A 56,158-nucleotide genomic window follows, 5' to 3' on the forward strand; every position below is an offset into this window, starting at 1 on the left:
GCGGAGACCAGCACGAAGACGGCGAGCACCAGCCACAGCAGCCGGCGGGAACGACCGCCGCCGGTGAGCAGGTCGGTGATCGGCCCGCGGCTCGGGCGCGCGTCCGGAGTGGTCGTCGCGGTGCTCATGCCTGCGCTCCCTGCTGCTCACCGGCGACGGGGGTGGCGGCTCGCCGTCCGCCGTCCGGCCCGTCGCCCGTCGGCGAGTCCCCGCCGCCCCCGCCGTTCCCGTCGGGGGGTGGGGCCGCGGCCGAGGAGCCGGCCCGCTCGGCCGACCGCAGGGCGAGCCGGCGGGCGATCTCGTTGGCGATGACGACGGCGAGCACGATCGTGCCCTGGATGATCGTGACCACCGAGGACGGGATGTCGGCGAACTGCAGCGGCAGGGCGGCCCGGTCGAGGAAGGCGAACAGCAGCGCGGCCACCGCGATGCCGAGTGGGCTGTTGCGCCCGAGCAGTGCCACCGCGATGCCGAGGAACCCGAGACCCGCGGTGAACTCGGTACCGAACTCGTGCGCCTCCCCGAGCAGCTCGGGCAGCCCGATCAGACCCGCGACGGCCCCGGAGAGCAGCATCGTCTTGACGACCATCCCGCTGGCGTCGACACCGCTCGCCCGCGCCGCCGACGGCGAGAGGCCGGTGGCCCGCAGGTCGAACCCGAACCGGGTCCGCTTGAGCAGGACCGAGAGGAGGATGCCGACGACGGCCGCGACGAGCAGGAAGCCGTAGAGCTCCGAGCGTGGCTCGGCCAGTCCGAGTCCGGTGAGCAGGCCGTTCAGGCTCGGGAACCAGCCCGACTCCGGGATGGTCTCGGTCGTCACGATCGACTGCCCCTCGGCGCTGCCCCGCAGCGGGCCGGTGAGCAGGAACGAGGCCGTGCCCAGCGCCACGAAGTTGAGCATGATCGAGCTGATCACCTCGCTGACGCCGCGGGTGACCTTGAGGACGCCGACGATGCCGGCCCACAGGGCGCCCACCACCATCGCCACGACGACGATCAGCAGCACGTGCAGCGGCCCCGGCAGCGTGACGGCCGCGCCGACGGCGGCGGCCAGGATGGTGGCCAGCCGGTACTGGCCCTCGACGCCGATGTTGAACAGGCCCATCCGGAACGCGATGGAGACCGCCAGGCCCGCGAGGAACAGTGGCACCGCGCGGTTGAGGATGACGACGATCGACTGGGTCTGCTGCGACGGGGTGTCGCCGAGGTCGGCCACCACCCGCAGCGCGCCGAAGGGGTCCTCGCCGATCAGCGCGATGACGATCCCCGAGACGACGAGGGCGACGAGGATCGCCAGCACCGGTCCGAGCAGGGCCAGCCCCGTGCGGCGGAGGCGGTTCACGCCGCACCCGCCGTCGTCCGGGCGCCGGTCATGTAGCCCCCCAGTTCCTCGGGCGTGACCCGGGACGGGTCGACGGTCGCGACGAGGGCGCCGCGCAGCATGACGTGCAGGGTGTCGGACAGGCCGATCAGCTCGTCGAGGTCGGCGGAGACCAGCACGATCCCCAGCCCCTCGGCGCGGGCGTCCTTGAGCAGTTCCCAGATGACGGCCTGGGCGCCGACGTCGACACCGCGGGTGGGGTGCGCCGCGATCAGCAGCCGTGGGGAGGCGCTCATCTCACGGCCCACGATCAGCTTCTGCTGGTTGCCGCCGGACAGCGCCACGGCCAGCGTGTCCGGCCCCGGGGCGCGGACGTCGTACTCCCGCATGATCCGGCCGGTGTCGGCCCGGGCACCGCGGCGGTCGAGGAACCAGCCCTTCACCGCGGGCGGGCGGGTCTGGTGCCCGAGGATGCGGTTCTCCCAGAGCGGCGCGTCGAGCAGCATGCCCTGCCGGTGCCGGTCCTCGGGGATGTAGCCGACCCCGGCCTCGCGGCGGCGGCGGGTGGACCAGGCGGTGACGTCCTCCCCGCCCAGGGAGACCGTCCCGGCGACGAGCGGGCGCAGGCCCATGATCGCCTCCACCAGCTCGGCCTGGCCGTTGCCCTCGACGCCGGCGATGCCGACCACCTCGCCCTCGCGGACGGTCAGGGTCACGTCGTCGACGAGGGCGCGCCCCCCGGCGTCGGCCACGGTCACCCCGGAGAGCTGCAGGACCGGGGCGTCCCGGACGGTGGAGGTGCGGGTCTCGGGGGTCGGCAGCTCGGCGCCGACCATCATCTCGGCCAGCTCGCGCGAGGTCGTCGTCCGCGGGTCGGCGGTGCCGACGGTCGTGCCGCGCCGGATCACGGTGATCGAGTCGGCGACGCGACGGACCTCGTCGAGCTTGTGCGAGATGAACAGGACGGTGAGTCCCTCCCGCTTGAGCTCGGCGAGGTTCCCGAACAGCTCGTCGACCTCCTGCGGCACGAGGACGGCGGTGGGCTCGTCGAGGATCAGCGTCGTGGCCCCGCGGTAGAGCACCTTGGCGATCTCGACCCGCTGACGGTCGCCCACCCCGAGGTCCTCGACCAGCTCGTCGGGGTCCAGGTCGAGGGCGTACCGGTCGGAGATGTCCAGGATCCGGCGCCGGGCCTCGGCGCGGTCCAGCCGGCCACCCTTGGTCGGCTCGCTGCCGAGCACGACGTTCTCCAGGACGGTGAAGTTGTCGGCCAGCATGAAGTGCTGGTGGACCATCCCGATGCCCGCGTCGATCGCGTCGGCGGGACTGCGGAAGTGTACCTCGCGGCCGTGCAGCAGGACCTGGCCCTCGTCGGGCCGGTGCATCCCGTACAGCGTCTTCATCAGCGTCGACTTGCCCGCGCCGTTCTCGCCCACGATCGCGTGCACCTCGCCGCGGCGGACCCGCAGCTCGATGTCCTTGTTGGCCACCACGCCGGGGAAGCGCTTGGTGATGCCGCGCAGCTCGACGGCGAGCGGCTCCGCTGCGCCGTCGTCCGCACCGCTGCCCGCCGGGACGCCGGCGGTGGCCCTGTCTCCTGGGGGCATGGTGGGCCCTCTCCCTCGCTGCGCCCCCGCGGGTGTGCGGGGCGCGTCCACTCTGCTGCATCGGCGGTGCGGGATCGACCGCTGCCGCCCTCCCCGGCCCGCCGCATGATCGCGGACGGGCCGGCACGGCGAGAGGCCGGGCCCCTCCGCCGACGACAGCGGGCCCGGGGCGCGTGCGCTCCCGGACCCGCTGTCGGTCCTCCGCCGTTCAGGCCGGCGTCACGGGGTCGTGGGGACCTCGATGTCGCCGTCGATGATCTGCTGGCGGTACCCGTCGATCTCGCCCTGGATGTCGTCGATGAAGCCGCCCGTGGTGGCCAGGCCGACACCGTCGCTCTCCAGGTCGTAGAGCAGGTCGGTGCCGCCCTCGACGTTCCCGTCGACGAACGACCCGACGAAGGCCGTGACGGCGTTGTCGACCCGCTTGAGCATCGACGTCATGATCACCGCCTGCAGGGCCGGGTCGTCGACCGTCTGGTACTGGTCGGAGTCGACGCCGATCGCCCGCGCGCCGGCGGCGGCCGCGGCCTGGAAGACGCCGGTGCCGGAGCCGCCGGCGACCTGGAACACGATGTCCGCGCCGCCCGAGTACATGCCCTGCGCGAGGATCTGCGCGCGCGCCGGGTCGTTGAAGCCCGAGAAGTCGCCGGCCGGCGAGATGTACTGGACGTCGACGGCGATGTTCGGGTTCACCGTGGTGGCCCCCGCCTCGTAGCCCGCCTGGAACGTCTGGATCAGCGGCACGTCCACGCCGCCGACGAAGCCGATCCGGCCGGTCTCGCTCTTCAGCGCGGCGGCCACGCCCGCGAGGAAGGAGCCCTGCTCCGCCGCGAAGATCAGCCCGGTGACGTTGTCACCCTTGCTGGTCCCGTCGGGGAGCTCGAAGGAGCCGTCGACCTGGGCGAAGGTCGTGTCCGGGAAGTCGGCGGCGACGTCGGCGATGATCTCGTCGTAGGCGAAGCCCACGGCGATGACCGGGTTGTAGCCCTGCTCCGCGAGCTGGGCGAGCAGTTCGGCACGGTCGGAGCCGTCCTCGTTCGGGGTGACCTCGCGGTACTCCCCGCCGAACTCGGCGATGGCCGCCTCGGCGCCGGCGAAGGCGGAGTCGTTGAACGACCGGTCGCCGCGGCCGATGGCGTCGTAGGCCAGGCCGATCTTCAGCTCCTCGGCCGCGGCGCCCCCGCCGCCGCCACCACCGGAACCGCTCTCCGGCTCGTCGCTGGCGCAGGCCGCCAGGGCCATGCTGCCGGCCAGCAGCAACGCCGCGGCCTTCATCCTCCGCGCTCGGCGCACGACGGTCTCCTCTCTGGGGGGACGGGCCGGCGCGCGTTCCGCGGTGGCCCCTCCCGTGGGGTCGGCAGCCGCGCGCTGCCGGCCGGGCCGGGGTGGCCGGCCCGCGCGGAACGCGCGACCTGGGCACGCTAACCGCGTGCGGCGGCCGCGCCGCCACCCCGGAGGGAGACCGAGACGCGATCGTTGCGAAGGCGCGGGACCTCAGTGGCCTGGGCCACCACCAGCGCGAGGAGGAGCGGCGCACCGGTCGGGGCTAGCGTCTGTCGGGTGCGAGGACGGTCGGTGGCAGCGCGGCTGGCGGCCGCCGTCCTCACCGCGGGCCTCCTGCTCACGGGCGGTGCCGGCGCCGCGCTGGCCGAGGCCCGTCCGACCGTCGACCCCGCCGCGCCCACTCCCACGGCCCCTGATCCCGGCGGACCGCCGCAGGGCACCGGCCCCGGCGGGGTGACCGTCGGCGGAGCCGCACTCGACACCCGCGGCACCGTCGTCACCGACGGGGCACCGGCGCTGCCCGACGGGATCACCGCGGCCGGCTGGCTGGTGGCCGACGCCGGCAGCGGGGCGGTGCTGGCCGCCCGCGACCCGCACGGCCGCCTGTACCCGGCCAGCACGTTGAAGACCCTGACGGTGCTGACCCTGTTCCCGCGCCTGGACCCGACAATCGTCGTCGAGGGCACCGTGGAGGACGAGCAGGTCGAGGGCAGCCGCGTCGGGCTGGTCGCCGGCGGGCGCTACCCGGTGTCGCTGCTGTTCGAGGCCCTGGTGATGCAGTCGGGCAACGACGCGGCCAACGCGCTGGCCCGCGCCGCGGGCGGTCTGGAACCGACCCTGCAGGCCATGAACGAGACCGCGGCGGCGATCGGCGCGTACGACACCGTGGCCGGGACGCCGTCCGGGCTGGACCTGGCCGGCCAGACCTCCTCCCCCTACGACCTGGCGCTGGTGTTCCGCCGGCTGGTCGACGACCCCCGCACCGCGGCGCTCCTGCGCACGCCCGTCGCGCAGATGCCGCCGATCGAGGGCCGCTCCCCCGGCTACCAGATCCAGAACCAGAACCCGCTGCTGACCACGTACCCGGGCAACCTCGGCGGCAAGACGGGCTTCACCGACGCCGCCCGGCACACCTTCGTCACCGCCGCGGAGCGGGACGGGCGCCGGCTCGTGGTGAGCGTGATGGGCACCGAGAACGTGCCGCTGCGGGCCGCCGACCAGGCCGCGCTGCTGCTGGACTGGGGGTTCGCCGTCCCCGCCGCAGCGCGCGGTGTGGGCGTGCTGGTCGACTCCGCCGCCGACGTCCCGCCCGCACCGTCGCCGACCGCACGGCGGCCGGCGCGGACGACGGCGCCGGCTCCGGCCGACACCGGCGTCGGAGCCACCGCCGCGGGCCCCGGCGGGTCCCTGCCGCTCGCGCTGGCGCTGTGCGGCGGCGCGGTGGCCATCGTCGTCGCCACCGCGGTCGGCCGGCGGCGGGCGGTGCACCGCGTCGCGCCCACCCGCCCCCGGGGCGCGGAAGACCGGGTCAGCCGTCGGCCGGGGGGACCACCGGCGCCAGGCGCGCCGGGACCTCGGGAGACGCCGCCTGGACCCGGGCCAGGGTCGCCGTCCACGCCGCGGTGAAGAAGGCGAACCGGCAGACGATGTTGAGCCACACCAGGATGCCGACCGCGCCACCGAAGGCCGACGCGGTGACGCTGCCGGAGATCAGCGAGAGGTAGAGGCTGCCGAGCAGCTTCATCCCCTCGAACCCGAGCGCCCCGAACAGCGCGCCGGGGAGCAGTCGGCGCACCGGGTGCGAGGTCGCGGGCACCACCTTGAGCAGCCACAGGAAGACGACGACGTCGGTGGCGACCGCCAGGGCCAGGCCGATCACGGCGGTCAGCAGGAACAGGCCGGGGGCGCCGTCGAGACCGAGCAGGTCGAGCGTCCAGGACGTGGCCTGGGTGACCCCGCCGGTCAGTCCCAGGCTGACCAGCCCGGCGGCGCCGAGCGCGACGAGGGCGAGCAGGTCCTGCAGGTTGTCCCGGAGGAACTCGGGTTCGTCGGCCCGGCCCTTCCAGATCCGCTCCATGCCGACCCGGAGCTTGTCCATGGCCCGCAGCCCGGCGTAGACGAAGCCGACCAGGCCGATCACGCCCACCACACCGGCCGAGCCCACCGCCCCACGCAGCTCACCCACGATCTGCCGTCCGGTGGACCCGGGGAACGCGTCCCGGATCGCGGCGTAGAGCTCGTCCTGCAGCAGCGCGTTGCCGGCCAGCACCAGGCCGATGACCGAGGCGACGAGCAGCAGCACCGGGACGAGTCCCAGGAAGACGAAGTAGGTGACACCGGCCGCCATGAGGTCGCCCTGCGTCCGCTGGTAGCGGCCGCCGGCGCGGGCCAGGTGGTCGAACCACGGACGGCGCCGGCGCTGCCCGGCGACCAGCGCCTCCCACCGCTCACCGAGAGCCGTGACCCGGGACCAGCGCCCCGGGGGCGGAGCCGCGGGCGGCACGGGCCGCTCGGTCCTGGTGGCGCTCACCCGGCCGAGTCTGCGGGCAGACCGCGCCCGGCGCGCCCCGGCGGCTCCGTCCCGGGCGTTCGAGGGGTGTGGCCCTCCTGCAGGGTCCCGCTCCGAGCTCGCGAGCGGCAGGGGGCAGGTGGCCCCGTCCAGGGCACCGCCCCGAGCCTGCGAGGGGTGGGGAGGACGGGGCCCTTCGTCAGCGGGACGGGCCGCTGAGCGGGTACTCGCGCGCGACGGCCCAGCTGCCGTCGGCGACCTGCTCGAACTCGGTGAAGTGCGCGACGCGGAACTGGGCGGACAGGTCGGCCAGACCCGAGTAGGCCAGGTCGAGCATGTCCGGCGGGACGTCGTGGGCGACGGTGATGTGCGGGTGGTACGGATAGGACAGCGACCGGGCCAGCGGGCCGCAGCGCACGTCGTTGGCGATGAGCTCGCAGTTGCCGATGCCGCGGGCCACGGTGACGAAGACGACCTCCGAGACCGGCGAGAAGGTGCCGGTCCCCGACAGGTGCATGTCGAAGGGCGGATGCGTGGAGGCGACGGCCTCGAGGTGCGCGCTGATCGCCGGCCGGTCGGCGACGGCCACCTCGGTGGGCGGGAGCAGGGTGACGTGCGGCGGCACGAGGCTGGCCTGGGGGTCACCCACCTTGGTGCGCCAGTCGAGGAACAGCTGGGCCCACGGCTCCGGGATCGGCACGACCACCCCGAGGACGGCGGTCTCCGGGGTCGTGGGCCGGTTGCGCGGCACGAACGTGTCGTCGTTCACGGCCGCGCTCCGGGCGGAGGGAGGAAGCCGACGCGGTCGTAGGCGTCGGCCACGGTGCCGGCGGCGACCTCCCGGGCGCGCGCGGCTCCCGCGGCCAGCACCCGCTCCAGCTCCGCCTGGTCGTCCAGCAGCTCCCGGGTGCGCTCGCGCACCGGCGTCACGAAGTCGACGACCACCTCGGCCAGCTCCTTCTTGAGGTCGCCGTACCCGCGGCCGGCGAAGCGCTCCTCCAGCTCGGCGACCGTCGTACCCGACAGGGCGCTGTGGATGGTGAGCAGGTTGGTGATCCCGGGCTTCCCCACCGGGTCGGCCACCACCTCCCGGCCGGTGTCGGTCACCGCGGACCGGATCTTCTTCGCGGTCACCTTCGGGTCGTCGAGGAGGAAGACGCAGCCGGCCGGCGGCAGGCTCTTGCTCATCTTCTTGTCCGGCGACTGCAGGTCCATGACCCGGGCCGCGCCCGCCGGGATGATCCCCTCGGGCAGCGGGAAGGTGTCGCCGAAGCGGCCGTTGAAGCGCGTCGCCAGGTCGCGGGTGAGCTCGAGGTGCTGGCGCTGGTCGTCGCCGACCGGCACCTGGGCGGCGCGGTAGACCAGGATGTCGGCGGCCATGAGCACCGGGTAGGTGAACAGCCCGACCGAGGCCGCGCCGGTGCCCTCCCGTTGGCTCTTGTCCTTGAACTGCGTCATCCGGCCGGCCTCGCCGAAGCCGGTCAGGCACTCGAGCACCCACGACAGCTGCAGGTGCTCCGGTACGTGGCTCTGCACGAACAGCGTGCTGCGCGCCGGGTCGACGCCGAGGGCCAGCAGCTGGGCAGCCGACACCAGGGTGTTGCGACGCAGCTCTTCCGGGTCCTGGGGCAGCGTGATGGCGTGCAGGTCGACCACGCAGTAGAAGCTCTCGGTGGTCTCCTGCAGCTGCACCCACTGCCGCAGCGCACCCAGGTGGTTCCCGAGGTGGAACGAACCCGCCGTCGGCTGGATGCCGGAGAGCACACGGGGAAGAGACACGTCGGCCATCAAACCAGTCGCCGGGGGGCCGCCGCGCCGCACCTGCCGAACGTCCTCGTCACGACCGGCGGTTCACCGGGCGATGGTGACCGAGCGCACCTCGTCGAGCGCGGCGAGGAAGGCGTCGTCCTCCTCGGGGGTGCCGACGGTCACCCGGATGCCCTCGCCGGCGAAGGGCCGGGTGATCACCGCACGCTGCTCGAGCGCCGCGGCCAGGCCGGCGGCCTCCTCCCCCACGGCCAGCCAGACGAAGTTCGCCTGGCTGTCGGAGACGTCCAGGCCGCGCTCGCGCAGCGCGCTGGTGAGCCGGTCGCGCTCGGCGGTGACCGCCGCGCAGCGCCGGCGCACCTCGTCCTCGCTGGCCAGGGCCGCCACGGCCGCGGCCTGGGCGAGGCTCGAGACGCTGAAGGGCACGTGCGTCTTGCGGACCGCGTCGGCGACCGCAGGGTCCTCGGCGACCAGGTAGCCGACCCGGAGACCCGCCAGCCCCCACGCCTTGGAGAAGGTCCGCAGCACGGCCACGTTGGGGCGCCCGCGCATCAGCTCGATCCCGTCGGGGACGTCGGCATCGGTGACGAACTCCCGGTAGGCCTCGTCCAGGACGACGAGCGTGTCGGCGGGCACGGTGTCGAGGAACCGCTCCAGCTCCGCCCTCCGGACCGCCGTCCCCGTGGGGTTGTTCGGGTTGCAGACGAAGACCACGCGGGTCGTGTCGTCCACCGCCGCGGCCAGCGCCTCGAGGTCGTGGGTGTCGGCGGGGCCGCCGGGGCGCCCGGGCGCCAGCGGCACCTGGACGGCCCGCGCGCCCGCGACGCGGGCCAGCAGCGGGTACATCTCGAACGATCGCCAGGCGAAGGCGATGCTCGTACCCGGGTCGTTGAACGACTGGGCCAGCTGCTGGCAGAGCATGACCGCGCCGCAGCCGGTCACGACCTGGGCGGGGTCGACGCCGTAGCGCTGCGCCAGTGCCGAGGTGAGGACGACGGCCCCGTTGTCGGGGTAGCGGTTGGCCTCCGCGGCAGCGGCGGCCAGGGCCTCGACGACGGCCGGCAGCGGCGGGAACGCGACCTCGTTGCTGGCCAGCTTGACCGCCCGGGCCACGCCGATCTCCCGGGCGAGGTCGGCGGGGTTGCGCCCCGGCCTGTAGGCGGGGAGTTCCTGCACCGCCGGTCGTGCGCTGACCACTGCTCTGCCTCCTGACCGCGCGCCCCGGCGCCGCCGGTCCCTAGGGTGGACGCATGCGCGTACTCGTCGCCGGTGGAGCCGGCTACATCGGCAGCGTAGTCACGGCGGCCCTGCTGGCGGACGGCCACGAGGTGACCGTCCTCGACGACCTCTCCACCGGCCACGCGGACGCCGTCCCGTCGGGGGCGACGTTCGTGCAGGCGTCCCTGCACGACTCGGCGCCGGTGCTGGCCGACGTCCGGCCGGAGGCGGTGCTGCACTTCGCGGCCAAGAGCCTGGTCGGCGAGTCGCAGGTCAAGCCCGAGATCTACTGGGACACCAACGTCGCCGGGTCGCTGGCGTTGCTGGAGGCCATGCGCGCGGCCGGCTGCCGCCGCATCGTCTTCTCCTCCACGGCCGCCACGTACGGCGAGCCCGCGCAGGTGCCCATCCGCGAGGACGCGCCGACCCGCCCCACCAACACCTACGGCGCCAGCAAGCTCGCCGTGGACGCGATGCTCACGTCCTACGCCACGGCGTACGACTTCGCCGCGGTCAGCCTCCGCTACTTCAACGTGGCCGGCGCCGCCCACGGGCTGGGTGAGCGGCACACCACCGAGACGCACCTCATCCCGATCGCGCTGCAGGTGGCGGCCGGGACCCGCGAGGCGATCACGGTCTACGGCGAGGACTACCCGACGCCGGACGGCACCTGCATCCGCGACTACATCCACGTCTCCGACCTCGCCGACGCGCACCTGCTGGCACTGACCGCCCCCGCGCCGGGCGAGCACCGCGTCTACAACCTGGGCAACGGCACCGGCTTCTCCGTGCAGGAGGTCGTGGACGCCGTCCGCGAGGTCACCGGTCATTCGGTGCCGGTCGTCGTCGGCCAGCGGCGGGCCGGCGACCCGGCTCAACTGGTCGCCTCCAGCGAGCGGATCCGCAGCGACCTCGGGTGGGAGCCGCGGCACACCGACCTCGCCGGCATCGTCCGCGACGCCTGGGAGACGGCGCAGAAGCGCGCCTGAGCGAGGACCCCTCGGCCCCGCCGAGGGGTCGCGGGGTCCTCGCTCAGCCCGCGGTGGGGCCGCTCGACGCCGGTTCGGTCTCGGTCGCCCCGCTGACCGACAGGCGGGCGATCCTCCGGCCGTCCAGCTCGAGCACGGTGAGCGTCCGGCCCTCGACGTCGACGGTGTCCCCCACGTCGGGCAGCCGGCCCAGCTCGGCCAGGACGTACCCGGCGACCGTCTCGTAGGGCCCCTCCGGCAGCCGGAGGCCGGTCACCTCCTCGAAGTCGTCGAGGTTGAGCAGCCCCTCGACCTCGTGCGGCCCACCCGGCAGCTCGTCGGAGCCCGCGGCCACGTCCTCGTCGTACTCGTCGTAGATCTCGCCGATGACCTCCTCGATGAGGTCCTCGAGGGTCACGATGCCGTCGGTGCCGCCGTACTCGTCGACGACGATGGCCAGGTGGTGGTTCTCCCGCCGCATCTCCGACAGCGCGGTGAGGACGCCGGCGGTACCGGGCAGCCGCTTCACCTCGCGTCCGAGGTCGCCGACGGTCGCCGCCCGGCCCGCGGGGTGGTTGGGCAGGAACAGGTCGCGCACGTGGACGAAGCCCACGACGTCGTCCTCGTCGCGGCCCACCACCGGGTAGCGGGAGTGGCTCGAGTCGTGCACCTGACGGGCGGCGCGGCTGGCGGTCATCGACGCCTCGAGGAAGTCCACCTCGGTGCGCGGCGTCATCACCTCACGGACCTCGCGGTCACCGGCGCGGAAGACCTCGTCGATGAGCCGGCGTTCGTCGCTGCTCAGCGACTCGTGGGCGGCGACGAGGTCGCGCAGCTCCTCCTGGCTGATCGCCTCACCGCTGGCCTTGGGGTCACCGCCGAGCAGCCGGACCAGCACGTTCGTCGACACCGACAGCAGCCAGATGACCGGCCGGAACAGCTTGGCGATGGCGTTCAGCGGAGCGGCCACGAGCAGCGCGAACCCCTCGGCCCGCTGCAGCGCCAGCCGCTTGGGCGTGAGCTCGCCGACCACGAGGGACAGGTAGCTGATCGCCAGCGTGACGACGACGAACGCCAGCGTCCCGGCGAGGCTGCTGCCGAGCCCGAGGCGGGTCAGCCAGTCGCCCAGCGGCTCGGACAGCGTGCTGGCGCCGAAGGCGGCGGAGAAGAAGCCGGCGAGCGTGACGCCCACCTGGACCGCGGCGAGGAACCGGTTGGGGTCGCTCAGCAGGCGGGCGACGGTGCGGCCCCGCCGGCCTCGCTCGGACATCGAGCGGACCTGGGACTCCCGCAGGCTCACCAGCGCGATCTCGGCGCCGGCGAAGGCACCCCCGACCAGCACGAAGACCACGACCATGACGATGTCGAGCCAGACGTCGCTCACCGGCGGCGCGCTCCTCGGTGTGTTCGTTGTCCCGGACGCCCACCATGCTGCCCGTCATCGGCCTGGCGGCCTACCGGAGGCCCCTCTCGAGGGTTGAGTCGAACCAAACGTGAGCTGTGCCACATCTGACTGTCCGTGGTGACGGAAGTGCGGTTAGTCTTCGTCGACAGTAACGATTCGTGATCCAGCAACTCGTGAGGGTTACCCCGTGCATCACACCCCGGCGGGACCCCCGCTGTCTTCCCGGCTCGCCGCCACCCTCGGTCGCTGGTCCTCCGTCCTGCGCCGCGTCCTCCGCCTGCGCCAGCTCCTGCCCGTCCTCGTCGTGGCCGGGGCGGTCGCCACCATCGCCCTCGCCGTCCCGATGGTCTCCAGCGCCATGACCGGCGCCTCTGATCCCGTCTCGCTCGAGTCGACCGCCGCGACGGCCGGTGCGCCCGTCGACGGGTCGCCGTCCACCGCGGACCCCGGCACGGGGGCTGACGCGGGTGCGGGCTCCGGCGGCACGGTCCAGTTGGGAGTCGACGGCGTCCCGACGCCCGCGCCGGATGCGCCGGTCACCGCGCCCGCGCCGGAGGTGCCGGCCCCGGCTGCGGTCGAGGAGCCGACGCCCGAGGCCGACGTCCCGGCCCAGGAGGACACCGCCCCGGCGCCTGCCCCGGCCCCCGCCGCTGTCGAGAAGCCCCAGCCCGCTCCGGCTCCGGCCCCGGCCCCGGCTCCGGCTCCCGCTCCGCGCGCGACCGCGGCCGCGGCCGCCGCACCGGCCGATCCCACCGCCGAGGGGCAGGTGCTGGCGCTGGTGAACCAGGAGCGCTCGGGTGCCGGCTGCGCGCCACTGGTGGCCGACGGAGGCCTCGCCGGCGTCGCCCGGGCGCACAGCGCGGACATGCGCGACCGCGACTTCTTCTCGCACACCAACCTCGAGGGCCTCTCACCCTTCGACCGCGCCGAGAAGGCCGGCATCACGAACTCGCGGGCGGAGAACATCGCCTACGGCCAGCCCGACCCGGCCGCGGTCATGAAGGCCTGGATGAACAGCGCCGGGCACCGTGCCAACATCCTCGACTGCAGCCTGCGCACGCTCGGCGTGGGCATCGCGGAGGGCCCGGGCGGCCCCTGGTGGACGCAACTCTTCGGCTCCTGAGGGCCCCGCGCGTTCCCCGACGTCGACGACTTCGGGGGGACCGCACCTGCCGACGACCCTCGTCGCGCTGCCCCCCCGGAGTCGCGGCGCGGCACAGCGCGCACCTGCGCGACCAGCGCCACCGGGTCGCGCAGGTCGGCGGCTGCGACGTGCAGAGGGCGGGAAGGGCGAGGTCCACCCGCGCCACGAACCGGCCCTGATCGGTCCGCACGGTGGACTGCGGGACGGCGACGAGCCCGGCCAGCGCGAGGACGACACGCAGTCGCGACTCCTGCTGCGACTGCGCGCGAGCATCCGTGGGATCCACCGACCGCTGCGCTCGCCGCCCCCCGGCGGCCGACCACCACGGCGGCAGCGTCGAGCAGCTCCCCGCGACTCACTGCGGTCCGCCGGAGCGGCACGTCCAGCGCCGGCACCGACTCGAGGGACGGCGGCAGGTCGGCGTCGACGTACCCCCCGGGTGGAGGCGTCGCCAGGCGGTGCCCCGCAGCGCTCCCTCGGTCAGCAGGCCGTCGGCGAGCGCGTCGCCCTCCCGGGACACGCACCCGCGGAGCGCTGGCGGGCGGTGGGGGCTCGGCACCGCGACAGCTCGCCCGGGCGGCGCCGCCGTCCGCGGGTGCCGTCCACAGGGACAGCGACTCCGGGGAAGGCGTTCCCGCGCGGACGCGCGGAGGCCCCACTTCCCCGGAGTCGCGCCGTCCGGCAGAACGGCCGGCACACGTCAGTGGCCCCCTCGGAGGTGCCGAGGGGGCCACTGGCGTGCGGTGGTCACCGGACGGTGACCGGGAGGGGGTGCTCCGTCAGGCCATCGCCTTCTGCAGGTTGGTGTCGATCGCGGCCAGGAAGTCCTGGGTGGTGAGCCACGGCTGGTCGCGGGAGATCAGCAGCGCGAGGTCCTTGGTCATCTGGCCGCCCTCGACGGTGTCGATGCAGACCTGCTCCAGGGTCTCGGCGAAGCGGGTCACCTCGGGGGTGCCGTCCAGCTTGCCGCGGTGCGCCAGCCCCCGCGTCCAGGCGAAGATCGACGCGATCGGGTTGGTCGACGTCTCCTTGCCCTGCTGGTGCTGGCGGTAGTGGCGGGTGACCGTGCCGTGGGCGGCCTCGGCCTCGACGGTGCGGCCGTCCGGGCTCATCAGCACCGAGGTCATCAGGCCCAGTGACCCGAAGCCCTGCGCGACCGTGTCGGACTGCACGTCACCGTCGTAGTTCTTGCAGGCCCAGACGTAGCCGCCCTCCCACTTGAGGGAGGCCGCGACCATGTCGTCGATCAGCCGGTGCTCGTAGGTGATGCCGGCTTCCTCGAACTTCGCGGCGAACTCCGCCTGGAAGGTCTCCTCGAACAGGTCCTTGAACCGCCCGTCGTAGGCCTTGAGGATCGTGTTCTTGGTGGACAGGTAGAGCGGGTAGCCGCGCTGCAGCGAGTAGTTCATCGAGGCGCGGGCGAAGTCGCGGATCGACTCGTCCAGGTTGTACATCGCCATGGCGACGCCGCCACCGGGCGACTGGAACACCTCGTGCTCGATCGGCGCGGAGCCGTCCTTCGGCGTGAAGGTGAGGGTCAGCGTGCCCTCGCCCGGGAACCGGAAGTCGGTGGCGCGGTACTGGTCGCCGAAGGCGTGGCGGCCGACGACGATCGGCTTGGTCCAGCCCGGCACCAGCCGCGGCACGTTCGACATGATGATCGGCTCGCGGAAGATCACGCCGCCGAGGATGTTGCGGATGGTGCCGTTCGGGGACCGGTACATCCGCTGGAGGCCGAACTCCTCGACCCGCGCCTCGTCCGGGGTGATCGTCGCGCACTTGACGCCGACGCCGTGCCGCTGGATGGCGTTGGCGGCGTCGACCGTGATCTGGTCGTCGGTCTCGTCGCGCTTCTCGATCCCGAGGTCGTAGTACTCGAGCTCCACGTCGAGGTACGGGAGGATCAGCTGGTCCTTGATGAACTGCCAGATGATCCGGGTCATCTCGTCGCCGTCGAGTTCCACGACGGTGCCCTCGACCTTGATCTTGCTCACGTGCTCTCCTCGCTAGCGCTCGTCGACCGCGTTCGCGGCTGCTGTGCCTCCCGGTGCGCGACCGAGCTCGCGCGCACCAGGTGGTCTGTCCCTACGTCTCCGGGCGTCGTGCTCAGAGGTCGGCCACGTCGGCCTGCTTGGCGCGGACGGCCTCGGCCGCCTCGCGCAGCCCCGCCTGCTCGCTCTCGGTCAGGTCACCCTCGACCACCCGGCGGATGCCCTCGCGCCCGATCTCGGCCTCGACCCCCAGGTAGACCCCGGAGATGCCGTACTCGCCGTCCACCCAGGCGCAGACCGGCATGACGGTGCCGGAGTCCTCCATGACCGCGCGGGCCATGCGGGCCGCCGCGGCCGACGGCGCGTAGTACGCCGAGCCGGTCTTCAGCAGCGCCACGACCTCGGCGCCGCCGTTGCGGGTCCGGTCGACCAGGTGCTCGATGCGATCGGCGGGCAGGACGTCGGCCAGCGGCTTGCCGTCGACGGTGCACCGCGAGGGCACCGGCACCATGGTGTCGCCGTGCGAGCCCAGCGTCAGGGTGCGCACCGAGCCGACCGGGACGCCGAGCTCCTCGGCGACGTTGTTGCTGAACCGCGCGGTGTCGAGCATGCCGGCCTGGCCCATGACGCGGTTCTTCGGGAAGCCGGTCGCCAGCTGGGCCAGCGCGGTCATCTCGTCGAGCGGGTTGGACACCACGATCACCACGGCGTCGGGCGAGGTGCTGGCGATGTTCTCGGCGACCTGACGGACGATCTTGGCGTTGGTCTCGATCAGGTCCATGCGGCTCATGCCCGGCTTCCGGGGCAGGCCCGCGGTGACCACGACGACGTCGGAGCCCTCGGTGCCCTCGTAGGACCCCCCGCCGACCCCGACGACCTTCGTCTCGAAGCCCTCGATCGGGCGGGACTGGTTCATGTCGAGGGCGATGCCCTCGGGCTTGCCCTCGACGATGTCGGTGAGCACGACGGTGTCGAAGATGTCGTACTCCGCGAGGCGGAGGGCGGTGGTCGAGCCGTAGAAACCGGCACCGACGACGGTGACCTTGCCGTTCCGGGGCTGCTCTGCCATGGCGGCCAACCTATCGCTGCCCGGAGAGAGCCGCCTGCGGGGGTCGGCGGGGCTCAACCGCCGGGGACGGACAGGGTGACCGCGGTGAGGGCGATCCCGACACCCGCCAGCAGCACGACGTCCACGGGCCGGCTGCGGACGGCGAGGAAGCCCACCCTGCGGACCGGGAGCAGGAGCCGCAGCAGCCCACCGGCCACCAGGGCCAGCCCGATGACGACCAGGCCCCGCCGCCAGTGCTCGACGGCGACCATCAGCAGACCCACGGCCACCGCCACCAGCACCACCAGCAGCGGGAGCTGCCGGATCAGGCCGGCCAGGAACGGCCGGCGGGTGTACAGCGGCGGGCGGGTCATCAGGGGGTGGTGATGCCCGCCGCCTGCTCCGCGGCCAGGACGACGTTCTGCAGCAGCATCGCGCGCGTCATGGGCCCCACGCCGCCCGGGTTGGGCGCGAAGAACCCGGCCACCTCGGCGACGTCCAGGGCGACGTCCCCGGCGATCTTGCCGTCGACCCGGCTCACGCCCACGTCCAGGACGGCGACGCCCGGCTTCACGACGTCCTTGGTGACCAGGCCGGGCACCCCGGCGGCGGCCACGATGACGTCCGCCGTCCGCAGGTGCGACTCCAGGTCGCGCGTGCCCGTGTGGCAGAGGGTCACCGTGGCGTTCTCGCTGCGGCGGGTGAGGATCAGGCCCAGCGGCCGGCCGACGGTGATGCCGCGGCCGACGACGACCACCTCGGCGCCCTTGATGGGCACGTCGAAGCGGCGGAGCAGCTCGACGATGCCGACCGGCGTGCACGGCAGCGGCCCGGGGACGTTGAGCACGAGGCGGCCGAGGTTGACCGGGTGCAGCCCGTCGGCGTCCTTGCTCGGGTCCATCCGCTCGAGGACGACGGTCTCGTCGATCCCCTTGGGCAGTGGCAGCTGGACGATGTAGCCGGTGCAGGTCGGGTCGGCGTTGAGCTCGTCGACCACCTCGAGGACGTCGTCCAGGGTGGCGGTCGCCGGCAGCTCCTTCTGGATGCTGGCGATGCCGACCTGCGCGCAGTCGGAGTGCTTGGCGTTGACGTACCACCGGCTGCCGGGGTCGTCGCCGACCAGGAGCGTCCCGAGTCCCGGCCGGTGGCCGGCCTCGGTGAGCGCGGCGACCCGTTCGGTCAGCTCGGCACGGATGGCTGCAGCGGTGGACTTGCCGTCCAGGATCGTCGCGGGCACGGCAGACAGTGTGCCCGAGCGGGTCCGGGAAGGCAGAGGGCGGCTCTAGGCTGCCGCCAGCGGGCGCCTTCCCCGCCTGCCGACCGCGAGGAGAGCAGATGAGCGAGCGCGACCAGTCCCACCCCGGGACGCCGGGCACGCCGGGCAGTCAGGGCGAGGACTGGCGGGAGCAGACGACACCGGGCATCCAGCCCGTGGGGGCGCAGCCGGCCGGCACCGGGTACGGCGGCGCCACCACCGGCGGGTACGGCGGGACCACCGCCGGCGGGTACGGCACCGACTCCGGGTACGGCTCGGGGACCGGGCAGGGCGGAGCCCCGCCCGGGCAGTCCGATGCCTCCTCCGGCTGGCCGGGGGCCGGTCGGGCCACGGCGCCGGAGTACTCGACCCGGCCGGTCACGGTCCGGCGCGCCGACACCCTCGCCAGCCTGCTGCTGATCCTCGCCGGGATCGCCGCGGCGGTGAGCCTGCTGCTGCGCTGGCTGCCCGGCAGCGACCTCACCGGGTGGGACCTGGTGCGCCGCGGCTTCGACGACCTGGAGCAGGGTCTCGGCGAGCTGGTGGACACCGGGTTCTGGCAGCCGATGGCCGTCATCCTGGGCGGCGGTGTGCTGTTCGTCCTCGGCCTGCTCGTCGTGCTGCCGGCCAAGACCCACCGGCTCCTCGGGGTCCTGGCCCTGCTGGTCAGCCTCCTGGCGGCCGCCGGGGTGCTGGTGCCCCTGGCCGACACCGGCTGGGACCTCTCCGCCGTCGACACCGGCTTCTGGTTCGCCGTCGCCGTCCCCACGCTGGGCCTGCTCGGCGCGCTCAAGGCGCTGCTCACCGGGCCCAAGCGGAGGTGACGGGCGGGTCCAGGGGCCTGCCGGAGGGCCGCCAGGTGGTCAGTCGGCGACGAGGACGCCGTGGGCACGGGCGAACTGCACGGCCTGGACGAGGTCGAGGCGGACGCCGGAGGGGTCGAACCCGCGCCAGTTGACCCCGTCGGTCGACGCCCCGCGCAGGTCGGCGCCGCGGAGCAGGGTGGTCTGCAGCCGGGCGTTGTCGAGGTCGGCGCCGGTGAGGTCGCACTCGCGCAGGTCGGCGTCGGTGAGGTCGGCCTCGCGGAACCGCTGACCGGACAGGTCCGACCCTGAGAGGTCGACGCCGCGCAGGGAGGTCCAGCTCCAGTCGCAGTCGGTCGAGGTCATCGGCCGTACCTGGGCCCCGGGGAAGTGCGATCCGGTGAGCTTGCAGCCGTCCCACACGACGTCGAAGAGCCTGGCACGGTCGAACCGGCAGGACAGGAACGCCGAGCCGCTGTGCCGTGACCCGGCCATCTGGACGCCGGTCAGCACGCAGGAGTCGAACACGCACCGCCGGGTGACCAGCTCGGTCAGGTGCGCGTCGTCGAACCGGCAGCGGGTGAAGGTCACGCCCTCGAGTTCGACCCAGTCCCAGTCGACCCGCGCGAAGTCCTGCCCCTCGACGTCCGCCCCGTCCGCCGGCGGGCGGACCTGTGGTCGGGTGTTGCGCACCCACGCAGGCTACGGCGGCCCCGTGCAGGGACCCGCGCCGAGCGTGCGCGGGCGGGGGACGAGGGGGTCCTCTCTCAGTGGGCGAAGTGCCGGGTGCCGGTCAGGTACATCGGCACCCCGGCGGCCGCCGCCGCCGCGACGACCTCGTCGTCGCGGACCGACCCGCCCGGCTGGACGACGGCGCGGATGCCGGCGTCCAGGAGCACCTGCAGCCCGTCGGCGAAGGGGAAGAAGGCGTCCGATGCGGCGACCGCCCCGGTGGCCCGCTCCCCCGCGCGGCTGACCGCGAGCCGGGCGGCGTCCACCCGGTTGACCTGCCCCATGCCGACGCCGACGGTCGCCTTGTCGTGCGCGAGCAGGATCGCGTTGCTGCGCACCGCCCGGACGCTGCGCCAGGCGAAGACCAGGTCGTCGAGGCCGGCCGCGTCCAGCGGGTCGCCGGTGACGAGGGTCCAGGTCGTGGGGTCGTCGCCGGGGGCGTCGACCCGGTCGGCCGTCTGCAGCAGCAGGCCGCCGCCGATCGGGCGCAGCTCGGTCGCGGGCCGCTCCGCGCCGGCCAGTCGCAGCAGCCGCACGTTCTTCTTGGCGGCGAGGACGGCCAGCGCGTCGTCGGTGAACGAGGGGGCGGCGACGACCTCGGTGAAGATCTCGGCCACCTGCTCGGCCATCGTGAGGTCGACCTCGCGGTTGGCGGCGATGACCCCGCCGAAGGCGGAGACCGGGTCGCAGGCGTGCGCCTTGCGGTGCGCCTGGGCGATGTCGGTGCCGACCGCGATCCCGCACGGGTTGGCGTGCTTGATGATCGCCACGCAGGGATCGGTGTGGTCGTGCGCGGCCCGCCAGGCGGCGTCGGTGTCGACGTAGTTGTTGTAGGACATCTCCTTGCCGTGCAGCTGCTCGGCGTGGGCGAGTCCGCGACCGCCGCCCCCGCCGCGGTAGAGCGCGGCCTGCTGGTGCGGGTTCTCGCCGTAGCGGAGCACGTCCGCCCGCTCCCATCCGGCCCCCACCCAGGCCGGGAACACCGTGTCGGTCTGCGGCGCCAGGACGCTGCCCATCCAGGAGGCGACCGCGATGTCGTAGGACGCCGTGTGGCGGAACGCCGCGGCGGCCAGCTGCTGGCGCTCGGCGAGGGTGAACCCACCGGCGCCCGCAGCGGCGAGGACGTCGCCGTAGCGCGCCGGGTCGACGACGACGGCCACCGACGGGTGGTTCTTCGCGGCGGCCCGCACCATGGCCGGCCCACCGATGTCGATCTGCTCGACGCACTCGTCGGGCGTCGCCCCGGAGGCCACCGTCTCGGTGAACGGGTACAGGTTGACCACGACCAGGTCGAAGGCGGCGATGCCGAGCTCCTCCAGCTGGCGGACGTGGTCGGGCTTGCGCCGGTCGGCGAGGATCCCGGCGTGCACCGCGGGGTGCAGCGTCTTGACCCGGCCGTCGAGGCACTCCGGGAAGCCGGTGACCTGCTCGACCGGGGTGACCGGGACGCCGGCCTCGGCGATCCGGCGGGCGGTCGCGCCGGTGCTCACCAGCTCGACCCCGGCGTCGGCCAGCCCGCGGGCCAGCTCCTCGATCCCGGCCTTGTCGTAGACGCCCAGCAGGGCGCGGCGGATCGGCGTGCGGTCACTCATCGGGGTTCTCCTCGCTGGTGACGAGTCGCGCCACCGTCTCCACCAGGAGCTGACGCTCCACTGTCTTGATCCTCTCGTGCAGCGCGGCCTCGTCGTCCCCCGGCCGCACCGGTACCTCCTGCTGGGCCAGCACCGGTCCGGTGTCCACGCCGGCGTCGACGACGTGCACGGTGCTGCCGGTGACCGGGACGCCGGCCGCGAGGGCGTCCCGCACGGCGTGCGCACCGGGGAAGGCGGGCAGCAGCGCGGGATGGGTGTTGACGATCCGGCCCGGGAACGCGGCCAGGACGGCGGGGCCGAGGACCTTCATGAACCCGGCCGAGACGACGAGGTCGGGCCGGTGCCCGGCGATGGCCGCGGCCAGGGCGCGGTCCCAGGCGGCGCGATCGGCGTGGTCGCCGAGAGGGCAGCTGAACGTGGCGATGCCGCGGCTGCGGGCCTGCTCGAGCCCCGCGGCGTCCCGGTCGCTGCCGACGGCCACCACCGCGGCGGGGTAGCCCGGCTCGTCGGCGGCTGCCAGCAGCGCTGCGCACAGCGACCCGGCGCCCGACAGCAGGACGACGACCCGCGCCCGCTGCGCTGGCTCGGGTGCGGGCACGTCGGCGACCCTATAAGGGCCCCCGGCAACACCCCATCCCGCCCACCGCTCGCAGGCCCGCGGCGGGACGGCGACGCCTCGCGGGCTGGGCGCGCGCCTCTCGCCGGGCCGCTCAGGAGCCCGAGCGCCAGCGAGCCACCGCGGCGCCCACGGCCCCGGCGATCCCGGCCTGGGCGGCGACCGCCAGACCCGTGGCGAGCGGCGGTGCCCCCACGACCGACAGGGCGCCGTCGCCCAGGGAGCCCCCGGCGACCCAGGCGAGCACCCCGCAGGCGACACCGAGCAGCACGCCGGCCAGCACACCCCACAGTCCGGCGACCACCGACCCGCCGTCGTCGGGACCCAGCCGGCGGCCCAGGGTCGCGCCGGCCACGAGCCCGGCCAGCGCCGGGACGGCCTGGGACACGAACGCCAGCAGCGGCACCGCCTGGGTGTCCGGCAGGGCCGCCAGCAACGGCAGGGCAGGCACCGCGCCGAGCGTGACGCCGTGCACCGAGACCAGCGTGCCGGTGCCGACCACGAAGCCCGGGCCGGCGGCCAGCCCGATCGCCGCGACCGCCGCGTTGGGCAGCAGCAGGGCGCCGAGGGTCAGCAGCCCGACCGCCCCGGCGGCCGCACCGCCGAGCCGGCCGGAGAGCGCCGCGTAACCGGTGGTGTCCGACACCAGCGCCACCGCGACCATCGCCGAGCCGAGGGCGAGTGCGGCCAGCAGTCCGGCCGGCACCGCGACCAACAGCGGCCGCACCGGGGGCGGCAGCCGGTCCAGCCCGTCGTCGAGGAGGCCGGACTCCCGGACGGTGCCCCAGCCCGCCGCGACGACGGCCAGCACCGCGCTGCCCGCCGCGCACCGCAGCAGGTCCACCGCCGCACCGGGCGCGTCGACCGCCAGGGCCAGCAGCACCGTGAGCAGGACGTGGGTACCGGCCAGCGCGGCCAGGACGGCGCCGGCAGCGGGCCATCCCCCGACGTCGCAGGCACGGACCACTCCCCGGCCGGCGCTGGTCAGCCCCCAGGCGAGGACCGCGGTGAGCAGCAGCGGCGCCAGGACCAGCGGACCGGACCCGAGGACCAGCCCGCCCCCCTGGGCCAGCAGCCACAACTGGCCGGCGAGCCGCGCCGAGCCGCCGACGGGCAGGCCACCGGCCGGGTCGAGCGTCTGCACCACGACCACGGCCAGCAACAACCCGAGCAGGCCGGTCACCGAGACCGCGGCGGCGGCCGCCGCGGCGAGGACGGGCGGGTGCCACGGCCCCCGACTGCCCGCCTCCCGCCGGCCCGGCAGGCTCAGACGCGCGAGCAGGGAGACCACACCCCCACTGTCCCAAGGCCGGGCCGGGAACGCCGGGACACGCGCCCGAGTCCCGTGGACAAAGTCTGCGGACGCCGGCGCCCGGCCGCCGCCGGCTCAGCGGTCGCCGGTGTGCTTCCCGAGGTCCGGACCCTGACCGGAGGCGCTGGAACCGCCCGAACGGCCGGGCTCGGAGCCGGGCTGCCCGGGGCCGGGCGGCGGCGCGTACTGCTGCGGCTGCCCCTGCGGAGGCTGCGGATGGCCGGGGACCTGCTGGCCGTAGGGCGGCTGCTGACCGTGCGACGGCTGGCCGTGCGACGGCTGCTGGCCGTAGGGCGGCTGCTGACCGTAGGGCGGCTGACCGTAGGGCGGCTGACCGTAGGGCGGCTGACCGTAGGGCGGCTGACCGTAGGACGGCTGACCGTAGGGCTGACCCGGCGTCTGCCCGCCCGGACCGCCCTGGCCGCCGAACTGCGGTGCCTGCTGGTTGGCCCACTGGGCCGCGGAGCCCAGACCACCGGACAGGGCCGGCCGGTTGCGCAGCTGGGGCAGGAGGGTGAGGACGGCGAACGCGAGCGCCGCGGCGGAGGCGAGGAAGGTCAGCAGGGCGAAGATGCTGAACCCCGCCTCGAACGTGCTGATCCACTCGACGAGCGTCAGCAGGAACGCCAGGGCGGTGAGCCCGACGGTGACGAAGCCGCGCGGGAACGGCACCCGCAGGTCGTAGGCGGCCGGCAGCAGCGCCCACACCGTCGCGAGGACCAGCAGGAAGAACGAGGTCGTGATGAGACCGAGGTCGAAGCCGTTGATCGACTCGGAGAAGCCGAAACCGAAGTCGAAGGTGAACCAGGGCAGGATGGCGAAGACCAGGTACGCGACGGTGCTGCCCGCGACGACGTAGTCCCCCAGCGACAGCCGCTTGAGGTCGAAGCCGGAGGCTCCTGAGCCGGGCGGCCGGCCGTAGGGGTGCTGTCCCCCGGGCTGACCGAAGGGCTGCTGCTGCGGCTGCCCGTAGCCCGGTGGGTACTGCTGGCCGAACGGGGGCTGGCCCGGCCCGTGGGGCGGCTGCCCCTGGCCGAACGGGGGCTGACCCGGCCCGTGCGGCGGTTGCCCCGGACCGGGCTGCCCGTACGGCGGCTGTCCGTGGGACGGCGGCGCCTGACCCGGCTGCCCCGGGGACGACGGCCCCGGCTGCCCGAGCGGCGGCTGGCCCTGACCCGGCTGCTGGCCGTACCCCGGCTGCCCGTACCCGCCGGGCGGCTGCGGCGGCTGACTGGTCATCGCGGGGTCTCCTCGGGGGTCACGGGTCGGTGCGCGCATCGTGGCAGCGGGCCTGACGCCGGCAAGCGCGCCGGGCCCACTGTCCCTCGTCCGTGACGGTATCGAGTCCCGGGGACGCGACTGCCCGGTCACCCCAGACGGGTGACCGGGCAGCAGCGCACGAGCCGAGACGGGCACGGTCAGGCCCGCGTGCAGGGTCCCGCCGCGAGCCTGCGAGCCGAGACGGGCACGGTCAGGCCCCCGTGCAGGGTCCCGCCGCGAGCCTGCGAGCCGAGACGGGCACGGTCAGGCCCCCGTGCAGGGTCCCGCCGCGAGCCTGCGAGCGGTGGGGGGCACGGGGGTCCTCTTTCAGGCGCCGACGATCTCGCGCATCAGGCGGGCCGTCTCCGACGGGGTCTTGCCGACCCGGACGCCAGCAGCCTCGAGGGCCTCCTGCTTCGCCTGGGCGGTGCCCGACGAGCCCGAGACGATCGCGCCGGCGTGGCCCATCGTCTTGCCCTCGGGCGCGGTGAACCCGGCCACGTACCCGACGACGGGCTTGGTGACGTTGGCCTTGATGAAGTCCGCGGCCCGCTCCTCGGCGTCGCCACCGATCTCGCCGATCATCACAATGGCCTCGGTCTCCGGGTCGTCCTGGAAGGCCTGCAGGCAGTCGATGTGCGTCGTCCCGATGACCGGGTCACCGCCGATGCCGACGGCGGTGGAGAACCCGATGTCCCGGAGCTCGTACATCATCTGGTACGTCAGCGTGCCGGACTTGCTGACCAGCCCGATCGAGCCCTGCTTGGTGATGTTGGCCGGGATGATGCCGGCGTTGGAGCGGCCGGGGCTGATCAGGCCGGGGCAGTTGGGGCCGATGATCCGCGTGGAGCCGCCCTGGGCGTGCGCCCAGGCGTAGGTCGAGTCGTGCACCGGGATGCCCTCGGTGATGACGACGGCGAGCGGGATCTGGGCGTCGACGGCCTCGATGACGGCGTTCTTGGCGCCGGCCGGCGGCACGAAGATGACGGTGACGTCCGCGCCGGTCTCCTTCATCGCCTCCGCCACGCCGCCGAAGACCGGCACGCTCGCGCCGTCGAAGTCGACGCTCTGGCCGGCCTTCTTCGGGTTCACGCCACCGACGATCGCCGTCCCCGAGGCCAGCATGCGCTGGGTGTGCTTGCGTCCCTCGGAGCCGGTCATGCCCTGGACGATGACCTTGCTGTTCTCGTTGAGGAAGATCGACATTCTGGTGTCCTGTCTGGGAGGACCTCGTCCTCCTCACCCCTCGCGACCTCGGGGCGAGCCTCTGGACGAGGCCGGGAGTCGGTTAGGAGGAGGCGAGCTCGGCGGCGCGGCGGGCGGCGCCGTCCATGGTGTCCACCACGGTCACCAGCGGGTGGTTCGCCTCGGCCAGGATGCGCCGGCCCTCCTCCACGTTGTTGCCGTCCAGCCGGACGACCAGCGGCTTGGTGGCCTCGTCGCCGAGGATGCCGAGCGCGTGCACGATGCCGTTGGCGACGGCGTCGCAGGCGGTGATCCCGCCGAAGACGTTGACGAACACGCTCTTCACGGCCGGGTCGGACAGGATGATGTGCAGCCCGTTGGCCATGACGTCGGCCGAGGCGCCACCGCCGATGTCGAGGAAGTTGGCCGGCTTGACGCCGCCGAACTCCTCCCCGGCGTACGCGACGACGTCCAGGGTGCTCATCACCAGGCCGGCACCGTTGCCGATGATCCCGACCTCGCCTTCGAGCTTGACGTAGTTGAGGTCCTTCTCCTTGGCCGCGGCCTCCAGCGGGTCGGCCGAGGCGGCGTCCTCGAGCGCGGCGTGCTCCGTGTGCCGGAAGCCGGCGTTCTCGTCGAGGGTCACCTTCGCGTCGAGCGCGAGCACGGTGCCGTCGGGCGCCTTGGCCAGCGGGTTGACCTCGACCAGGGTGGCGTCCTCCTTGGCGAAGACGTCCCAGAGCTGGACGGCGATGGCGATCACCTGGTCGCGGACCGCGGCGGGGAAGCCCGCCGCGTCGACGATCTCGGTGGCCTTCGCCGTGTCGACGCCGGTTGTGGCGTCGATCGGGATGCGGGCCAGCGCCTCGGGGCGCTCGACGGCGAGCTGCTCGATCTCCACGCCGCCCTCGACCGAGGCCATGGCCAGGAAGGTGCGGTTCGAGCGGTCGAGCAGGTAGGAGAAGTAGTACTCCTCGGCGATGTCACTGGCCTGCGCCACCATCACGCGGTGGGTGATGTGGCCCTTGATGTCCAGGCCGAGGATGTCCTGCGCGCGGTCCCGGGCGGCGTCGGCGTCGTCGGCGAGCTTGACCCCACCGGCCTTGCCGCGGCCACCGGTCTTCACCTGCGCCTTGACGACGACGGGGGCGGCGATCTCCCGTGCGATCGCCTCGGCCTGCTCGGGGGTCTCCGCGACGCCGCCGGGCAGCACGGGGACGCCGTGCGACGCCAGCAGGTCACGGGCCTGGTACTCGAAGAGATCCACGAACAGGCACCGTATCCCCCGTCCCAGCCGCACGCCGCACCGGTGGAGGGGGTCGTGCCCGGCATCACAGGGCGCTCCGTCACACCGCGGGGCGACCGTCCTGGCGACCGCCCAGGTCACGGGGGCGCACCGGTCCGCGCGGGGGTCAGGGGGTGGCCGCGGGGGCCCGGCGCAACCGCCAGGCCAGCACGGTCAGGAGCACGAATCCGAGACCGGCCAGCAGCAGTCCGCCGCCGGGCACCGTCCACTCCAGCTCCGACGAGGCGACGGCGTCGCGCAGCCCCGCCAGCCCGGCGGAGGAGACGACCACCGCGATGGCCAGCAACCCGCCGACCGCCGCCAGTCGCGGCCGCAGGGACGGCGCGAGCACCGAGCAGAGGACGACCGCGCCGGCCAGTAGCAGGCCGCCCAGCAGCGCCAGGCCGGGACGCTCGAGCAGCCCCTGGGGGCCGTCCTGCTCGACCACCGTCTGCAGCCCGGTGACCGGGTCGCTGACGACCCGGTCGGGGACGTCGGCGGCCGGCAGCACGAGGCACAGCACCGTGCCGACGCCCAGGAGCACCGCGGCACCGGCCAGCGCGGGCCGGACGGGGTCGAGCGCTCCGCGGTCCTCCATGACGGTGCGGCCCCACGCCGCGGCGGCGAGCGCTCCGGCCAGCACCGTGAGCGCGAGGGACACCACGCCGGCCACCCACCCCACGCCGATCTCGACGGAGCTGGTCAGGACCCGCTCCCCAGCGATCACCTCCACGCCGGGACGCACGGTCGACGTGCTGGCGCGGTAGATCTCGATGAGGAGCAGCCCGATCGACAGGGCACCGGCGACGGCCGCGTAGGCCAGCCCGAAGCGCGGCGCGCGGCCGGCTCCCAGGCCCGCGCCCACGGCGCCCGAGACGAGCGGCACCAGCGCCGCGGCGAGGACGCCGCCGAGCCCGCCGCCATGGGAGGTCTCCTGGCCGCCGACGACCAGGTAGGTGGGGAACACCGCGACCAGCCCGGCCAGCCCGGCGAGCACCAGCAGCAGCCCGGCCACCCGCACGGTGCCGGGCGCGTGGCCGAGGACCAGGCCGTCGTCCGGCGGACCCGCGGGCACGGCCGCGGCAGCGGACGGGCGCCGGGACGTCGTCCGGCGGGCCGCTGCGACCTGGTCCCGGGGCGCGCGGCCACCGGCCGCGCGCCCGGAGCGGGCGGCGTCTCGGTCGCGGGTGGAGCCATCGCGGGCGGCCACGGATCCCCCTTCGAGGAGTAGGTCACGAACCGGCGTCGATCGACACCCGGCCGGGTGTCGCTCGTGTGACGGGCGCCACACAGGGGCATTACCGTCGGGTCCACAGGGCAGCCACCAGGTGCTCCGCCGTCGGCGGGCCGTCGATCCCGGGCGCTCCCGGAACAGGAACGGGGAGGACCGGTCATGCGCCCGATCAGCGACCTGGGATCTCGTCCAGCGTCGCACATCGGCACCCCGGCGCCCGGATCGCCACGGCGCGGTCTCGGGTCACTGATCACCCGCGCGACCCTGGCCGGCGGACTCACCGAACTGGCCCTCGTGGGCGCCCACGTGCTCATGTACCCGCTCGGCGCCCGCACCGAGCGACTGCGGCCCGACCCTCGTCGCCGACCGGGTGAGCAGCCCCCCGCCGTCCGGGCCCTGTTCGCCGCCGACCCGCTGGCGGCACGCATCCCGGTGGTCCTGGTGCACGGCCTCATCGACAACCACTCGATCTTCGCGGTGATGCGGCGGAGCCTCCGCCGTCGTGGCTTCGCCCACGTCTGCTCCTGGAACTACAGCCCGCTGCTGGCCGACGTCGCCCGTGGCGCCGAGGACCTCGGCCGGCACCTGGAGCGGATCTGCGAGCAGACCGGTCACGACCGGGTACACGTGGTCGGCCACAGCCTCGGCGGCCTGATCGCCCGCTACCACGTCCAACGGCAGGGCGGGCACCGGCGCGTGGAGTCCCTGGTGACGCTGGGGACCCCGCACCAGGGATCGGTGCTGGCGCACCTGCTGCCGACCCCGCTGGTCCGCCAGCTGCGCCCCGGCTCCGCGGTCCTCCGTGAGCTCGCCGAGCCCGCGCCGGACGTACGCACACCCGTGACGGCCATCTACAGCGACCTCGACCAGGTGGTGCTGCCCACGAGCGCGGGCCGGTGCGACCACCCCGACCTGCTGGCCCGCAACGTGCTGGTCCGAGGTGTCGGGCACATGTCCCTCCCGTTCCACCGCGGCGTGCTCGACGAGGTCGCAGCCAGCCTGGCCGGCCTGCGCCAGCCGCACGCGGCCGCCGCCTCCGAGTCGGCCGCCGTCGCCTGACACAGGGCCCCCGTCCTCCCCACCCCTCGCGCGCTCGGGGCGGGCCGGTGGACGGAGGCGCCCCGTTCGTCACATCCGTCCCACCGGTTGCAGACAAGGCGACACGCGGTCCCACGGAGCGACGGTGACCTGACAGATCGTTACCGTCCGATCACGGCGCCGGTGACCACCGGCGGGCGTCGCACTCCGGGCGCCCCAGCCGCCGTCGCTCCCCCGACGGTCTGCCCCTCGGGGTACCGACGGGCGGGTCGCCTGCCGAGGAGGTGCTCCGTGACTCGCCAGACCGGGCCAGCGCTCCTGGAGCGACCGAGCACCGACCGCGTTCCGCTCGCCCCGCGCATCCCCGTACCGCGGCTCGCCGCCGACTCCGTCGGCATCGGCGACGCCCCGGCCGCGGCCCCCGGCGCCCCGGCGCCGGAGGTCCCCGTCACCGCGACGCCCGCCCGGCGCCGGACCCTCCCCCGTCCGCCCGGCCGGCGCGGCCCGCTCTGGCTCGCCGCCCTCGTCACCGGCGCGGTCGTCGCCGCGCTGACGAGCACGCTGGGCACCGGACCCATCGACGTGACGGCCAGCGCCGCCCAGTACGGCCTGGGTGTCGCCTCCGACGTCGGCTTCACCGGGGAGATGGAGGACGCCGGGGTCCGCCGGGGCATCACCGAGGCCGAGGCCCGCGCCCGCCTGGACGAGCTCGCCGCGTCCCGTGCCGCGCGCACCCCCACCACCGTCGTCCCGGTCCAGGCCGCCCGCCTGACCACGTGCTTCTGCATGCGCTGGGGCACCATGCACAACGGCCTGGACCTCGCTGCCCCGCTGGGGACGCCCATCCTGGCGGCCTCGGACGGCGTCGTCCTCCGGGCCGGCCCCGCGTCCGGCTACGGCAACGCCGTCTACATCCAGGACGCCGACGGCGACGTGCACATCTACGGGCACATGCGCTACTACGACGTCGAGGCGGGCCAGATCGTGCACGCCGGCGACCTGATCGCCAAGGTCGGCAGCGAGGGCTACTCGACCGGGCCGCACCTGCACTACGAGATCCACCGCGGCGGCCAGGGCGGTCGCCCGATCGACCCGCAGGTCTGGCTGGCCGACCGCGGCGCCCTCATCTGACCGGTCGGCCTCGAGTTCGGCGCCCCGGAGGACCGGTCAGAGCTTGACGAGGGGGGCGTAGCGCAGGACGAGGCGCTTGGTGCCGCCGGAACCGAAGTCGACCGTCGCCTGGGCCTTGTCGCCCGCCCCGGAGACCTCGACGACCGTGCCCAACCCGAACGCGTCGTGGCTGACCCGGTCACCGACGTCGACGGCGATGACCGCCCGGTTGCCCGCTCCCCCGCGCAGCCCGCCGGTGGACAACCCGGTGGCGGCCACCCGCTGCTGCGCCGAGCGGTACCCGGTGCTCGGGGCGGGTGCGGGTTCCTTGCCCGCCCACTGCACGGTGTCGCCGGGCAGCTCGTCCAGGAAGCGGGACGGCGGGTTGTAGGCCGGCTGCCCCCAGCTGGTGCGGACCGTCGCGCGGGAGATGAACAGCCGCTGCTGCGCCCGGGTGATGCCGACGTAGGCCAGCCGGCGCTCCTCCTCCAGCTCCCGCGGGTCGCCCAGCGCGCGCAGGTGCGGGAAGACGCCGTCCTCCAGGCCGGTGAGGAAGACGACCGGGAACTCCAGCCCCTTCGCCGTGTGCAGCGTCATCATCGTCACCACACCGGCGTCGTCCCCGGCGACGGGGATCTGGTCGGCGTCGGCCACCAGGGACACCTGCTCGAGGAAGTCGGTGACCGTGCCGCCCGGGCTGGCCGCCTCGAACTCCGCAGCCACCGAGATGAGCTCGTTGAGGTTGTCGACCCGGCCCTCGTCCTGCGGATCGGTGCTGGCCTGCAGCTCGGCCAGGTAACCGGTGCGGTCGAGGATGCTCTCGAGCAGCGCGGCCGGGCCCGAGCCGGTCTCCACCAGCTGCTCGAACTCCTCGAGCAGGGCCACGAACTCCTGGATGGCCTTCAACGAGCGGGTGGCCAGCTCACCGACCTCCGAGCACCGGCGCAGCGCGTTCGCGAACGCGATCCGCTCGCGGTCCGCGAAGTTCTCGATGCACGCCTCGGCGCGCTCCCCGATGCCGCGCTTGGGGGTGTTGATCACCCGGCGGAGGCTGACGACGTCGGCCGGGTTGGCGACCACCTTGAGGTAGGCCAGGGCGTCGCGGACCTCCTTGCGCTCGTAGAAGCGCACCCCGCCGACCACCTTGTAGGGCATGCCGACCCGGATGAACACCTCCTCGAACACACGGGAGGCGTTGTTGGTCCGGTAGAAGACCGCGATGTCCTTGGGCTTGACGGTGCCCTCGTCGACGAGGGCGTCGATCTGCTCGGCGACCCACGCCGCCTCGTCGTGCTCGTTCTCCGCGACGTAGCCCTCGATCAGCTCGCCGTCCCCGGCGTCGGTCCACAGGTTCTTGGGCCGGCGGCCGGTGTTCTTCGAGATGACCTGGTTGGCCGCGCGCAGGATCCGCTGGGTCGAGCGGTAGTTCTGCTCGAGCAGGATCGTCGTCGCCTGCGGGTAGTCGCGCTCGAACTCGTCGATGTTGCGGATCGTCGCGCCGCGGAAGGCGTAGATGGACTGGTCGGCGTCCCCGACCACGCAGAGCTCGGCCGGTGGCACCGGGCCGGTGCCGGTGCCGACCAGCTCGCGGACCAGCACGTACTGCGCGTGGTTGGTGTCCTGGTACTCGTCGACCAGGACGTGCCGGAAGCGACGGCGGTAGTGCTCGGCGACGTCGGGGAAGGCCTGCAGCAGGTGCACCGTCGTCATGATCAGGTCGTCGAAGTCCATCGCGTGGGCCTGACGCAGCCGCTGCTGGTAGAGCTTGTACGCCTCGGCCAGCACCTTCTCCGGCGCCGTCCCCGGGACGTAGGCCTCCTCGTCGATCAGCTCGTTCTTCAGGTTCGACACCTGGGCGGCGAGGCTGCGCCCCGGATAGCGCTTGGCGTCCAGGTCCAGGTCGCGGGCGACCATCGTCATGAGCCGCACCGAGTCGCCCTGGTCGTAGATCGTGAAGGACGACTTCATGCCCAGCTTGCCGGCCTCGGCGCGCAGGATGCGCACGCACATCGAGTGGAACGTGGACACCCACATCGCCCGCGCGCGCGGGCCGACCAGGGTGGCCACCCGCTCCTTCATCTCCCCGGCGGCCTTGTTGGTGAACGTGATCGCCAGGATCTCGCCGGGCTGCGTGCCCCGGGCCCCGAGCAGGTAGGCGATCCGGTGCGCGAGCACCCGGGTCTTGCCCGACCCGGCGCCGGCCACGATCAGCAACGGGCCACCCTCGTGGACGACGGCCTGCCGCTGCGGGCCGTTGAGCGAGGCCAGCATCCGGTCCAGCTCCCGGCCGAGCTGGCCGGGCGCCGACCGCTGGAGCGCCTCCGTACCGGGGAGGGCGGGGGCACCGGGGAAGGCCTGCTGGACGCTCATCCCGGGGTCCCCGCGGGGACCAGGAGCGCCAGCGGAGCGTTTTCGTGGGGTGGGTTCATGACCCCGCCACTGTAAGCCGGACGGGTGACGGCCCTGCGTCGCCGGGAACACCCGCCCCACCGGTCCCGGACACGCCGACGCGCCATCCGCTGGCGATCTCCGACGCCGCCGTGGCAGACTCCGCGACGTGCTCGCCGCCCTCAGCTTTTACTACGGCCACCGGGATCCGGTGTCCGTCACCGCTGGCTGAGCACACGCCGCAGCAGACGCCCCGGGCCCGAGGAGCCCGGGGCGTTTCTCGTTCCCGGGGTCCGACGGCCTCCGCTCCAGGAGGAACCCTCGATGACCACCACGCTCCCCGCCACCACTGCCCCCGACGAGCGCATCGCCGAGCTCCGGCAGGAGATCGACGCCTGCGACGCCGAGCTGATCCGCCTGGTGCAGCGCCGGCTCGCCGTCTCCCGCGAGATCGGCGCACTGCGCTCGGCGTCCGGCGGGACCCGGCTGTCGCTCGCCCGTGAGCAGCAGGTGCTCGCGCGCTTCCAGGCCGAGCTCGGACAGGACGGCGCGACCCTCGGCATGATGCTGCTCCGCCAGGGCCGCGGCCGCCTCTGAGAGAGGGCCACCCTTCCCCCCACGCCTCGCACGCTCGGCGCGGGCCCGTGAGGGGTGGCCGTTCCAGCGCGTTCCCAGGCTCGCAGCACGGACCTGGCCCTACGGGCGGCGCTGGTCGGCGGGTGGGAAGTCGGCATGGCGGTGGACCAGCCACCAGTCGTCCTGGATGCGCTTGTAGACGTGGGTGACCCGGATGGTCATCGGACGGGCCTCCCCGCCGTCGACCCGGACGCTGCCCCGCTCCGTCCCGACGGTGTAGGCGAGGTCCCCACCGACCTCGACCACGTCGTAGCGCGGGACGAGCGTCCCCTCGCTGAACCGGCTGCCCACCCACTCGAAGGTCTGCGTGACCGCGTGGTGCCCCTTCTCCATCGGGCCCCACGCGCCGAACAGCGTCACGTCGGCGGAGTCGGCCCAGCAGCTCGCGTACGGACCGGGATCACCGGCCGCGATGGCCGCCAGCGCGTCGGCGACCCGCTCCAGTGCCCGGGACAGTGCCGGATCCATGACAGCTCCCCTCCCCCCGGGGCGTGACCGCACTGTCGCGCGGACGGCCGGGAGGTCAGGATCTGGCTGCCCCGTCCGCCTGCGGAAGGGTCCCTGGGCCCCGCTGCGACCGACCACCGCGACCCGCGGCAGCGACCGGGCCGGCTGCACGGGCGACGCGGCGACCTAGGCTCGCGCGGGTGACCTCACCGCAGTCCTGGAAGCCCGCCGAGCACGTGGAACGCGCCCTGTGCGTGCTCGCCCACCCCGACGACGTCGACTTCGGCAGCGCCGGCACCGTGGCGACCTGGGCCAAGGCCGGCACCCACGTCACGTACTGCATCGTCACCGACGGCGACGCGGGCGGCTTCGACGACACCCCGCGGCACGAGATGGGCCCGCTGCGGCGGGCCGAGCAGGAGGCCGCGGCGGCGGCGGTGGGCGTCGAGGACGTGCACTTCCTGGGCTACCCCGACGGCCGGCTGGAGCTGACCCTCGACCTGCGCCGCGACATCAGCCGGGTGATCCGCCAGGTGCGGCCGCAGCGGGTGCTCACCAGCTCGCCCGAGCGGTTCTGGGAACGGGTCGGCGCGAGTCATCCCGACCACATGACGGTGGGCGAGTCGACGCTGCGGGCGGTGTACCCCGACGCCCGCAACCCGTTCGCCTTCCCGGAACTGCTGGCCGACGAGGGCCTGGAGGCGTGGACGGTGGACGAGGTGTGGCTGACGGCCAGCCCGCGCGCCGACCACGTCGTCGACGTCACCGACGTGGTCGAGCTGAAGTTCGCGGCGCTGAAGAGCCACCGCAGCCAGGTGGGGCACCTGCCCGAGCTCGAGGCCTTCGTCACCGACTGGATGCGCCAGACCGCCCGCCGCCTCGGCCTGCCCGAGGGGCGGCTGGGCGAGGCCTTCCACGTGGTGCACACCGCCTGACGCACAGCAACCGGATCGCCGGGGCGTAACCGGCCCGACATCCGCGTGCACGCCCGGCAACACGGCGTCCGTAGAACTCCCGCGACCCATCCCCACCCACCGGGAGTTCACGATGACCCAGGCCCAGGACCACCAGCTCCCCGATCCGTCGGCCGCTGCCGAGACCCTCGAACGGGGCATCGGCCGGCGCACGTTCGTGCAGGCCGCCCTGGCCGCCGGCGCGCTGCTCGGCGCGGGCGTCGCCACGGCCTCCCCGGCGGCCGCCACCCCCGGGCACCGCACGCGCCTGCCCGGGGAGGTGCTGCAGCCCGGACGCGGGCCGATCGACGGGGACGTCTACCTGCCGTCCCGCGTCGAGGAGGTCTACTGGGGCTACCTGCCGCGCACCACCGACGCACCCGTGGCCCGCCTCCGGTCCGGGCAGACGATCACCATCGACACGGTCAGCCACGAGGGCCTCCTGGAGGACCAGGGACGGGACCCGGCGGCGTGGTTCGCCGGCAAGGGCGTCCCGCGCGACCAGGTCCTCGACGACGCCGTCGCGGTGGCCGCCGGCTACGCCCGGCACCGCCGCGACTTCGACGCCGACGGCCCGCACGTGGTGACCGGGCCGGTGTACGTGGAGGGCGCCGCCCCCGGCGACGTCCTCAAGATCGAGCCGCTCAGCGCGCTGCCCCGGGTGCCCTACGGCGTCGTCTCCAGCCGGCACGGCAAGGGCTCGCTGGCACGCCAGTTCGCCACGCCGGAGGGAGGGATCACCGCGGCCGAGGCCATGCCGCCCGTGGCGACCGACGGGCGGGCCACCAGGGACCCCCGGCAGTACGGCAACGTCTCGGTGTTCACGCCCGTCCGCGACGGCCGGCGCGCGGGGCCGCAGGCGTACCTGCCGGTGGGCAGCACCGGCGAGGTGAGCTGGCCGCTCGACCCGTTCGCCGGGTTGATGGCGGTCGCCACCGTGGGCGACGCCCCGGTGCTCAACGACCCGCTGGTGAACTCGATCCCGCCGACCGTCGGCGGCGGCAACATCGACGTGAAGCACCTGAACGTCGGCTCGGCGTTCTACGTCCCGGTGGTCGCCGAGGGCGCGCTGTTCTCCACCGGCGACCCGCACATGTCGATGGGCAACGGCGAGGTCGCGCTCACCGCGATGGAGGGGTCGCTGCGGCTCACCTACCGGCTGACCGTGTGCAAGCCCGGAGCCGGCGACGCCCCGTCGGTGGCCTTCCGGTACCCCTTCGGCGAGACGCCGGAGGCCTGGGTGCCGATCGGCCTGTCCGACCCCGACGGCTCGCGGAACGGCCAGGGCAGCGACCTCGACGTGGCCTCCCGGAGGGCTGTCGTCAACGCGCTGGACTTCCTCCAGACCGACCTGGGCATGGACCGGGCCGTCGCCTACGCCTACCTGTCCGCGGCGGCCGACTTCGAGGTCTCCCAGGTCGTCGACCGGACCGTCGGCGTGCACGGACTCATCCCGAAGGCCCACTTCGGGTAGGGGCCGTACGAGGGGTCGACCCGGCGGGGGGCGGAGATGGCCGTCTCTGCCCCCCGGCGGCTCACAGCAGGCGGTTGGTCGCCGCCCACCGGGTGAGCTCGTTGCGGTTGGACAGCTGCAGCTTGCGGAGCACGTTGGACGCGTGCGACTCGACCGTCTTCACCGAGATGAACAGCCGCGAGCCGATCTCCCGGTAGGTGTACCCGCGGGCCAGCAGCTGCATGACCTCGCGCTCGCGGGCGCTGAGCAGGTCGAGCCCGGGGTCGGTCGCGGGGTCCGCCGGTTCGGGGGTCGCGGCGGGGCCGGCCGCCGAGAACGCGTCGAGCACGAACCCGGCCAGCCGGGGGCTGAACACCACGTCCCCGTCGGCGACCCGGGTGACCGCGTCGAGCAGGTCCGGTCCGGAGATGGTCTTGGTGACGTAGCCACGGGCACCGGCGCGGATGACGGCGATGACGTCCTCGGCGGCGTCGGACACCGACAGCGCCAGCCAGCGCACCGCCGGCAGCTCCCCGCGCAGCGCCTCGAGCACCGCGCGACCACCGCCGCCGGGCAGGTGGACGTCGAGCAGCACGACGTCGGGCACGGTGTCCCGGATGCCCTCGACGGCACCGGCGACGTCGGCGGCCTCGCCCACGACCGCGACGGCGTCACCGAGCTCGGTACGCACGCCGGAGCGCACCATGGCGTGGTCGTCCACGAGGAACACGCGCGTCCGCGCGGTCTCCTCGGCAGCCGGCCCGCTCACGCGGCCTCCCTGGGCAGCAGCAGCTCCACCTCGGTCCCCTCCCCCGGCGCCGAGCGCACCGTCGCCGTCCCGCCGACCCGTGCCAGCCGGCCGGAGACGGAGTCGCGCAGCCCGCGCCGGTCGGCCGGCACCGTCGCCGGGTCGAACCCGGCGCCCCGGTCGCGCACGAAGACGGCCACCTTGTCCGTCGCCACCTCGGCGTACAGGTCCGCGGAGGTGGCGCCGGAGTGCTTGGCCGCGTTGACCAGGGCCTCCTTGGTGGCGGCGCCGAGCGCGGCCAGCGCGTCGTCGACGGGGGCGTCGCCGACGACGACGGACTCGACGGTGAGCGCGTGGTCGGCCTCCACCTCGGCCACCATCCCCGACACCATCGACGCCCACGTCCCCCCGGTGGCCTTCTCCGGCTCGTAGAGCCAGGTCCGCAGCTCCCGCTCCTGGCTGCGGGCCAGCCGGGCCACCGCCTTGGGGTCCTCGGCGTGCCGCTGGATGAGCGCCAGCGTCTGCAGCACCGAGTCGTGCAGGTGCGCCGCGACGGCGGCCCGCTCCTCGGACCGGACGCGCGCGGTCCGCTCGACCTCGCGCGAGGCCAGCAACCGGCGCCACAGCGGAGCCGTGGCCAGGGCGACGCCGACGAGGATCACCAGGGTGGCGGCGAACCCGTTGCGTGCGTTGGCCAGCTGCCCGGTGGTGGCCAGCAGCAGGATCAGCCCGACGATGCCGAGGGTGACGCCACCGGCCAGCACCCACGGCACCCCCGGGCGGGCCAGGGTGCGGTCGGTGTCCAGCTGCCGCCAGATGACCGCCAGCCCGGCACCGACCAGGACGAGCGGGACGACGAGCTCGCTGTTGCCCCACGTGGCCAGGTTGGTGACGAGGACCAGCGCACCGAACCCGAGCAGGGTCAGCCCGAGCGCCTGCCGCCGGCTGGGCTCGGTGTCCGGGAGAGGGGCCGCGGGTGCCGCGTCCACGTCGGCGACCGGCATGAAGAACCACAGCGCCGCGTAGGCGATGACGCCGATGCCGGTGACGGCGAAGACGACGAAGGCGATGCGGACGACCAGCGGGTCCAGCCGGAGGTGCACCGCCGTCCCCGCGGCGACACCGGCGAGCAGCCGTCCGGAGCGCGGGCGCGCCAGGGCGGGGCGCTGCGGCACCAGCGCGGTCGTCGTCACGCCGTCGATGGTCGCACCGCGCGGCCCCGCCTCACACCGGTGATCACCCTGGAGGGCACGACCAGGGTCGAGTGGGGGCGTTCCCTGATGTCGCAGGGGCCGGTCGCGTCGCAGGCTCTGTGGCATGACCTCCGCACCACCGCCTCCCCCGGCGCCTCCCGCGCCCCCGCCGTCGGACTCCCCCGCCCCCTTCGAGCAGCCCGCGCTGGCCGGCCCTCCGGCGGTCCGCCCGCCGCTGCGCCGCAGCCGCAGCGACAAGATGATCGGCGGCGTCGCCGGCGGCCTCGCCGAGTACTCCGGCATCGACGCGCTGCTGTGGCGGGTCGGCTTCGTCGCCCTGACGCTGGCCGGCGGCAGCGGCGTCCTCGTGTACGCGCTGCTGTGGCTGCTCATGCCGGCCGGCTCCGGGACGGGCGCCCCGCGCGAGCGGCGCCCCAAGGCCCCGCCCGGGCCGCGCTCGCCGGTCCCGGGCATCACGCTGGCCGGACTGCTGATCGTGGTCGGCACCCTGGTCCTGGTCAGCCGGTTCACCGACTGGTCGATCGGGCCACGGTGGATCCTCGGTCCCGCGCTCCTCGTGGTGGGGCTGGGCCTGGTGGCCGCGGCCTTCTCCGGCGGACGCCGGGCCAAGGGCGGTCTGATCGCCCTCGGCGCGCTGCTCTCACTCGCACTGATCACCGTCTCGGCCGAGCCGTGGCGCAACGTCGACGGCGGCATCGGTGACCGGACCTACCGCCCGGTCAGTGCGGCTGACGTCCGTCCCGTCTACTCGGCCGGCGTCGGCGACGTGACCCTCGACCTCTCCGGCATCGACCTGAGCGATCTGGACCGGCCCATCGAGACCCGGCTGGACGCCGGCGTGGGGGACGTCGACATCGTCGTCCCGAGGTCGGCCGACGTCCGGGTCGAGGTGGACCGCGGCCTCGGCGGCGTCGAGGTCTTCGGCGACGACGTGTCCGACGACGGCCTCCACCCCGGCCGGGGCTCCGCGGAGTGGACCGGCGACAGGACCCCCGAGATCACCCTGAGCATCGACGCCGGCATCGGCGACGTGGAGGTGTCCCGTGCCTGACTACAGCGAGTTCCCGACCACACCCACCGCCTGGCAGCAGCACGTCTGGGGCGACGTCACCCCGCTGCCCGTCGAGGACCCCCCGCCCCCGCCGGCGCGGCGGGGGGTGGACCTCACCGCCCTCGTCCCGGGCGTGGTGTTCGTCGTCCTGGCGATCTCGCTGATGGTCGGCGCCGCCTTCCCCCTGGACGCGTTCGTCGACGGCGGGGTGCTGTGGCTGCTGCTCATCGGGGCCGGGGTCGCCCTGCTGCTCAGCGAGGTCAGGAAGGCCCGCCGCAGGCAGGACTGAGCGCTGACGGCGGGGACGACGGGCGGAGGGCCCGGGGAGCGATCGGCTCCCCGGGCCCTCCGCCGTCGTCAGCCGGTCACCCGGTCGCAGAAGGCCAGCGCCCGCTCCCACAGCAGGGCGGTGGCCGGCCCGTCGTACTCGTCGGGCAGGCCCGGATCGGTGAACAGGTGCCCGCCGACCGGGTACTCGAAGACCTCGACCGCACTCCCGCTGCCGCGGACGTCGGCGACGAAGCCCTCGGCCCACTCGGGCTGCGCGAACGGATCGCGCGCGGCGACGTGCAGCTGCACGGGGACGCCGGCCGGCCAGGCGTCGGCGCCGAGCACAGCCACCGGGAGGGCGCCGGAGAACAGCAGGACGCCGGCACACCGCCGCTGGGTGGCCACGTGCTCGGCCATGCCCGCGCCGTTGGAGAAGCCGGCCGCCACGAACCCGTCGGGGAGCTGCGCCACGGCCTCGAGCGCCGCCTGCATGAGCGCCGGGAAGCCGAGCTGCTCGACGTGGGCGCCCGCCGTCTCGTAGTCGTCGAACACCCGCCCGCCGTACTGGTCGACGACGAGCACGGTGTGCCCGGCGGTCCGCAGCCGGGCGGCGGCGTCGGTGACGCCGGCGCGGACGCCGAGGGCGGAGTGGAACAGCGCGATGGAGGCCATGAGGGAACTCTCCCGCGACTCCGGTGACACCGTCCTGTCACCGTCTCCTGCGACGATCCCCGGGTGAACCGCACCGACCGCCTGCACGCGCTGTCCGAGGAGCTCCGCCGGGCCGGGCGGCGGGGCCGGACGGCGCAGCGGCTGGCCGCCTGGCTGGAGGTGTCGACCCGCACGGTGAAGCGGGACGTCGCCGCGCTCCAGCAGGCGGGCGTGCCGATCTGGGCCAGCGCCGGTCCCGGCGGCGGGTACGTGCTCGACGCGACGGCCACCCTCCCGCCGGTCAACCTCACCCCGGCGCAGGCGGTCGCGGTCGCCGTGTCGCTGTCCGGCGCGCCCGACGCACCCTTCGCCGTCGACGGACGGGCGGCGCTGGAGAAGGTGCTGGACGCCCTGGGGCCGGCGGCCCGGGCCGAGGTCGAGCGGCTGGGCGCCCGGGTGTGGGTGCGCAGCCCTGCGCAGGCCCGGCCGCCCGCGGCCGGCGTCGTCGAGGAGGCGCTGGTGCGGCGCCTGGTCGTCGCGATCGACTACCGGGACGGGGCCGGCCGGCGGTCCCGTCGCCGGGTGGAGCCGCACGGGGTCGCGCGCACGGAGGGGCACTGGTACGTGATGGCGTGGTGCCGCGAGCGGGACGCCCCGCGCTGGTTCCGCTGGGACCGCATCGACTCCGCCGACCTGACGGCCGAGCCCGTGTCCGACCGCGACGTCGCCGTCTTCGGCACCCCACCGGACGACGCCACCACCGTCCGCCCGGCACGCAGGTGACCGGCTGGAACGGCCTCCCTGCAGGGCACCACGGGAAACGGCCCCGTCGCAGGGGCCCGCGCCGAGCGTGCGAGGCGTGGGTCAGGGTGAGGTGATGGAACGGCCCTCCTGCAGGGACCCGACCCGAGCGTCAGCGAGGGGTGCGGGCAGGAGGGTCCTCACTCCCACTCGATGGTGCCCGGCGGCTTGCTGGTCACGTCGAGGACGACGCGGTTGACCTCGGCCACCTCGTTGGTGATCCGGGTGGAGATGCGGGCCAGCACGTCGTAGGGCAGCCGGGTCCAGTCGGCGGTCATCGCGTCCTCGCTGGACACCGGGCGCAGCACCACCGGGTGGCCGTAGGTGCGCCCGTCCCCCTGGACGCCGACCGAGCGGACGTCGGCCAGCAGCACCACCGGGCACTGCCAGATCTCCCGGTCCAGCTTGGCGGCCGTCAGCTCGGCGCGGGCGATGGCGTCGGCCCGGCGGAGGACGTCGAGCCGCTCCTGCGTGACCTCGCCGATGATCCGGATGCCCAGCCCGGGGCCGGGGAACGGCTGCCGCCACACCAGCGACTCCGGGAGGCCGAGCTGGACGCCGACCTCGCGGACCTCGTCCTTGAACAGCGTGCGCAGCGGCTCGACGAGGGTGAACTGCAGGTCCTCGGGGAGCCCACCGACGTTGTGGTGGCTCTTGATGTTGGCCGTCCCGGTCCCGCCGCCGGACTCGACCACGTCGGGGTAGAGGGTGCCCTGCACGAGGAAGTCCACGGTCTCGCCGTGTGCGTGCGCGTCGTGCACGACGTCGAGGGCGGCTTGCTCGAAGACGCGGATGAACTCCCGGCCGATGATCTTGCGCTTCTGCTCGGGGTCGCTGACCCCGGCCAGCGCGCCCAGGAACTGCTCCCGGGCGTCGACGACCCGCAGGTCGGCGCCGGTGACGGCGACGAAGTCCCGCTCGATCTGCTCGGTCTCGCCCTCGCGCATCAGCCCGTGGTCGACGTAGACGCAGGTCAGCCGGTCACCGATGGCCCGCTGCACCAGCGCCGCCGCGACGGCGGAGTCGACGCCCCCCGACAGCGCGCACAGGGCCCGCCGGTCACCGACCTGCGCGCGGATCCGCTCGACCTGCTCCTCGACGACGTTGGCCATCGTCCAGGTCGGCTCGAGGCCGGCGATGTCGAAGAGGAAGTGCTCGAGCACGGTCTGCCCGTGCGCGGTGTGCCGGACCTCGGGGTGGAACTGGACGCCGGCCAGCTTGCGATCGACGTCCTCGAAGGCCGCGACCGGCGCGCCGGTGGAGGTGGCGGTGACGGTGAACCCGGGCGGGGCGTCGGAGACGGCGTCCCCGTGGCTCATCCACACCGACTGCTCGACCGGCAGCGAGCCGAACAGCCGGCCCTGCGTGGTCACCGTCAGCGGGGTGCCGCCGTACTCGCGGTCGCCGGTGTGCGCGACCGTCCCGCCGAGGCTCTGCGCCATGGCCTGGAAGCCGTAGCAGATGCCGAACGCCGGGACGCCGGCCTCGAACAGCGTGGGGTCGACCTGCGGAGCGCCCTCGGCGTAGACGCTGGACGGGCCACCGGAGAGCACGATCGCGGCCGGCTTGCGGGCGACGATCTCCTCGGCCGGGACGTCGGACGGCACGATCTCGGAGTAGACGCCCGCCTCGCGGATCCGCCGGGCGATCAGCTGGGCGTACTGGGCGCCGAAGTCGACGACGAGGACGGTCGGGAAGTCCATCACTCGCCCTGCGACGCCGGGTCGTAGCCGCCGATGACCAGGTCGACCCGCTGGAACTCCTTGAGGTCTCGGTAGCCGGTCTTGGCCATCGTGCGGCGCAGCGCCCCGAAGAGGTTGGTGCGGCCGTCGGCGGTCTGGGCCGCTCCGAGGAGCAGGTCGTGCAGCGAGCCGGTCGGGGCGATCGGCGCCGACGTGCCGCCGCGGGGAAGCCGCGGGTGCGCGGCCACCGAGTCCCACCAGATCCCGCCGCCGGGTGCCTCGGCGGCCGCCCGCAGGGGTTCCCCGAGCTGGACGGCGTCCGCTCCGCAGGCCAGCGCCCGGGCGATGGCCCCGCTGGTCTCGATCCGGCCGTTGGCGATGACGTGCACGTACCGGCCGCCGGTCTCGTCCAGGTAGTCCCGGCGGGCGGCTGCGGCGTCGGCGATGGCGCTGGCCAGCGGCACCCGGATGCCCATGACGGCGTCACTGGTGGAGAAGCTGTCCGCACCGACGCCGACGATGACGCCGGCCGCGCCGGTGCGCATGAGGTGCAGCGCGGTCTGGTAGTTCGCCGCGCCGCCCACGATCACCGGCACGTCGAGGTCGGCGATGAACTCCTTGAGGTTGAGCGCGCCGCCCTGCGTGGTCACGTGCTCGGCGGAGACGATCGTGCCCTGGATGACCAGCAGGTCCACGCCGGCGGCCAGCGCCGTCGGGGCCAGCTGCAGGGTGTGCTGCGGCGAGACGCGCACCGCCGTCGTCACCCCCGCCTCGCGCATCTCCTTGATGCGGGCGGTGATCAGGTCGGGCTTGACCGGCTCGCCGTAGACCTCCTGCAGCAGCGCCGTCGGGGGCGACCCGTTCTCGACGGCCTCGCGCAGCCGGGCGAACACCGGCTCGGGCTCGTCGTAGCGGGTCCACAGGCCCTCGGCGTTGAGCACGCCCAGTCCGCCGGCCTGCCCGACGGCGATCGCCGTCGCGGGGCTGACCACGGCGTCCGAGGGACTCGTGACCAGCGGGATGTCGAACCGGAAGGCATCGATCTGCCAGGCGGTCGAGACGTCGTCGACGTCCCGGGTGCGCCGGGAGGGCACGATCGAGACCTCGTCCAGGTCGTACCCCCGGCGGGCGAAGCGGTTGAGACCGATCTCGACGGTGTCGCGCGTGGTCATGCCGGTCACCGGCCCCGGTAGTTGGGGGCTTCGACGGTCATCTGGATGTCGTGCGGGTGGCTCTCCACCAGCCCGGCGGAGGTGATACGGGTCAGCTGCCCACGCTCCTGCAGCTCGGCCACGGTGGCCGCGCCCGCGTAGCCCATGGAGGCGCGCAGACCCCCGACGAGCTGGTGGGCGACGCCGGCCAGCGGTCCGCGATAGGGCACCTGGCCCTCGATCCCCTCGGGGACGAGCTTGTCGTCGGAGAGGACGTCGTCGGCGAAGTAGCGGTCCCGGCTGAAGGACTGGTTGCCGCGCTTCTGCATGGCGCCCAGCGAGCCCATGCCGCGGTAGGTCTTGTACTGCTTGCCGTTGACGAACACCAGCTCGCCCGGGGCCTCCTCCACGCCGGCGAACAGGCCGCCGATCATGACGGTGTCCGCACCGGCGACCAGGGCCTTGGCGATGTCGCCGGAGTACTGCAGGCCGCCGTCGGCGATGACCGGCACCCCGGCCGGCCCGGCGGCCAGCCACGCCTGGTGGACGGCGGTCACCTGCGGCACGCCGACCCCGGCGACCACGCGGGTGGTGCAGATGGAGCCGGGACCGACGCCGACCTTGACCGCGTCGGCGCCCGCGTCGACGAGGGCCTGCGCGCCCGCGCGGGTGGCGATGTTGCCGCCCACCACCTGGACGCCGAAGTCGGCCTTGACCCGCGACACCATGTCCAGGACCGCGCGCTGGTGGCCGTGCGCGGTGTCGACGACGAGCACGTCCACGCCCGAGTCGACCAGCAGCCCGGCGCGCTTGTAGGCGTCGTCGCCCACCCCGAGGGCCGCGCCGACCATGAGCCGGCCGTCGGCGTCCTTCGTGGCGTTCGGGTACTGGTCGCGCTTGACGAAGTCCTTGACGGTGATCAGCCCGCGCAGCCGTCCGGCGTCGTCCACCAGCGGCAGCTTCTCGATCTTGTGCTGGCGGAGCAGGGCGAGCGCCGTGTCGGGGTCCACGCCGACCGGCGCGGTGACCAGCGGCATCGGCGTCATCACGTCGCGGACGAGCCGGGTCTGGTCGGTCTCGAAGCGCATGTCGCGGTTGGTGACGATGCCCACCAGGACGCCGTCGGAGTCGACGACCGGCGCGCCCGAGATCCGGTAGCGAGCCGACAGCGCGTCCACCTCGGCGAGGGTGTTGTCCGGCGCGCAGGTGACCGGGTTGGTCACCATGCCGGCCTCGGAGCGCTTGACCAGGTCGGCCTGGCCCGCCTGCTCCTCCGCGGCGAGGTTGCGGTGCAGGATCCCGATGCCGCCCACGCGGGCCATCGCGATCGCCATCCGCGACTCGGTCACGGTGTCCATGGCACTGGAGAGCAGTGGCACGGCCAGCCGGATCCCGCGGGTGAGCCGGGCGCTGGTGTCCACCTCGGCCGGGACGACGTCGGACGCACCGGGGATGAGCAGGACGTCGTCGTAGGTCAGGCCGAGCGGCGCGAACTTCGCCGGCAGCTCGGGCACGAACTCATCGGGCTGCATGGGATGCCGCCACCCCTCCGGGATCGGGCCGGCACCCTCGTGGGCGCGCGGGGGAACCGGGTTCGATCGTAGGCGGCGACGCAGCACGCTCGGTGTGATCCCCGTCAGAGCACTACCGTGGGCGCGTGAGTTCGTTCTCTGACGGCCCCGAGTACGGGGTCCCCGACCAGCCGGGTCCGCCGCCGCTGACCATGGAGGAGCGGGCCGGTGTCCTGGACGACCTCGCGGAGCTCGAGGTCTTCCGCACCCTCCTGGAGCCGACGGGCATCAAGGGCATCGTCGTCGACTGCCCCGACTGCGACGAGGAGCACCACGTCGACTGGGCGCTGATGCAGGCCAACCTGCGGCAGTTGCTCGAGGAGGGCCAGACCGGCCGCCACGAGCCGCCCTTCGATCCCGACCCCGACGACTACGTCAGCTGGGACTACGCGAGCGGCTACGCCGACGGGGTGGCCGCGATGGCCGAACGCGAGGAGCCCGGCGGCTCCGGCCGCGGCGGCAAGCACGCCCGGGACGACTGACGAAGGACGCCGCTCCCCCTGCACCCGAGGACACGCCGAGCGCCCCCTCCCACGCGGGGAGGGGGCGCTCAGCGGGTGTTCGTGCCGGTCAGGTCATCATGCCGCGGCGGAAGCCGGTGGCCACCGCCTCGGCGCGGTCCTTGGCACCCAGCTTGCGGAACAGCCGCCGGGCGTGGGTCTTGATGGTGTCCTCGGACAGGTAGAGCTCGCGGCCGATCTGGGCGTTGCTCTTGCCCTGGCTCATGCCGGTGAGCACCTGCATCTCGCGCATCGACAGGCTGACCGGCGCCGGCTCGCGCACCGTGGAGCGGACCGTCGTCGGCGCCGCTCCGGCCAGTGCGGTGGCCCCGTTCCAGGCCGGCGAGAGGCCGCCCGCCGAGCCGCCTCCCGAGGACGACGCGCCGACCGAGGCCAGCGGCACGGGCTGGTGCGGGATGACCGGGCCGGGGCCCCGTCCGTCGACCCGGAGGCCGACGCGGGACAGGCCCAGCCCCATCTCCAGGGCGCTGGCGTCCCAGCGCAGGTAGCCACGGGCACCGACGGCGACCGCGGCCCGGACGCTCTCCGCGTCGTCGGGTGCGCCGAGCACGAGGACGGGCAGTCGTGGATGGGCGCGCAGGGCCTGGGTGGCCGTGGTCAGCCCGGAGTCCATGGCGCGCTGGGTACCGACCAGCAGGACGTCGGGCAGCCGGGTGGCCAGCCGGGACATGAGGCCCGCGGCGTCGCCGATGACCTCCACGCGACCCACGAACGGCAGTGCCACCAGCCGGCCGGCGATGTCGTCCCGGACCCGCCGGCGCTCGTCGTACACCCACACGGTCGTCGTCCCGTGGCCGGGACCGCGCATCCTGTCGTCGATCACGCCTGCTCCTCGCTCCCCCGGCCGCTGCCGGCCGGGTCCCACCGCCCGGATCCCCCGGCCGGGTGTCGCTCGGGCGTGACTCCCACCCGGGGACCCTCGCCGTCGCAGCGGTCGTGACGACCCGGCGAGGGGTGTCCCACGCCGGAGTTCGGCACGACCTGCAGCCACCTTGATCGACTGCGGGGGGAGGCAACAGCGGCTCTCACCCAGCGGGGGGAGACCGGACCCGTGAAAATGCGAGGTCCGCGTGTGTTTGACCACCAGAGGCCTCGGGCACCGGCCCACTGCAGCCGGACCGCCCCCTCCGGCTCGCATCGAGCCGAGGAGGACGACATGGCCGACATCCGACGCCTGCCCACCCCTGTTGCCGAGGTCTGGGACTGGCAGCTGCACGGGTCCTGCCGTGGCGAGAGCACGGCCCTGTTCTTCCACCCCGACGGTGAGCGCGGCCCCGCCCGGGCCCGCCGCCAGGCGGCCGCCAAGGCCGTGTGCGGCCGCTGCCCCGTCGTCGACGCCTGCCTGAAGCACGCACTGTCGGTCCGCGAGCCCTACGGGGTCTGGGGCGGCATGAGCGAGGAGGAGCGGGCCCGGCTGATCGCCGCGGAGCCCGCCGCCGTCGCCGCGGGGGTGTAGCTCCCCCACACACACGCCGAAGAGGGCGGGTCCGGAGTCCCGGACCCGCCCTCTTCGTGTTCATCGGCCCGCTGCAGGGCCCCGCCGCGAGCGGTGGGGAACAGTGGGGTCCTCGCTCAGTGCGAGTGGCCGTGCCCGCCGTGCGAGTGCCCGTGGGTGTGCTGGCCGGCACCGGCGTGCTCCTCCTCCTCCGGCGCCTCGACGACGGCGGAGTCGGTGGTGAGCACCATCGCGGCGATCGAGACGGCGTTGCCCAGCGCGGCCTTGGTGACCTTGACCGGGTCGATGACACCCTGCGCGGCCAGGTCGCCGTACTCACCGGTGGCGGCGTTGAAGCCGTGGCCCGGGCCGGCCTCGCGGACCTTGCTGACGACGACGCGACCCTCGAAACCGGCGTTCTCGGCGATGCGCACCAGCGGGGCGTCCAGCGCCCGCCGGACGACGCTGGCACCGGTCAGCTCGTCACCGGTCAGGTCGAGCGCGTCGACGGCTGCGGCCGCGTGCACCAGCGCCGAGCCACCGCCGGGGACGACGCCCTCCTCCACCGCGGCGCGGGTGGCGGCGATCGCGTCCTCGATGCGGTGCTTCTTCTCCTTCATCTCGACCTCGGTGGCCGCGCCGACGCGGATGACACCGATGCCGCCGGCGAGCTTGGCCAGCCGCTCCTGCAGCTTCTCGCGGTCCCAGTCGGAGTCGGTCGCCTCGATCTCGCGGCGGACCTGCGCGACACGGTCGCCGATCGCCTCGCCGGTGCCGCCGCCGTCGACGATGGTCGTCTCGTCCTTGGTGACGGTGACCCGGCGCGCGGTGCCCAGCACCTCGAGGCCGACCTGGTCGAGCTTGAGGCCGACGTCCTCGCTGACCACCTGGCCGCCGGTGACGACGGCGAGGTCGGTCATGAAGGCCTTGCGCCGGTCGCCGAAGTAGGGCGACTTGACCGCGACGACCTTGATCGTCTTGCGGATCGAGTTGACGACGAGAGTGGACAGCGCCTCACCCTCGACGTCCTCGGCGACGATGAGCAGCGGGCGGCCGCCGGTCGACAGGACCTTCTCCAGCAGCGGGAGCAGGTCGGCCAGCGCGCTGACCTTGCCCTGGACCAGCAGGACGAGGGCGTCCTCGAGGACGGCCTCCATCGCCTCGGGATCGGTGACGAAGTAGGGCGAGAGGTAGCCCTTGTCGAACTGCACGCCCTCGGTGACGTCCAGGTCGGTGGAGAGGGTGTTGCTCTCCTCGACGGTGATGACGCCGTCCTTGCCGACCTTCTCCATCGCCTCGCCGATCAGCTGGCCGACCTCGGCGTCCTGCGCCGAGATGGTCGCCACCTCGGCGATCGCGGCCTGCTCGGTGACCGGGATGGCCGCCTCGTCCAGGGCCTTCGAGACGGCCTCGGCGGCGGCGCGCATGCCGGCACCCAGGGCCAGCGGGCTGGCGCCGGCGGCGACGTTGCGCATGCCCTCGTGCACCAGGGACTGGGCGAGGACCGTGGCGGTGGTCGTGCCGTCACCGGCGACGTCGTTGGTCTTGGTGGCGACGTTCTTCGCGAGCTGGGCGCCGAGGTTCTCGTACGGGTCCTCGAGGTCGACCTCACGGGCGATCGTGACGCCGTCGTTGGTGATGGTCGGGGCGCCGAACTTCTTGTCGAGGACGACGTTGCGGCCGCGCGGGCCGAGGGTCACCTTGACCGTGTCGGCGAGCTTGTCCACGCCGCGCTCGAGCGCGCGGCGGGCGTCCTCGTTGAACTTGATGATCTTGGCCATGGAGGGCCCTTCCGATCAGGGGTGCGGGGGTGGGACGACGACCGCCCCGGGACCCGGTGGTCGGGTCGCCGGGGCGGTCGTGACGTGCTGGAGCAACCCCGTCGCGGGGCGCTGGGACCGGCCCCGTCCAGGGGCCCGCCCCGAGCCTGCGAGGGGGGGGAGGAACGAGGCCCTGTTACTTCTCGACGACGGCGAGCAGGTCGCGCGCCGACAGGACGAGGTAGTCCTCACCGGCGTACTTGACCTCGGTGCCGCCGTACTTCGAGTAGATGACCACGTCGCCCACGCTCACGTCGAGCGGGACGCGGTTGCCGTTGTCGTCGATGCGACCGGGGCCCACGGCGATGACCGTGCCCTCCTGCGGCTTCTCCTTGGCGGTGTCCGGGATGACCAGACCGGAGGCGGTGGTGGTCTCGGCCTCGTTGGCCTGGACCACGACGCGGTCCTCCAGCGGCTTGATGCTGACCTTGGTAGCGGTCGTCACGTCGGTGACGCCCCCTTCGCTGTCGAACGGCTGGTGGGTGTGGAGCTGATGCTGTGGCACGGTGCCCGGGCCTGCCGTCGCGGGGGTCAGGCGCCTGACCGTGTCGTTTGGCACTCTACCCATGAGAGTGCCAGCCGCTCAACCGGGTCCCCCGCTCCGGTGGCCCCTCGGGTGGGCCAGGCTGTCGGGGTGTCCGCGGAGCCTCCTGCCGAAGCGCTGGCGCAGCTGACCTGGCTGCGCACCCCCGAGGGGGCGACGGCCACCGCCCGGGCCGCCGACCTGCTCGCCGGCGGCGCCGACCTCCTCACCGGCCTCGCGCGGTTGCGTGCGGAGGTGGGCGCCGAGCACGCCGGCCCGGCGTGGGAGCTGGCCCGGCTGCGGGCCCGGGCCCGCCCGGTGTTCGGTGCCGACGCCGACGTCCTCTACCTCACCGCGGACACCCTCGAGCAGGCCGGGCGCCCGCAGCTGGCCGCGCGCCGCGCCGTCCGGCTGCTCGGCGGCCATGCCGACTCGGCCGTCGACCTCGGCTGCGCGGCCGGCACCGACACCGTCGCCCTCGCCCGCGCCGGCGCGCGGGTGCTCGCCGTGGACCGTGACCCCCTCGCCCGGGAGCTGACCGCCGCCAACGCGGAGGCGCTCGGGGTGGCCGACGACGTGTGGGTGACGGCGGGCGACGCCGTCGAGCTCGTCGACGGGGCGCGCGGGGGTGAGGTGGCCGGGTGCGCCGCCGCCGTCCTGGACCCCGCCCGCCGGGCCGGCGGACGGCGGCAGCTGGACCCCGACCGCTGGTCTCCGCCCTGGTCGACGGTGGCCGCACTGCTGGAGCGCGCGCCCCGGTCCGTCGTGAAGGTGGCGCCCGGGCTGGACCACGACCGGGTGCCCGCGGGGGTCGAGGCGGAGTGGGTGTCGGCGGGTGGCTCGATCGTCGAGGCGCTGCTGTGGGGACGGGCGGTGTCCGCCGTGTGGCGGCGGGCCTCGCTGGTGCGCGACGGCGAGGTGCTCGAGCTGACCGCCGGCGAGGACCCGGGGCCCGCGCCGGTCGGCCCCGTGCGGGGCTGGCTGCACGAGCCCGACCCCTCGGTCATCCGCTCCGGGCTGGTGTCGCTGGCCGCCGCGGACCTGGACGCCACGCTGGTCGACCCGACGATCGCCTACCTGACCTCCGACGCCCCGGCCGGCTCCCCGTGGGTCACCTCCTACCGGGTCGACGAGGTGCTGCCGTTCAACCTCAAGAAGCTGAAGGCGCTGCTGCGCGCCCGCGGGATCGGCCGGGTGGTGGTGAAGAAGCGCGGCTCGGCGATCGAGCCCGAGCAGCTGGCGCGGGCCCTGCGCGGGCCGGGCGACGGCACCGCCGTCGTCGTCGTCACCCGCGTCGCCGGCAGGCCGACCACACTCGTCTGCGCCGTCACCTGACCCCGACGACGGTCCCCCGGGGGCCATGTCGGCCACGAAGGCCCCCGGTACCTCAGCGGGTGACGACCTCGATCGGCAGGGAGCTGTCGGCCCCGACGTCCGGCGCGGACGGCGGGATCCCGGCCTCCACCAGCCGGGAGCCGAGGGCGGCCACCATCGCGCCGTTGTCGGTGCACAGCCGCGGGCTGGGCACCCGGAGCACGATCCCGGCGGCGGCGCACCGCTCCTCGGCCAGCGCCCGCAGCCGCGAGTTGGCCGCCACCCCACCGCCGAGCACCAGGTGGTCGATGCCGGCGTCCCGGCACGCGCGGACCGCCTTGGCGGTGAGGACGTCGGCGACCGCCTCCTGGAAGGAGGCCGCGACGTCGGCGACCGGCACCGGCTCCCCCGCCCGCTGACGGGCCTCGACCCAGCGGGCCACGGCGGTCTTCAGGCCGGAGAAGGAGAAGTCGTAGGGCGCGTCCCGTGGCCCGGTGAGGCCTCGGGGGAAGTCGATCGCGGTCGGGTCGCCCTCGCGCGCGGCCCGGTCGATCGGTGGGCCGCCGGGGAAGGGCATGCCGAGCACGCGGGCCACCTTGTCGAAGGCCTCCCCCGCCGCGTCGTCGATCGTCCGGCCCATCGACCGCACCTCACGGGCCAGGTCCGGGACGAGCAGCAGGGAGCTGTGCCCGCCGGAGACCAGCAGCGCCATGGACGGCTCGGCCAGCCGGCCGTGCTGCAACTCGTCGACCGCGACGTGGGCGGCCAGGTGGTTGACGCCGTACAGCGGCTTGTCCAGCGCCAGCGCGTAGGCCTTGGCCGCGGCCAGCCCGACCAGCAGCGCGCCGGTCAGCCCCGGGCCGGCGGTCACCGCGACCGCGTCGACGTCGGACGCCTGCACCCCGGCCTCGGCCAGCGCCCGGTGGACCGTGGGCACCATCGCCTCCAGATGGGCGCGGGAGGCGATCTCGGGGACCACGCCGCCGAACCGCTCGTGCTCGGCCATCGACGTGGCCAGCGCGTCGGCCAGCAGCGTCTGCCCGCGGACCAGGCCCACCCCGGTCTCGTCGCACGACGTCTCGAACCCCAGCACGAGCGGCTCGTTCCTCGCTGCGATGCTCACGCCCCTGTCCGCTCCCGCCTCATCACGACCGCGTCCGTGCCGCTCGGCTGGTAGTACCCGCGGCGCCGGCCGATCTCGGTGAACCCGCGGCGCCGGTAGAGCCCCTGCGCCACCTCGTTGTCCGCACGGACCTCCAGCAGCACCACCGGGCTGCGCCGGTCGGCCTCGGCGAGCAGCGCGTCGAGCAGCAGTGCCCCGATGCCCTCGCCCTGCCGGGTCCCGGCCACCCCGATGGTGGCCACGTGCGCCTCGTCGTCGTAGGCGATCAGACCGGCGTAGCCCACGATCCGCCCGTCGTCCTCGGCCACGACGTAGTGCCGGGTGTCCGGGCGGGCGAGCTCGTCGCGGTACATGGCCCGCGTCCAGGTGTCCGGCGCGAACAGCTCCTCCTCCAGCACCATGACGGCGTCGAGGTCGCCCAGGAGCATCGGCCGCAACCGGGCGCTCACGTGGTGGTCACCGGCTTGAACGACGTCGGCGGGACGGCGTCGGGCCGGCGCAGGTACAGCGGGACCAGTGGCGCGGCGGACGACGGGTCGGCCAGCTGGGCCGCCGCCGCCCGCAGCAGGCCCGCCGTCGTGACGTCGGCCGGGGTGACGTCGGCACCCAGGCGTTCGGCGAACCGTTCGTCCCCGACCACCGGCCCGTCGACGGAGAGCTCCTCGGGCCGCACCACCCCGGGTCCGCCCACCCGCGCGCCGTCGGCGGCGTAGGTGGCCCAGTAGACCTCCTTGCGCCGGGCGTCGGTGACCACCGTGCGCGCACCGGAGCCGACGGCGTCCAGGGAGCAGACGCCGATGACGGGGAGGCCACGGGCGTCGGCGAGCGCGGCGGCGGTGACCACGCCGACCCGCAAGCCGGTGAACGGGCCCGGGCCCAGGCCGGTGACGACGGCGTCCACGTCGGCCACGGTGACGCCGGCCGCGGCCAGCACGTCGGTCACCGCGACGGTCAGCAGCTCGGCGTGCCGGTTGCCCGAGGGCACCGCCCGTTCGGCGAGCACCACGGTCACGCCGTCCGTGCTCCGCCGGGCCAGGCCGGCGACGAGCGTCGGGGTGGCGGTGTCGAGGGCGAGGACCAGCACGACCGCCGAGGGTAGTGCGGTGCCCTCAGCCGGCCTCCGGACCGTCCGGGCGGCCCACCAGCCGGTCGACCACCGCGACGTGGGCCGGATGCGCCAGGCGCAGGAGGCGGACCTCCGCCGCGGACACCCAGCGCAGGTCGTCGTGCTCGTCGGGCTGCAGGTTCCGCGGCTCCCCCTGCCAGGACCGGACCGCCCAGACGCTCAACCGCAGTCCTGCGTCCTCCGCACGCAGGACCGGTTCGGCGTCGACCTCGCGCGGATCGACCCCGATCTCCTCCCGGAGCTCCCGCGCCAGGGCCGCCCGCTCGTCCTCGCCGCCCTCGACGTGCCCCCCGGGGAAGTCCCAGACGTCGGGGTACCAGCGCCGGCCGGGTGACCGGTGGGCCAGGAGGACCCGCGCCCCGCGGACGAGGACGCCGGCCACGACCCGGTGGACGAGCACCGCTCAGGCCGTGCCGGGAGCCGCGAGCCGGGCCTCCCATCCGGGCCCGTGCGGTACCAGCTCGGCGGTACGGACGTCGTCGTCGCGCCGGTCCAGGCGCACCTCGAGGTGCTCGTCCGCCAGCCGCTCGACCAGGCCCTGTCCCCACTCCACGACCGTGACCGACTCCTCCGTGGCGGCGTCCAGGTCGAGGTCGTCGACGTCGGCGACGCTGCCGAGCCGGTAGGCGTCGACGTGGACCAGGGGCACCCGGCCGCCGCGGTGCACGCGGGCGATGACGAACGTCGGCGAGGTGACCGGCTCCCGTACGCCGAGGGCGGCCCCGATGCCCTGCGTCAGTGCCGTCTTGCCCGCGCCCAGCGGCCCGACCAGGACGACGAGGTCCCCGGCCCGCAGCACCCCGGCCAGCTCGGCGCCCAGTGCCCGGGTGTCCTCGGCGGTGGGCAGCCGGTGCTCGCGTCTCACGCCAGGCTCCGCGCCAGGGACGTCAGGTCCTCCAGCAGCCCGGCCCGCGGTGCGCCGTTCGGGCCGAACCGGATGGCCGCCGACGGGTGGTAGGTGGCCCACACCGAGCGGCCGTCGACGTCGTGCGCCCGCCCGCGCACCTGCGCCAGCACGGTCCGCGGGCCGAGGAACCACCTGGCGGCCGAGAGGCCCAGAGCGACGACCGCCGGCGCGTCGAGCAGCTCCAGCTGGCGGCGCAACCACCCGGAACAGCGGGCCACCTCCGGCGACTTCGGCGTCCGGTTGGCCGGCGGGCGGCACTTGACCACGTTGAGCACCGCCGCCTCGCCGCGGTCCAGCCCGGCCTCGGCGAGCAGCTGGTCGAGCAGCGCACCGGACCGTCCGACGAAGGGGCGACCGGTCTCGTCCTCGGTCGCACCGGGGGCCTCGCCCACCAGCACGAACCGGGGGCGGCCGCCCTCCGGCACGTCGCCCACGACGACGTGCTGCCGGGTGGCGGCCAGCTCCGGGCAGGCGACGCAGGGCCGGGCGGCCGCAGCCAGCGAGGCCCAGTCCGGGGCCGCGGCGGCGACGCGGGCGACCTCCTCGGCCGCGGCGTCGAACCGGGGCGCCCGGGTCACCGGCCGGCCACGGGCTGCTGCTCGGCGGCCACCCGGCGCAGCAGCGCCGACAGTGCCGAGGTGACCTCCGCGGGCTTCTCCAGCAGCACCATGTGCCCGGCCCCAGGGACGACGACGTACGTGAGCGCCGGCGCCTCCGCCCCACCGAGCCGCTCCACGATGAGGTCGCTGTGCGCGCTGGGGATGAGCTTGTCGTCGGCGCCGGTGAGCACCAGCGCCGGGACGGCGCGCAACGGCTCCAGTGCGCCGGTCTCGTCGAGGCCGGCCAGGGCCGGGTAGAACTCCGCGATCACCTCGACCGGCGTGCCCGCGATCATGGAGTCCACGTAGCGGCCCAGCGCCGGGTCGACGTCGGTGGAGGCGAACGACAGGGACCACGTCATCGACGAGATGAGATCGGCGGCCAGCCGTCGGGTGCGTTCGGCGAACCCGGGACGGCGGCGCATGGTGAACGCCGCCACCGGCAGCACCGCGGCGCGCAGCCGGGTGAGCAGCTCCGGCATCCCGAAGTCCAGCTCGGCGAGGTTGCCGCTGGACGTGCTCATCAGCGCCACGGCGACCACCTTCGGGCCGAACAGCTCCGGTCGCAGCTCGGCCAGCGCCATGACGGTCATCCCGCCCATGGAGTGGCCGACCAGCACCACCGGACCGCGGGGCACCCGCGCCTCCAGCACCCGGGCGAGGTCGCGGCCCAGCTGCTCCATCGTCGAGTTCTCCCCCCGGCCGCGGCCGGAAGCGCCGTGCCCGCGCTGGTCGTAGAAGACCAGCCGGGCCTTCGGCCGCGAGCCGTTGGCGGTGGCCAGTTCCGCGGCGAGCGCCCGGCGCTGGTACGTCCACGACGCCAGCGACAGCGAGTAGCCGTGCACGAAGACGACGGTCAGCGGAGCGTCGGCCGGACCGACCTCCTCCACGTGCAGCAGCACACCGTCGTCGGCCTGCACGAGCGCCGTCCGGTCGGCGCGCCGGGAGGCCGGGCCGAGCGGGTCGTCCTCGCGCAGCTCGGCGTCGGAGGCTCCGGACGGCAGCCCGGCCGCCGAGCCGACCCGCTCGGCACCCACGCGGCGGGCCGCGGCGCGGCTGACCGCCACCCCGACGGCGGCGCCGGCCGCGGCCAGGCCGAGGACCGCGCCGACGATCCCCGCGCGGGCGTGCGGACGGTTCTTCGGCGGATGGGTCCTGGACGGCTTCGTGCGCGCCGCCATCAGACCGCCCCCGCCGAGCCGACGTAGCGGCGCGCGAAGCGGCCGCCGATCCGGGCGACCAGCTCGTAGTGGATGGTGTCGACGGCGTCGGCCCACTGCTGCGCCGTCGGCTCGCCGTCCGTGCCCGGGCCCCAGAGCACCACGCGGTCCCCGGGCTCGACCGGGTCGTCCCCGACGTCGAGGACGAACTGGTCCATGCAGACCCGGCCGGCGATCAGGCGCTGCGCTCCGGCCGCCAGCACCGGCGCCCGGTTGCTGCCGGCCCGGGGTACCCCGTCGGCGTACCCGACCGGGACGACGGCCAGGGTCGTCTCCGACCGCGGCGAGTAGGTGTGCCCGTAGGAGACGCCGACGCCGGCGGGGACCCGCTTGGTGAGCAGCACCCGGGCCTGCACCGTCATGGCCGGCCGCAGCCCGTGCGCGGCCGGGTCGCCGCCGAGCGGGTCCAGACCGTAGATCGCGACGCCGGGCCGGACCATGTCGAACCAGGTCTCGGGCAGCGCGACCGTGGCCGCGGAGTTGGCCAGGTGCCGCCGTGCGTCGGTCAGCCCGGCGTCGCGGGCGACGGCGACCGCCTGCTCGAACACGCTGACCTGCAGGCCGATCGTCGGGTGCGTCGGGGCGTCGGCGTAGGCCAGGTGGCTCCACAGCCCGACGACGTCCACCTCGCCGTCGGCCTGGGCCCGGGCGGCGGCCGCGACCAGGTCCGGCCACTGCTCGGGGGTGGCCCCGCCGCGGGAGAGGCCGGTGTCGACCTTGAGGTGCAGGCGCGCCGTGCGGCCGGTCGCCCGGGCGGCCGCGACCACCTCGTCCAGACCCCACCCCGCGTTCACCGACAGCTCGACGTCGGCGGCCAGCGCGGCGCCGACGTCCTCTCCCGGGCCGTTGAGCCAGGCCAGCAGCGGGGCC

The 56,158-nt window shown here is 74.5% G+C and carries 55 protein-coding genes (2 of these 55 cut by a window edge); 15 read left to right on the top strand and 40 right to left on the bottom strand.

What is annotated here, in order from left to right:
• From GCU56_RS09210 to GCU56_RS09225, 4 genes are all read right to left on the bottom strand, one after another.
• On the bottom strand, positions 1-128 hold the 5' end (the start) of the coding sequence (locus GCU56_RS09210; protein WP_163481418.1) for an ABC transporter permease. The gene continues 1,153 nt to the left of window position 1, outside the view; 128 of the gene's 1,281 nt are visible here — the first part of the coding sequence; the start codon lies at positions 126-128; its stop codon lies off the left edge, out of view.
• Positions 125-1,342: an ABC transporter permease subunit gene (locus GCU56_RS09215; protein WP_163481420.1), complete on the bottom strand. Its 1,218-nt coding sequence runs from the start codon at positions 1,340-1,342 to the stop codon at positions 125-127. Before GCU56_RS09215 ends, GCU56_RS09210 begins: the two co-directional genes overlap by 4 nt.
• Positions 1,339-2,928 carry an ABC transporter ATP-binding protein gene (locus GCU56_RS09220; RefSeq protein ID WP_163481422.1) on the bottom strand — a complete coding sequence of 530 codons (1,590 nt, stop codon included), beginning with the start codon at positions 2,926-2,928 and terminating at the stop codon, positions 1,339-1,341. The genes GCU56_RS09215 and GCU56_RS09220 overlap by 4 nt, the downstream gene beginning before the upstream one ends.
• Positions 2,929-3,147: 219 nt before the next feature.
• Entirely contained in the window at positions 3,148-4,221 is a 1,074-nt protein-coding gene (locus tag GCU56_RS09225) for a BMP family lipoprotein (protein WP_345771743.1), read from the bottom strand.
• Positions 4,222-4,503: 282 nt separating this feature from the next.
• Here GCU56_RS09225 and GCU56_RS09230 point away from each other — a divergent pair, with 282 nt between their 5' ends.
• Entirely contained in the window at positions 4,504-5,838 is a 1,335-nt protein-coding gene (locus GCU56_RS09230) for a serine hydrolase (protein WP_163481424.1), read from the top strand.
• On the opposite strand, the gene GCU56_RS09235 is transcribed toward GCU56_RS09230, so the two are convergent.
• From GCU56_RS09235 to hisC, 4 genes are all read right to left on the bottom strand, one after another.
• On the bottom strand, positions 5,741-6,742 hold the full coding sequence (locus tag GCU56_RS09235; protein ID WP_163481426.1) for a YhjD/YihY/BrkB family envelope integrity protein: 1,002 nt from the start codon (positions 6,740-6,742) through the stop codon (positions 5,741-5,743). The genes GCU56_RS09230 and GCU56_RS09235 overlap by 98 nt on opposite strands.
• 178 nt (positions 6,743-6,920) lie before the next feature.
• Positions 6,921-7,490 (bottom strand): 2'-5' RNA ligase family protein, encoded by a 570-nt coding sequence (locus tag GCU56_RS09240; RefSeq protein ID WP_163481428.1) that lies wholly within the window; start codon positions 7,488-7,490, stop codon positions 6,921-6,923.
• Positions 7,487-8,509 (bottom strand): tryptophan--tRNA ligase, encoded by a 1,023-nt coding sequence (gene trpS, locus GCU56_RS09245; protein ID WP_163481430.1) that lies wholly within the window; start codon positions 8,507-8,509, stop codon positions 7,487-7,489. Before trpS ends, GCU56_RS09240 begins: the two co-directional genes overlap by 4 nt.
• Positions 8,510-8,572: 63 nt before the next feature.
• On the bottom strand, positions 8,573-9,685 hold the full coding sequence (gene hisC, locus GCU56_RS09250) for a histidinol-phosphate transaminase (protein ID WP_163481432.1): 1,113 nt from the start codon (positions 9,683-9,685) through the stop codon (positions 8,573-8,575).
• A gap of 53 nt (positions 9,686-9,738) precedes the next feature.
• Between hisC and galE the strand changes: the two genes are divergently transcribed.
• Positions 9,739-10,695 (top strand): UDP-glucose 4-epimerase GalE, encoded by a 957-nt coding sequence (gene galE / locus GCU56_RS09255; RefSeq protein WP_163481434.1) that lies wholly within the window; start codon positions 9,739-9,741, stop codon positions 10,693-10,695.
• A gap of 43 nt (positions 10,696-10,738) precedes the next feature.
• Here the strand turns inward: galE and GCU56_RS09260 are convergent, their stop codons facing one another.
• A complete protein-coding gene (locus tag GCU56_RS09260) occupies positions 10,739-12,058 on the bottom strand; it encodes a CNNM domain-containing protein (RefSeq protein ID WP_163481436.1) in 1,320 nt (439 codons plus the stop codon).
• 208 nt (positions 12,059-12,266) lie between these two features.
• On the opposite strand from GCU56_RS09260, the gene GCU56_RS24565 reads away from it, so the two are divergent.
• Positions 12,267-13,202 carry a CAP domain-containing protein gene (locus tag GCU56_RS24565; protein ID WP_345771744.1) on the top strand — a complete coding sequence of 312 codons (936 nt, stop codon included), beginning with the start codon at positions 12,267-12,269 and terminating at the stop codon, positions 13,200-13,202.
• Positions 13,203-14,002: 800 nt separating this feature from the next.
• Here the strand turns inward: GCU56_RS24565 and GCU56_RS09270 are convergent.
• The 4 genes from GCU56_RS09270 to GCU56_RS09285 form a co-directional block, all read right to left on the bottom strand.
• Entirely contained in the window at positions 14,003-15,217 is a 1,215-nt protein-coding gene (locus GCU56_RS09270) for an NADP-dependent isocitrate dehydrogenase (protein ID WP_163481438.1), read from the bottom strand.
• 112 nt (positions 15,218-15,329) lie between these two features.
• Positions 15,330-16,283, bottom strand: a complete 954-nt coding sequence (mdh, locus tag GCU56_RS09275; RefSeq protein ID WP_163481440.1) for a malate dehydrogenase — start codon at positions 16,281-16,283, stop codon at positions 15,330-15,332.
• Positions 16,284-16,336: 53 nt separating this feature from the next.
• Positions 16,337-16,636, bottom strand: coding sequence for a DUF3017 domain-containing protein (locus GCU56_RS09280; RefSeq protein WP_163481442.1), 300 nt, complete (start codon positions 16,634-16,636; stop codon positions 16,337-16,339).
• Positions 16,636-17,499, bottom strand: coding sequence for a bifunctional methylenetetrahydrofolate dehydrogenase/methenyltetrahydrofolate cyclohydrolase (locus GCU56_RS09285; RefSeq protein ID WP_163481444.1), 864 nt, complete (start codon positions 17,497-17,499; stop codon positions 16,636-16,638). The genes GCU56_RS09280 and GCU56_RS09285 overlap by 1 nt, the downstream gene beginning before the upstream one ends.
• 98 nt (positions 17,500-17,597) lie before the next feature.
• On the opposite strand from GCU56_RS09285, the gene GCU56_RS09290 reads away from it, so the two are divergent.
• Complete coding sequence (locus GCU56_RS09290; RefSeq protein ID WP_163481446.1) at positions 17,598-18,341, top strand: hypothetical protein; 744 nt, start codon at positions 17,598-17,600, stop codon at positions 18,339-18,341.
• Between the two features lie 39 nt (positions 18,342-18,380).
• Here GCU56_RS09290 and GCU56_RS25125 read toward each other — a convergent pair whose 3' ends face one another.
• From GCU56_RS25125 to GCU56_RS09335, 8 genes are all read right to left on the bottom strand, one after another.
• Complete coding sequence (locus GCU56_RS25125) at positions 18,381-19,013, bottom strand: pentapeptide repeat-containing protein (RefSeq protein ID WP_163481447.1); 633 nt, start codon at positions 19,011-19,013, stop codon at positions 18,381-18,383.
• Positions 19,014-19,087: 74 nt separating this feature from the next.
• Positions 19,088-20,644 carry a bifunctional phosphoribosylaminoimidazolecarboxamide formyltransferase/IMP cyclohydrolase gene (gene purH / locus GCU56_RS09300; protein WP_163481449.1) on the bottom strand — a complete coding sequence of 519 codons (1,557 nt, stop codon included), beginning with the start codon at positions 20,642-20,644 and terminating at the stop codon, positions 19,088-19,090.
• Positions 20,637-21,242, bottom strand: a complete 606-nt coding sequence (purN, locus tag GCU56_RS09305; RefSeq protein ID WP_163481451.1) for a phosphoribosylglycinamide formyltransferase — start codon at positions 21,240-21,242, stop codon at positions 20,637-20,639. The genes purH and purN overlap by 8 nt, the downstream gene beginning before the upstream one ends.
• Positions 21,243-21,354: 112 nt before the next feature.
• Positions 21,355-22,551 (bottom strand): cell division protein PerM, encoded by a 1,197-nt coding sequence (locus GCU56_RS09310; RefSeq protein WP_163481453.1) that lies wholly within the window; start codon positions 22,549-22,551, stop codon positions 21,355-21,357.
• Positions 22,552-22,647: 96 nt separating this feature from the next.
• Positions 22,648-23,811, bottom strand: a complete 1,164-nt coding sequence (locus tag GCU56_RS23420; RefSeq protein WP_204331761.1) for a hypothetical protein — start codon at positions 23,809-23,811, stop codon at positions 22,648-22,650.
• A 348-nt stretch (positions 23,812-24,159) separates the two neighbouring features.
• The gene (sucD, locus tag GCU56_RS09325) at positions 24,160-25,038 is read right to left on the bottom strand and encodes a succinate--CoA ligase subunit alpha (protein WP_163481455.1); all 879 of its coding nucleotides are present in this window, start codon (positions 25,036-25,038) and stop codon (positions 24,160-24,162) included.
• Positions 25,039-25,120: 82 nt separating this feature from the next.
• On the bottom strand, positions 25,121-26,284 hold the full coding sequence (gene sucC / locus GCU56_RS09330) for an ADP-forming succinate--CoA ligase subunit beta (RefSeq protein WP_163481457.1): 1,164 nt from the start codon (positions 26,282-26,284) through the stop codon (positions 25,121-25,123).
• A 145-nt stretch (positions 26,285-26,429) separates the two neighbouring features.
• On the bottom strand, positions 26,430-27,377 hold the full coding sequence (locus tag GCU56_RS09335; RefSeq protein ID WP_345771745.1) for a hypothetical protein: 948 nt from the start codon (positions 27,375-27,377) through the stop codon (positions 26,430-26,432).
• A gap of 318 nt (positions 27,378-27,695) precedes the next feature.
• Here GCU56_RS09335 and GCU56_RS09340 point away from each other — a divergent pair, with 318 nt between their 5' ends.
• Both GCU56_RS09340 and GCU56_RS23425 read left to right on the top strand, forming a co-directional pair.
• Positions 27,696-28,595, top strand: coding sequence for an esterase/lipase family protein (locus tag GCU56_RS09340; RefSeq protein WP_163481459.1), 900 nt, complete (start codon positions 27,696-27,698; stop codon positions 28,593-28,595).
• A 270-nt stretch (positions 28,596-28,865) separates the two neighbouring features.
• Positions 28,866-29,705, top strand: a complete 840-nt coding sequence (locus GCU56_RS23425) for a M23 family metallopeptidase (protein WP_345771746.1) — start codon at positions 28,866-28,868, stop codon at positions 29,703-29,705.
• 36 nt (positions 29,706-29,741) lie between these two features.
• On the opposite strand, the gene pcrA is transcribed toward GCU56_RS23425, so the two are convergent.
• Positions 29,742-32,054: a DNA helicase PcrA gene (gene pcrA, locus GCU56_RS09350; RefSeq protein WP_163481460.1), complete on the bottom strand. Its 2,313-nt coding sequence runs from the start codon at positions 32,052-32,054 to the stop codon at positions 29,742-29,744.
• A 342-nt stretch (positions 32,055-32,396) separates the two neighbouring features.
• On the opposite strand from pcrA, the gene GCU56_RS09355 reads away from it, so the two are divergent.
• The gene (locus GCU56_RS09355; RefSeq protein ID WP_163481461.1) at positions 32,397-32,669 is read left to right on the top strand and encodes a chorismate mutase; all 273 of its coding nucleotides are present in this window, start codon (positions 32,397-32,399) and stop codon (positions 32,667-32,669) included.
• A 99-nt stretch (positions 32,670-32,768) separates the two neighbouring features.
• Here the strand turns inward: GCU56_RS09355 and GCU56_RS09360 are convergent, their stop codons facing one another.
• Positions 32,769-33,176, bottom strand: a complete 408-nt coding sequence (locus GCU56_RS09360) for a YybH family protein (RefSeq protein ID WP_163481462.1) — start codon at positions 33,174-33,176, stop codon at positions 32,769-32,771.
• A gap of 179 nt (positions 33,177-33,355) precedes the next feature.
• Here GCU56_RS09360 and GCU56_RS09365 point away from each other — a divergent pair, with 179 nt between their 5' ends.
• Together GCU56_RS09365 and GCU56_RS09370 are read left to right on the top strand one after the other, a co-directional pair.
• The gene (locus GCU56_RS09365) at positions 33,356-34,090 is read left to right on the top strand and encodes a PIG-L family deacetylase (RefSeq protein WP_163481463.1); all 735 of its coding nucleotides are present in this window, start codon (positions 33,356-33,358) and stop codon (positions 34,088-34,090) included.
• Positions 34,091-34,202: 112 nt separating this feature from the next.
• Positions 34,203-35,582 (top strand): acetamidase/formamidase family protein, encoded by a 1,380-nt coding sequence (locus tag GCU56_RS09370; protein ID WP_163481464.1) that lies wholly within the window; start codon positions 34,203-34,205, stop codon positions 35,580-35,582.
• Positions 35,583-35,643: 61 nt separating this feature from the next.
• On the opposite strand, the gene GCU56_RS25130 is transcribed toward GCU56_RS09370, so the two are convergent.
• Positions 35,644-36,330 (bottom strand): response regulator, encoded by a 687-nt coding sequence (locus GCU56_RS25130; RefSeq protein WP_163481465.1) that lies wholly within the window; start codon positions 36,328-36,330, stop codon positions 35,644-35,646.
• Complete coding sequence (locus GCU56_RS09380; protein WP_163481466.1) at positions 36,327-37,502, bottom strand: PspC domain-containing protein; 1,176 nt, start codon at positions 37,500-37,502, stop codon at positions 36,327-36,329. Before GCU56_RS09380 ends, GCU56_RS25130 begins: the two co-directional genes overlap by 4 nt.
• A gap of 124 nt (positions 37,503-37,626) precedes the next feature.
• On the opposite strand from GCU56_RS09380, the gene GCU56_RS09385 reads away from it, so the two are divergent.
• Both GCU56_RS09385 and GCU56_RS09390 read left to right on the top strand, forming a co-directional pair.
• Positions 37,627-38,574, top strand: a complete 948-nt coding sequence (locus tag GCU56_RS09385) for a PspC domain-containing protein (protein WP_163481467.1) — start codon at positions 37,627-37,629, stop codon at positions 38,572-38,574.
• Positions 38,567-38,863 (top strand): hypothetical protein, encoded by a 297-nt coding sequence (locus tag GCU56_RS09390; RefSeq protein WP_163481468.1) that lies wholly within the window; start codon positions 38,567-38,569, stop codon positions 38,861-38,863. Before GCU56_RS09385 ends, GCU56_RS09390 begins: the two co-directional genes overlap by 8 nt.
• Before the next feature lie 68 nt (positions 38,864-38,931).
• On the opposite strand, the gene GCU56_RS09395 is transcribed toward GCU56_RS09390, so the two are convergent.
• Entirely contained in the window at positions 38,932-39,516 is a 585-nt protein-coding gene (locus GCU56_RS09395) for a dienelactone hydrolase family protein (protein WP_163481469.1), read from the bottom strand.
• A gap of 63 nt (positions 39,517-39,579) precedes the next feature.
• On the opposite strand from GCU56_RS09395, the gene GCU56_RS09400 reads away from it, so the two are divergent.
• Positions 39,580-40,278 (top strand): WYL domain-containing protein, encoded by a 699-nt coding sequence (locus tag GCU56_RS09400; RefSeq protein ID WP_163481470.1) that lies wholly within the window; start codon positions 39,580-39,582, stop codon positions 40,276-40,278.
• Positions 40,279-40,436: 158 nt separating this feature from the next.
• Here the strand turns inward: GCU56_RS09400 and guaA are convergent, their stop codons facing one another.
• Genes guaA through guaB form a run of 3 tightly spaced genes read right to left on the bottom strand, consistent with a single transcriptional unit; the run spans position 40,437 to position 44,661 of the window.
• A complete protein-coding gene (gene guaA / locus GCU56_RS09405; RefSeq protein WP_163481471.1) occupies positions 40,437-41,999 on the bottom strand; it encodes a glutamine-hydrolyzing GMP synthase in 1,563 nt (520 codons plus the stop codon).
• A complete protein-coding gene (locus GCU56_RS09410) occupies positions 41,999-43,150 on the bottom strand; it encodes a GuaB3 family IMP dehydrogenase-related protein (RefSeq protein ID WP_163481472.1) in 1,152 nt (383 codons plus the stop codon). The genes guaA and GCU56_RS09410 overlap by 1 nt, the downstream gene beginning before the upstream one ends.
• 5 nt (positions 43,151-43,155) lie before the next feature.
• Complete coding sequence (gene guaB / locus GCU56_RS09415) at positions 43,156-44,661, bottom strand: IMP dehydrogenase (protein ID WP_163481473.1); 1,506 nt, start codon at positions 44,659-44,661, stop codon at positions 43,156-43,158.
• Positions 44,662-44,786: 125 nt separating this feature from the next.
• Here guaB and GCU56_RS09420 point away from each other — a divergent pair, with 125 nt between their 5' ends.
• Positions 44,787-45,182, top strand: coding sequence for a DUF5319 family protein (locus GCU56_RS09420; protein WP_163481474.1), 396 nt, complete (start codon positions 44,787-44,789; stop codon positions 45,180-45,182).
• 88 nt (positions 45,183-45,270) lie between these two features.
• Here the strand turns inward: GCU56_RS09420 and GCU56_RS09425 are convergent, their stop codons facing one another.
• Positions 45,271-46,044, bottom strand: a complete 774-nt coding sequence (locus tag GCU56_RS09425; protein WP_345771747.1) for a response regulator transcription factor — start codon at positions 46,042-46,044, stop codon at positions 45,271-45,273.
• A 333-nt stretch (positions 46,045-46,377) separates the two neighbouring features.
• Between GCU56_RS09425 and GCU56_RS09430 the strand changes: the two genes are divergently transcribed.
• Complete coding sequence (locus GCU56_RS09430) at positions 46,378-46,677, top strand: WhiB family transcriptional regulator (RefSeq protein WP_163481475.1); 300 nt, start codon at positions 46,378-46,380, stop codon at positions 46,675-46,677.
• A 116-nt stretch (positions 46,678-46,793) separates the two neighbouring features.
• On the opposite strand, the gene groL is transcribed toward GCU56_RS09430, so the two are convergent.
• Together groL and groES are read right to left on the bottom strand one after the other, a co-directional pair.
• Entirely contained in the window at positions 46,794-48,437 is a 1,644-nt protein-coding gene (gene groL, locus GCU56_RS09435) for a chaperonin GroEL (RefSeq protein ID WP_163481476.1), read from the bottom strand.
• Between the two features lie 175 nt (positions 48,438-48,612).
• Positions 48,613-48,921: a co-chaperone GroES gene (gene groES, locus GCU56_RS09440; RefSeq protein ID WP_163481477.1), complete on the bottom strand. Its 309-nt coding sequence runs from the start codon at positions 48,919-48,921 to the stop codon at positions 48,613-48,615.
• 189 nt (positions 48,922-49,110) lie between these two features.
• On the opposite strand from groES, the gene GCU56_RS09445 reads away from it, so the two are divergent.
• Complete coding sequence (locus GCU56_RS09445) at positions 49,111-50,334, top strand: THUMP-like domain-containing protein (protein WP_163481478.1); 1,224 nt, start codon at positions 49,111-49,113, stop codon at positions 50,332-50,334.
• Positions 50,335-50,386: 52 nt separating this feature from the next.
• On the opposite strand, the gene tsaD is transcribed toward GCU56_RS09445, so the two are convergent.
• The 8 genes in view from tsaD to alr are tightly spaced (at most 25 nt apart) and all read right to left on the bottom strand, a layout consistent with a single transcriptional unit that may run on beyond the window.
• Entirely contained in the window at positions 50,387-51,436 is a 1,050-nt protein-coding gene (tsaD, locus tag GCU56_RS09450) for a tRNA (adenosine(37)-N6)-threonylcarbamoyltransferase complex transferase subunit TsaD (RefSeq protein ID WP_345771748.1), read from the bottom strand.
• Entirely contained in the window at positions 51,433-51,885 is a 453-nt protein-coding gene (gene rimI / locus GCU56_RS09455; RefSeq protein ID WP_345771749.1) for a ribosomal protein S18-alanine N-acetyltransferase, read from the bottom strand. Before rimI ends, tsaD begins: the two co-directional genes overlap by 4 nt.
• Complete coding sequence (gene tsaB, locus GCU56_RS09460) at positions 51,882-52,520, bottom strand: tRNA (adenosine(37)-N6)-threonylcarbamoyltransferase complex dimerization subunit type 1 TsaB (protein ID WP_163481479.1); 639 nt, start codon at positions 52,518-52,520, stop codon at positions 51,882-51,884. The genes rimI and tsaB overlap by 4 nt, the downstream gene beginning before the upstream one ends.
• Positions 52,521-52,545: 25 nt before the next feature.
• Positions 52,546-52,962, bottom strand: coding sequence for an NUDIX domain-containing protein (locus tag GCU56_RS09465; protein WP_163481480.1), 417 nt, complete (start codon positions 52,960-52,962; stop codon positions 52,546-52,548).
• A gap of 3 nt (positions 52,963-52,965) precedes the next feature.
• Positions 52,966-53,427 (bottom strand): tRNA (adenosine(37)-N6)-threonylcarbamoyltransferase complex ATPase subunit type 1 TsaE, encoded by a 462-nt coding sequence (tsaE, locus tag GCU56_RS09470; RefSeq protein WP_163481481.1) that lies wholly within the window; start codon positions 53,425-53,427, stop codon positions 52,966-52,968.
• Positions 53,424-54,047, bottom strand: coding sequence for a uracil-DNA glycosylase family protein (locus GCU56_RS09475; RefSeq protein ID WP_163481482.1), 624 nt, complete (start codon positions 54,045-54,047; stop codon positions 53,424-53,426). The genes tsaE and GCU56_RS09475 overlap by 4 nt, the downstream gene beginning before the upstream one ends.
• Positions 54,044-55,249 carry an alpha/beta fold hydrolase gene (locus GCU56_RS09480; protein WP_163481483.1) on the bottom strand — a complete coding sequence of 402 codons (1,206 nt, stop codon included), beginning with the start codon at positions 55,247-55,249 and terminating at the stop codon, positions 54,044-54,046. Before GCU56_RS09480 ends, GCU56_RS09475 begins: the two co-directional genes overlap by 4 nt.
• Positions 55,249-56,158: the 3' portion of an alanine racemase gene (gene alr / locus GCU56_RS09485; protein WP_163481666.1), read on the bottom strand. It continues 224 nt past the right edge of the window; only the last 910 of its 1,134 coding nucleotides appear in the window; its start codon lies off the right edge, out of view — the gene reads right to left on this strand; its stop codon occupies positions 55,249-55,251. Before alr ends, GCU56_RS09480 begins: the two co-directional genes overlap by 1 nt.

The sequence above is a fragment of the Geodermatophilus sabuli genome, from assembly GCF_010686765.1.
GTDB classification, from domain to species: domain Bacteria; phylum Actinomycetota; class Actinomycetes; order Mycobacteriales; family Geodermatophilaceae; genus Geodermatophilus; species Geodermatophilus sabuli_A.

Excerpts from the sequence above, each read along its gene's own strand:
- GCU56_RS09220 (WP_163481422.1), bottom strand. The coding sequence starts at position 2,928 with ATGCCCCCAGGAGACAGGGCCACCGCCGGCGTCCCGGCGGGCAGCGGT.
- trpS (WP_163481430.1), bottom strand. The coding sequence starts at position 8,509 with ATGGCCGACGTGTCTCTTCCCCGTGTGCTCTCCGGCATCCAGCCGACG.
- galE (WP_163481434.1), top strand. The coding sequence starts at position 9,739 with ATGCGCGTACTCGTCGCCGGTGGAGCCGGCTACATCGGCAGCGTAGTC.
- mdh (WP_163481440.1), bottom strand. The coding sequence starts at position 16,283 with ATGGCAGAGCAGCCCCGGAACGGCAAGGTCACCGTCGTCGGTGCCGGT.
- GCU56_RS09280 (WP_163481442.1), bottom strand. The coding sequence starts at position 16,636 with ATGACCCGCCCGCCGCTGTACACCCGCCGGCCGTTCCTGGCCGGCCTG.
- GCU56_RS09290 (WP_163481446.1), top strand. The coding sequence starts at position 17,598 with ATGAGCGAGCGCGACCAGTCCCACCCCGGGACGCCGGGCACGCCGGGC.
- purH (WP_163481449.1), bottom strand. The coding sequence starts at position 20,644 with ATGAGTGACCGCACGCCGATCCGCCGCGCCCTGCTGGGCGTCTACGAC.
- GCU56_RS23420 (WP_204331761.1), bottom strand. The coding sequence starts at position 23,811 with ATGACCAGTCAGCCGCCGCAGCCGCCCGGCGGGTACGGGCAGCCGGGG.
- sucD (WP_163481455.1), bottom strand. The coding sequence starts at position 25,038 with ATGTCGATCTTCCTCAACGAGAACAGCAAGGTCATCGTCCAGGGCATG.
- GCU56_RS09340 (WP_163481459.1), top strand. The coding sequence starts at position 27,696 with ATGCGCCCGATCAGCGACCTGGGATCTCGTCCAGCGTCGCACATCGGC.
- pcrA (WP_163481460.1), bottom strand. The coding sequence starts at position 32,054 with ATGAGCGTCCAGCAGGCCTTCCCCGGTGCCCCCGCCCTCCCCGGTACG.
- GCU56_RS09355 (WP_163481461.1), top strand. The coding sequence starts at position 32,397 with ATGACCACCACGCTCCCCGCCACCACTGCCCCCGACGAGCGCATCGCC.
- GCU56_RS09360 (WP_163481462.1), bottom strand. The coding sequence starts at position 33,176 with ATGGATCCGGCACTGTCCCGGGCACTGGAGCGGGTCGCCGACGCGCTG.
- GCU56_RS09370 (WP_163481464.1), top strand. The coding sequence starts at position 34,203 with ATGACCCAGGCCCAGGACCACCAGCTCCCCGATCCGTCGGCCGCTGCC.
- GCU56_RS09385 (WP_163481467.1), top strand. The coding sequence starts at position 37,627 with ATGACCTCCGCACCACCGCCTCCCCCGGCGCCTCCCGCGCCCCCGCCG.
- GCU56_RS09395 (WP_163481469.1), bottom strand. The coding sequence starts at position 39,516 with ATGGCCTCCATCGCGCTGTTCCACTCCGCCCTCGGCGTCCGCGCCGGC.
- guaA (WP_163481471.1), bottom strand. The coding sequence starts at position 41,999 with ATGGACTTCCCGACCGTCCTCGTCGTCGACTTCGGCGCCCAGTACGCC.
- GCU56_RS09410 (WP_163481472.1), bottom strand. The coding sequence starts at position 43,150 with ATGACCACGCGCGACACCGTCGAGATCGGTCTCAACCGCTTCGCCCGC.
- guaB (WP_163481473.1), bottom strand. The coding sequence starts at position 44,661 with ATGCAGCCCGATGAGTTCGTGCCCGAGCTGCCGGCGAAGTTCGCGCCG.
- GCU56_RS09430 (WP_163481475.1), top strand. The coding sequence starts at position 46,378 with ATGGCCGACATCCGACGCCTGCCCACCCCTGTTGCCGAGGTCTGGGAC.
- groL (WP_163481476.1), bottom strand. The coding sequence starts at position 48,437 with ATGGCCAAGATCATCAAGTTCAACGAGGACGCCCGCCGCGCGCTCGAG.
- GCU56_RS09480 (WP_163481483.1), bottom strand. The coding sequence starts at position 55,249 with ATGGCGGCGCGCACGAAGCCGTCCAGGACCCATCCGCCGAAGAACCGT.